The organism is Halioxenophilus aromaticivorans (assembly GCF_042850945.1).
Taxonomy (GTDB): Bacteria; Pseudomonadota; Gammaproteobacteria; order Pseudomonadales; family Cellvibrionaceae; genus Halioxenophilus; species Halioxenophilus aromaticivorans.
The window spans coordinates 2993408-3051078 of record NZ_AP031496.1; the positions used below are offsets into that span (position 1 = coordinate 2993408).

The following is a 57671-nucleotide window of genomic DNA, read 5'->3' on the forward strand; positions in this document are numbered from 1 at the left end:
CCTCGTGGTTGCGGTGGCTTGGCCACTGCTCCTGCGGTGTAATCCCCTTACCCAGGTCGTGCAAAACGACACAGAAAGTGACAAGCTCACTGTTAAAATGCTGCCTGGCCGCATCTATCGACATCAGCACATGCACACCGGTATCGACCTCCGGATGGTAGTGTTTGGTTTGAGGCACACCAAAAAGAGCATCCATCTCCGGTAACAGCACTTTTAGAGCACCACAGCCACGCAATACCCTGAAATACTCGCTGGGAACCTCCTCACCCAGCGCCCGGGCCATTTCTTTCCAGATGCGCTCTGGCGTCAGGCTGTTAAGCTCATCGCCTGCACTGAGCTGAGTCATCATCTGCAAGGTGGCTGTGTCAACGCTAAAACCCAGATGCTTAAAGCGGGCGGCGAAACGAGCCACACGCAGGACGCGCAATGGATCTTCAACAAAAGCCGGCGACACGTGCCGAAGCACCTTATCTTTTAGATCCTGAGTGCCACCATAGGGGTCCACCAGGTGGCCATCTTTAGACTTGGCGATAGCGTTAATCGTTAGATCTCGGCGCAGCAAGTCCTCTTCTAGGGTCACATCCGTACCGAAATCACAGACAAACCCTCCGTAACCCACGCCCTCCTTTCGCTCTTTACGGGCCAAGGCGTACTCATCTTTGGTTTCTGGATGCAGAAATACCGGGAAGTCTTTGCCAACCCGAGAAAAACCGGCTGCCAACATTTGCTCCGAATCAATACCAACCACTACGTAGTCTCGGTCAGTGACGTCGAGGCCCAACAGCTCATCGCGGACTGCGCCGCCCACCAAATAACTGCTTCGCTCAATTGCTTGTAGTAATGACATAGCGTAACGCTTGGAAATTCGAAATTAGGAAGTGGGTTAGTTTACCGGCCCCAAACGCAAAAAACCCACTCATATGAGCGGGTTTTGCGATGATGGTGGGTCGTACTGGATTCGAACCAGTGACCAATTGGTTAAAAGCCAACTGCTCTACCGACTGAGCTAACGACCCAAATTCTGTAATATTGCTGCGTGCAAGCACGCCCTTCCCTTTTGTCGTACTGGATTGCCAAAGGCGTCCTGCCTTGGTCCGCTTCGCGGTTGGCTAAAGCCAACTCAAAATCGTTCCCGACGATTTTGTCGAGCCAGTGACCACAAATTGCCTGGAGCGATTTGCAGTGTCCTACGGCCATCGCGTAGCGACCTAGCTCATGGATGAGCTAGGCTGACTTGGTTAAAAGCCAACTGCTCTACCGACTGAGCTAACGACCCAAAAGGGTTTGATCTTTCAATCAGACCGGATGCGTGTTGCATCCAGCTAAAATATGGTGGGTCGTACTGGATTCGAACCAGTGACCAATTGGTTAAAAGCCAACTGCTCTACCGACTGAGCTAACGACCCATATTCCATCACCAACTTAATTTAGCTTGGTGATTTCACCTCCGGCTAACTAGCACCTCGCCCACACTCGCTATAACTGAGTGTTTGGCTGTGCCCCGGAAGAGGCGCATATAGTACTTATATAAATTTAAAACACAAGCCTTTTTTGCCACTAGAATTTACTAAATTATCACTTGAAACAATGGGTTATGAAGTGATCAACTCTGATATGGAGTTGGGTCATCGACGCCAGCTTGGGCAAAGCCCTCTTTGCGTAAACGACAGCTATCGCATTTACCACATGCACGCCCTGCTCCATCAGCCTGATAACAAGAGACTGTCTCTGCGTAATCAACGCCCAGAGCCATACCTTTGTTAATAATCTCGCCTTTGGTCAGGTCTATTAAAGGTGCGTGTATTGTCAACTGCCTGCCTTCTGTTCCAAGCTTTGTGGCCAGATTCGCCATGGTTTCAAAGGCAGAAATAAATGCGGGGCGGCAATCTGGATAGCCAGAGTAATCCACAGCATTGACACCTATAAAGATATCCTGCGCCTCCAATACCTCAGCCCAGCCTAATGCAATGGATAGAAACACCGTATTGCGCGCAGGAACGTAGGTGATCGGTATTCCCGAGGTCTCCTGTTCTGGCACCGGGATGTTTGGGTCGGTTAGCGCTGAGCCGCCGATGGTGCTCAAGTCCAGCGTAACCACCTTGTGGGCTACCACACCCTGTCTTTTCGCGATATCCGTCGCCGCTTGTAGCTCAGCTCGGTGCCGCTGCCCGTAATCGAAGCTAATACTGTAACAGTCGTACCCAAGCGAGTGGGCTATGGCCAACACCGTGGTTGAATCCAACCCACCCGAGACCAATACCACCGCTTTTTTTTTGGATGTCATCTCTAAACCCATATAAACGAACAATATGGCGCCTTAGCGCCCCGGCACATCGCCCCACAAATACTTATGCATCTGCAGCTGCATCCTCACGGGTAAACGTGCATCAATAATCCACTGAGCCAGCTGCTCCGGCTTTAATTGCGTAAAACTGGCAGAAAAAAGCAATTCAGCCGGGCCACTCAACAATGAGAGCTCATCAATCTTAAACCGCGCCCACTGAAAATCAGCCTCACTACAAATAACAAACTTTATCTGATCGCCCTGCGAAAGCCGCGCAAGATTGGAATAGTCATTTTTGGTACTTTCACCGGAATCGGGAGTTTTTAAGTCGAGCACCACACTCACCCGAGGGTCTACCCCTTCGATCGACATGGCACCGCTGGTTTCCAAGGAAACGTGATAACCGCAATCGCACAGGCGTTCTAGTAGAACTAGACAATTGGGCTGGGCTAAAGGCTCACCACCGGTAACACAAACCTCTCTCGCGCCGTAGCTATCTACCTCGGTGATAATGGCATCTAGGTCGTATTTCTGACCGCCGTGAAATGCGTACTCGGAGTCACAATAGTGACAGCGCAGCGGGCATCCGGTAAGGCGCACAAACACTGTCGGTAGGCCGCTGGCCAACCCTTCGCCCTGAAGCGAATGAAAGATTTCGGTAATTCGTAACGTGAAATCCATAGAAATGTGACATCACCTGCTCAAAAAAGCGGCGGATTTTAACGAAAAATGCGCGGGAATACTATGAGTATGTGAAAAGCCTAAGCATTGAATGCCTGGGCAGAGCTGCTATAGCAGCCCGTTAACTGACATGAAGTCTTTGGCTAGCTGGGCTGCTGGCGTACCACCGGCTGCAACCTCACTCAACATAGACTTAGCATTGCCTTTGTCGCCAAGCTGAAAATAGAGCTTGCCGAGCTTGAATTTGGCATCTGGCGCCTTATTGTGACCTGGATACTCTTTCAGCAGGCGGCTAAACCACTGCTGAGAGTCTTGCAGATCCTGCTTGCTTAAACTGATTTCACCCAGCCAATAATAAGCATTGGGGGTGAACAAGCCATTTGGATACGACTTCAAGTACTGATTCAGCTTACTGGCAGAGCCGTCAAAGTCTTTCTTTTGCAACAGTAAGCTAAGGGCGTCACTGTAAAGACCTCGCTCACTTACCGGCTTAGCACCACTAATGGGCTGACTGGCTGCGGCGTTGCTGGTACTTGACCTACTGGGCGCGGCGCTCGGAGCTGCGGCACCTTGCGACGACATCAAATTTGAGATCCGCTGATCCAAATCGGTGTAGTCATCCAGCCGCTGTTGTTTCAAACGCTTAATCTCGAACGCCTGCTGCTCAACCAAGCCGCGAAGATCCAGCACCTCTTGCTCAAGCTGCTGCATTCGGCCAAACATTTGGCTTGAGATATTGCCCGCGGTTGTGGTGCTGGCACCAGCCGTAGAGGCCCGTGTTGCCGGACGAGAATCAATAACTTGGGCCTGAGCAAATGTATGGCCAGCAGCAACCCCAAGAGAGGTTGCCACCACACATTGCATCACGCGCTTGGCGAATACATGCATCATTGAAAAACTACTTCAATTCTACGCGACGGTTTAAGCGCCAGGTTTCTTCGTCAGAACCATAGGCTGCTGGTTGCTCTTCGCCGTAGCTTACGGTTTCGATTAAGGTTGGGTCTACGCCTTGTAGCACCAGAAAGTCACGAATTGCGTTGGCACGACGCTCGCCCAAAGCCATGTTGTACTCTCGAGTGCCACGCTCATCAGCATGACCTTCCAGGCGTACCGAACGAGGATTGGCTTTTAGGTCTTCAGCGTGGGCGGTCAACAGGGCGCGCTCATCAGACTTAACAACTGACTGATCAAAATCAAAGTAGAAAACGGTTTCTAGCGCCATTTGCTCGTCTTCCATGATACCGGAGGTATCAACACCAGACGTGTCTACCGCGGAGCCTACTTCTTCCTCAACAGGAGTTGCTGCTTGGTCTGTGTCTATCTCTTCAGTCGATGAACAACCGGCCAGAACAAATGCCAATACGATCAAACTGAACCCTGTTTTTAACAATTTCATGGTCTATCACTCCCAATTGTCGATATCGATATGGTTCTTTTTTGCCTGTCCGTCGCACAGCTATGAACGAGGCTTTGATTTTGCCCTTTTAAAATTGGGGGCAGATTATTTGATTACTACAGCCAAACAAAATTAGTTAGGGTTTGACCTTAGTAATCGCGCTATCTCCATAAAGCTACTTGGCCGATGGCCAGCAGTACATCCTGTACCGAATCAAATCCGTCGCAAAAACCGCCCAACAGATGAGAATCTTTGGCAAGCGTAGTCTGTAAACGCTTGTTGTGCCTCATAAAAGCCGCATTATCACATAACACTGTGGCTAGGCACAGTAATTGAAACAATTAATTTATAAAGGGAGACCATGCTGGCTCACGCACATCACCGCGTTTAGATGGCAACTTAAATTTCACACCCGCATCCAAAGACACCGCCCCCAAAATACCTTTGCCGTTTTCTTGGGTGGCGTACAAAAGCATGGCTCCGTTTGGCGCAATACTGGGTGATTCGTCCAACTTGGTTTCCGTCAAAATTCGGATGTCGCCGGTTGCCATGTCTTGGGCAGCAATATGGAAAACTCCATTTTGGCGATGCACCATGACCATGGTTTTACCGTCTGGCGCTAAACTGGAGCGAGCATTGTAATCGCCGTAAAAAGTCACACGCTCGGTACGACCAGAGGCCAGATCAACTTGATAGATTTGCGGCTGCCCACCCCGATTTGAGGTAAAGATTATTCCCTTGCCATCAGCGGTCCAGCTTGGTTCAGTGTCGATGGCAAAATGGTTGGTTACACGAGTATATTTGCCCGTGATAAGTTCTAGTGTGTAGATTTCTGGATTGCCATCCTTCGACAAAACAAAAGCCAGATTTTTGCCATCCGGCGACCAAGCTGGCGCACCATTCAAACCTTTGAAGTTTGTAACTTGCTGGCGCTTGCCTGTTGCTATTTCCTGAACAAAAATGGCTGGGCGACTGGTTTCAAAAGAGACATAGGTTACCCGCTTACCATCGGGCGACCAGCGAGGCGACAACAATGGCTGCTGAGAACGGAGCAGTTCTTTTTCTCGCGCACCGTCCACATCGGCGTGCATGAGCCGATAGCTTGAGTTCTTCGGGTTGTTTAGATCGCGCATTACCTCAACGTAAATCATTTTGGTTGAAAAAGCGCCGCGAATACCGGTTATCTCTTCGTAAATCACATCAGAGGCATAGTGCGCCAAACTGCGCAGATCCCCTGCTCCAGCCGAAACGGTCCGTTTCAACATCTGCTTTTGGTTGAGAATATCGTACAGCTCAAACCAAAATTGGTATCCATTGGCAACAGGAGTGAGACCTCCAATGACCAAAAATTCGGTATTGAGCGCTCGCCAATCGCGGTAATACACCTCGCCGGCGGATTGAGGAAACGACAGCATGTTTTTACGATTCACCGGTGCGAACTGACCACTGCGCTGTAAGTCGGCTGAAACAATGGCCGCAACGTCTTCCGGCAAAGTGCCATCGGCTTTAAACGGCGCTATGGCGATGGATGTGGGGTTATCGATTCCTTGAGTAATTTCGATGGTCAGCTCAGCGGCAGCGTTTGTGCAATACACAAACAACCCAATAATTCCTATGGCGAGGGCTCTTTTTATGGTTAACAAACTGTCACTCCTAATAACGAACTTTCAAGTAACTAACTTTCAAGGTGGTGCTGTTAAATCCAGGCATCAGCAACGGCAATGAAGCGCTAGACATTGTCGTTCACCGAAACGCAGCCGCTAGTTGCTCGGTAAAACTGCATTTACACGGTTAACACAGCGCCTGGCCGTACAATTTACAACCGCAAATCCTGCGGGTTAAACACCAGCCTTAGCTCTCTGAAATACTGCTCAAACACCGGCGAAGGCACGTCTCTTAACTCTTTAAATTGCTCGGCCTTCAGTACTGCTTGCTCGGCGGAGCGGTCAAACGCTGCATTACCGCTGCTTTTGGCAACTGTCACGTTGACCACCCTACCAGTAGGCACTAACTGTATTAACAGTTCGCACTGCATACCTTTACGGGCAGACGGCGGCCTACTCCAAAACTGCTCAACTCGTCGGGCAATCACCGCAACGTAGCTTTGCGCGGTTGCTTCCGCTTGCTGCTGCGCAAACGCGGCTTGCTCTGCCGCCTCCGCAGCGGCTAATTCTTGCTGCAGCTGATTCTGCACTCGCTGCTGTTCTAGCTGCTTCAATTCTTCGGCCAGGGCCTTTTTCTTACGCTCCTCTGCCGCCTGCTGCTGGGCTTTCAGCTCCTCTGCCTTTTTCTTTTCTGCCGCCTTGCGGTCACGCTCGGCTTTCTCTTTGGCTTCTTTTTCGCGCTGTTTCTTTAACGCTGCTTGCTTGGCTTTTTCAGCCTCAGCTTCGGCGCGTTTTTTCTTGGTCAGATCAACGACATTTTGTTGCTGTGGTTTTGGCGTTACTTTAGGCGCTTGCTGTTTGGGCGCCGTTTGCTCCAATTGAATCAGTTTAGCCTGTACAATTTGTACAGGCGGTTTTCTGGTTTCAGTTTCGCCTTCCCAACCCCAAGCCAGTAGGGCCACTATGCCAAGGTGCAGCGACAAGCTGACTAAAACAGCGACTGGCAATCGAACATAGCTTGAAAAAAACATTAGCTTTCTGGCTCTGTAACCAGCCCCACCGACGGGGCTCCCGCTGCTTGCAAACTGGTCATGGCCTTAACCACTTCACCGTAGGGTACACTGACGTCCCCCCACACCAGTACCGGTGTATCCGGCTTTTGACCGAGCACTTTACTCACTGCTTCCTGAATGGCGGGTAACGGCTTAGCTTCCTCTTGCTCACCACCTAAATTTAGGTAGAAGCTACCGTCCGCCTTAACCGAGACAATCAACGGCTCATCTTCATTGGCATCAAAAGGTTCTGCGGGAGTCTTTGGCAGCTCAACCTTGACGCCCTGCATCAATAGAGGTGCAGTAATCATAAACACCACCAAAAGCACCAGCATAACGTCGATATACGGCACCACGTTAATTTCCGCCATGGGCTTTTTCTTTTTGTTACGCATGGCGGTTCCTAGGGATTGCTAGAATGCAATTTGCGGTGAAAGAAGGCACTGAGTTCTTCAGAGAAGGTTTCGTAGCCGTTAACCATGGTCTCTGCTTTTGCTGAGTAACGGTTGTAGGCCAACACTGCGGGAATGGCGGCAAATAGACCCATTGCGGTGGCAACCAGTGCTTCTGAAATGCCAGGGGCTACGGTGGCCAAGGTGGCCTGGTGCACATTGGCTAGGCCTCGAAAGGAATTCATGATGCCCCAAACCGTACCAAACAGGCCGATATAAGGGCTCACCGAAGCCACACTAGCCAAGAAGGACAAGTTCGCTTCGAGCTTTTCTTCTTCTCGGGCTAAAGCTACGCGCATGGCTCGCTCGGTACCTTGCATAACCGAATGAGGGTCCGCTGAGCTCTGTTGTTTTAGGCGGGAAAACTCTTTAAACCCGGCCCTAAATATGCTCTCAGCACCTTCTATTTTTCCGTTTTGCGCTTTGGCATTGCCCTGTTTATACAACTGGGTTAAGTCGATTCCGGACCAAAAGCGTTTCTCGAACTCGGCGTAGAGGCGAGAAGCCCGGCTTTGATACAAGCCCCGATTGACGATCATCACCCAAGACACTATGGATGCCAACATAAGGATGGCCATTACAGCCTGAACAACCAAGCTGGCCTCTGAAATTAAAGACCAAATGGATAAATTATCACCACCGTGCATCGAACTTAAACTCCTAAACGCTCTAGCTGGCTTTTCCAAGCCGAAAGCTCACTCTATTTTGGCCGTCAGGCCCGCCTATCTCTGGCTGCAGGGAAGATTACGGTATTAGCTGCAGGTGTCAATCGCAATGCTATAGACCTTGATGCCAATCTCGTATTTTAGTGTGTAAATCAGCAGGCATAGCCATGGGCTTCATATCAGCTTTGTTAACGCAGGCTACTCTGATCACAGCAGTGCAAAGCAGCACTTCGCCCCTCAGTACTGTTTGCTCAAATACTACGGAGACCCTGGACACCTTTTGAATGGCTGCCGTTACCACCAACGCATCATCTAGGACGGCCGAACGTTTGTAATCAATTTGCGCCGAAGCGACCACCAAAATACCGTTATTATGCGTTACAGCGGGCTTATTGAACCCTAAACTTCGTAGGAGTTCAGTGCGGGCACGCTCCATGTATTTTAGATAATTGACATAGAACACAATACCGCCAGCGTCGGTATCTTCTATATAAACTCTCGTGGGTAAGTCAAAACGAGGCAACGAAGGCATCAAACTGTTCTTAATTGAGGAAGTGAAACGAAGATTAAACTTCGAATTGGCCCTGACTGCTGGGCGGTTGAATTCCAAAATGCTGGTAGGCAAGCTGTGTTGCCATCCGGCCGCGAGGCGTTCTTACCAGATAACCTTGCTGTATCAAATAAGGCTCCAGCACATCTTCGATGGTGTCTCGCTCTTCATTAATCGCCGCAGCCAAGCTGTCCACGCCAACCGGTCCACCACCGAACTTCTCCATCACTGCTAACAACATGCGCCGGTCCATATGGTCAAAACCGCAATGATCGACGTTCAACATATTGAGCGCTGCATCGGCTATTTGCTCTGTTACGGTGCCATCGGATTTAACCTCAGCATAGTCTCTTACCCGGCGCAACAAACGCAGCGCTATACGTGGGGTACCGCGGGCGCGTTTAGCAATCTCAGCTGCACCACTTTCTTCTACATGAATTGACATCAAACTTGCAGCGCGGGCAACGATGTGGGTTAGGTCCTTAAGGTTTACGAACTCCAACCGCTGCACAATACCAAACCGGTCACGCAGAGGTGATGTCAGTAAACCCGCTCGAGTGGTAGCTCCCACCAGAGTAAAGGGAGGCAAATCGATTTTGATGGAGCGCGCCGCCGGCCCCTCACCTATCATGATGTCCAGCTGAAAATCTTCCATGGCGGGGTAAAGAACTTCCTCCACCACAGGGCTCAAGCGGTGTATCTCGTCGATGAACAGGACATCGCCGGCATCAAGATTGGTCATTAAGGCGGCTAAATCTCCGGCCTTTTCTAGCACAGGTCCGGAGGTGGATTTCAACTCGCTGCCCATCTCTGCGGCGATAATATTGGCTAAGGTGGTTTTGCCCAGCCCGGGCGGCCCAAAAATCAGCGTATGATCCAAGGCTTCTTTTCGTTGCTTCGCCGCCGCGATGAAAATCTCCATTTGTACACGCACTTGCGGCTGACCATGATAGTCCTGTAGCGATTTCGGCCGCACGGTCTTATCAACCATTTCCTCCGGGGCGTCGGCACTAGCGGAAACCAGACGAGTGGCCGTTAGGTTATCTTTTTCAATCATAGCGGAAAAATTTATAGTTAAGCCGGTTCATTGGTTATTCACTGTTGAATCATTGATGTTGGCGAGGCCGCATTCTAGAACTAGCCGACTCTTACAGGGTCTAGTTGCAACGTGATGGCACTGTATTGAGAAGAACACCATTTTACTCAACTTAAAGCATCACAATAAAAAGGAGCTAACCTGGCAACATAGAGCGCAGTGCTAATCTGATAAGCTCCTCACTGGTTTCAGGCATTTTTTGTTTATCTAACCGGCTAATAGCTTTAGCTGCCTCGGCTGGTTTGTAGCCAAGTGCAACTAGGGCGCTCTCTGCCTCTGCAATAATCTCGCCTTGCCCCCGCCCTGAGACTGGCGCGCTGGGCTCGCCAGCCTGGGAAAATTCGCCGTCGCCGGCCCAATCCTTAAGCCGATCTTGCATCTCAATCACTAATCTTTCGGCAGTTTTTTTCCCCACGCCCGGCACTTTTACTAGGGTTGCACTGCTGCCTGCGTGTATTGCAGAGACGAAGGCAGGTGTTTCAATGCCAGAAAGTATGGATAGAGCCAGTTTAGGCCCTACACCATTGACCTTAATAAGGTGCCTGAAGAGTTGTCGATCTACGGTATCCTTAAAAGCGAACAGTTGGTGAGCATTCTCACTCACAGAAAAATGCGTGTACAACTGCACTTGCTCACCCACTTTAGGCAAGCTGTAGATACTGGTCATAGGTGCTTGCACCTCATAACCCACGCCGTTTACATCTATCAATAAATAAGGTGGCTGCTTTTCTGCAAGTGTGCCTGTTAACCGACCAATCATTCAGGGTTGTCTCGTTTATCGTGTGCTTTGGTGGATTTAAACTAAGCGACCGCGCCGGAATCGCAGTGAACGCGCCGTTTGTATCTCGAACTGCTGGCTGTGAGCATGGCAAACAGCAACCGCCAGGGCATCGGCGGCGTCTTCTTGAGGGGTATCGCTTAGCTTTAATAACTGCTGAATCATAAGCTGAACTTGAATCTTGTCGGCCGCTCCGGTGCCTACCACGCTCTGCTTAACCTTGCGAGCCTCGTACTCTGCAACGGGCAAGCCATAATGGCCTGCAGCAACAATGGCCGCCCCCCTCGCTTGGCCGAGTTTCAATGCTGAGCTAGGGTTTTTCGCTAGAAAAACCTGCTCAACGGCCATTTGCTGCGGGCTGTATTCTTCTATGATTTGATTTAGTGATTCAAAGATGTGCTTAAGGCGGGAGGCCAACGCGTCTTTGGCGTTTAGCCTAATAACGCCACTGGCAACGTACGTTAGCTTGCCAGAAACGGAATTCACTATGCCGAAACCGGTTTTTAATGAACCGGGGTCGACTCCTAAAATTAAAGGCATCCGCCCACTCTATGACTATTTTACTGAACGTTTATCCAGTGTGAGTCTGTCAGGGGGCGGATGATTGGTCAAGTTTTTAATGCATTTTCTCTTCTGCCGGCATCACCCGAATGGCTTCACCCTGAGGTGTTTTAGGGGCTGATAACTTAGCTTGAGGTAAATCGCCCACCAGGATAGGTAACGCGAAGTTGCGAGCTGAAGTCTGCGGCCCCACCGTCGAGGAAACGGCCAAGTTGACAAAAAACTCGCCCTCTTGTTGTGCCGTAACTGTTACCGGAATGGCAATGGCCTGCCCTGCTTTGGCTGGGCCGGAGAAGTCATCCGCCACAACCGCAATGGAATGGGTGGTGGAACTTACCTTAATAGATACTCTGTCCAGATCGGCTTCAGGAACAAAACTTAATTCTACAATTTCAGCGACGCCAACTTCAGACTTACCATCATAGTTATGCTGGAAACGAATGGGCGCGCCAGGCTTTAAGTAGCCGCTACTCGCTGACTGAGCACCCTTGGAAGGCTGGCTCTCTACGGATTCTTTAGCTTGCTCGCATCCCACCGAGGAAAGCGCCAAGCTGGCGGCAATAATTGCGGTTGCCAAAGGTTTAATCATTATCGGTGTCCCTAATTCTGTATTTTCTTTAATTCACGGTTACATTAAAGCAGGCATTGCCATCGCTGGCTGAGCTCTGACCTACGTAGTTGGTGACATCGAGCATATAATCGCCACTGCTTAACGTGCCAGCCCAGCTGTCTTGATTTACGGTGGTGCCATCGGCCCCTCCTATGAAAGAGCCATTTTTGTATATATAGAAATCTGGGTCGGTAGTGCTAGCCCCGGAACTGCGAGCAACCGTTATTGTGTAGTTACCACTGGCGACAGAGAATTGTACATAGCGATGGGTGCCCAACTTATTGTTGGTGCCAAATTGATCGATTGTACATACCTCTTCAGACACGCCCGGCAGCAACTCGGTATAAATTGGTAGCACACTGGCATTACCACCATCGTTATCCTCGGAGCTGCCAGCGGTATCTTCAGCCACAATACTCTGGTTTTCTGCCAGCGTATCTATGGCTTGGGCGAAGGTCGGATTAGCCGCTTTCAACTGCGCCAGAAACAGGTGAATGCCGGTAAATAGCTCAGACTGCGTATATTCACTGCTGCTCAGCACGTCGTACATGGGGCCAAGCCCCAACTCTAAGCCATCGGCGTTATCCGAATTGGCGTCAAAAATATCGTACAAAATTGCTTGAACCGAGGACTCGTTGAACCAACCTCTGCGTATTGCGTAATTATTGGCCTCTAAGTCGAACGAGAAGGAGTTGGTATTGGAGTCTCTGTAGATAGAATCATCCAAAACAATGGCCGAAAGCGCATTACCGAAGCCTTCGCCAAACGCTAGGCGCATATCCAAAGAGGCGGAAAGACTGTGCGAACCGCCAATAGAATCCGACCTGGAAATATTGGCCTCAAAGTAGTGCGCCCACTCGTGGGCGATAACATGGCTATCAAATTCGTCGGTATCGTTAGCCTCATCACCTAACACATAGATGGCGTTGGCGCCGAACCGGAAAAACGTGGTGGAGATGTTGCCCTGGTCTAGCTCACCGCTAGCCGGCCGATTGTTTTCACTCCAATAAGCGACCAAACCCGGGAAGGTGATTGTGGAATCAATTTGCACCAGCTTGCTCATGGAGGTGTAGATAGTGTCCAAGATGGCAAATGGCGCCGCTGCTCTTTGCTCCGTATAGCTGCCAGAGGAAAGGTCCCAACCCGAGGCTGCATGGAGGTCTCTGGTAGAGTCCTCGCTGCCAGAGCTGGCCAAAGAGCCCTGCAACACGTAAAGCGCGTTTTGCAAGGTATTGTCGGCCACGCGAACATTCCAATTAACCGACCCTGAGCGGATTGTTTCCGCCCTTACCCGAATCAAAAATTCAGTGTTTAGCTCTACCCCGCTGAAGCTGTAGGCGCCTGCGGCATCGCTGCTGGTAGAGTCTACGACGTTTTGGTTGGCGTCAATTAACTGAACGATGGCGCCTCGCACGGGCAGATCATATGCATTAGCAAAATCTAAATCGCTTTGGGCATTGTGCGGTACTTTCTCGTAGGTGACGGTACCGGATATCGTTACCGAGGTTGGAGCAACAGGGTCTGTTGTACCACCGGAGCCGTCATCACCACCAGAGCCGTCATCACCACCAGAGCCGTCATCGCCACCAGAGCCATCATCACCGCCGGAACCGTCATCGCCACCGGAGCCATCGTCGCCGCCGGAGCCGTCGTCACCACCGGAGCCATCGTCGCCACCAGAGCCATCATCACCGCCGGAGCCATCGTCGCCACCGGAGCCATCATCACCACCGGAGCCGTCGTCACCACCGGAACCATCGTCGCCACCGGAGCCGTCATCGCCACCGGATCCATCGTCGCCACCAGAACCGTCATCACCACCGGATCCATCGTCGCCACCAGAACCGTCATCACCGCCGGAGCCACCGTTTCCCCCGGTAACCGGTGTCTCGCCTGTGGAGCCACCGCCGCCTCCGCCTCCCCCGCCACAGGCAGATAGCAGGATGATCAAAACTGCACTAATCAATAGGGAATTTATATTCATTCTTCTTTCCGTGTCGTTTTTACTCCATCTCTGAAAAAGACCCCTAAGGTGCGATATCCAGAAATACAGACAGCGTTACGAATTATTATTTAGCAACGTCTTTTACCAGTAGAGCCTGTTGCAAATCTGTGCCAACTCTGCTTCAAATGTATTAATGATAGTTCTCTTTTTGTGGTAAACCATCCAGAAAAATCGACTAAATATTGCTATCGTAAGACTGTTTTCGTAGGTGCAATTTTACTAAAGTTTCAATGTCTTATATCAGATTGATTCGTATCAAAATGTAATTTTGTCTGTTACACGCCGCTGTAATGTCGACCACGTCACAATAAGGCAGCAAATTAAAGATCCGTACGCTAGGTGAAGATTTAATGAATACCCGAACAACCATGAATAAACCCTTAAACTTCAAACTAGCTGCCTTGTGCGGAGCCATTGTTTTAGGCGGCTGTAATTTTCAGATTGGCAACGGCAGCGGCGATTCTAACGATGGTGATGACAGCAGTAGCGGGTCTGACGGAGGGGCCAGCATTGGCGTACTGACCGATGCCGGCGGCCTAGAGGTGAATTTCAACAGCGAGTTTTCTCTAGCGGCGTCTGGGACCGTATACCTGGATGGTGCCGAGGTAGACGCCTCTGAGCTGCAAGACGGCATGGTCGCCTCCTTTAAACTCGAAGAAACCGTTCCCGATGACTTAAGCAGTGGCACGGCGACTGAAATTCGAGCCAACCATATCGTTATTGGACCCGTAACAAGCCTCGCTCCGCTATCGGTATTGGGCCAGGAAATAACCGTGCTCGAAGAAACCGAATTGGACGGCATCAGTAATGACGATGTCGGCAACCTCAGCCTAGGTGAAGTGATCAGGGTCAGCGGTTACAGCAACCGGCAAGGCGGTAACATCGCAACTCGTATAGACGCACCCACCGGTGGCACGCTGGAATGGAAGATAACCGGCACGGTAAGCAGCTTGCAGGCCAGCTCCAGTTTTAGCCTAGAGGATCAGCCAATTAGCATGGGCGGAGTCGTGCCTGATTGCGAGTCGGAATTTGCCGATGGCGATTATGTAGCCGTCACCGCATCTCCAATTACCTCGTTTACCGCAGGTCAAACCATAGATACTACCCTTAGCATAAGCTGTGAAAGCATTGCCCTCCCCACATTGGTTAACGACGATGACGACATCGACGAACTACCCGCTGAAATGGAAGGCATCGTTAGCGAAGTTAACAATCGTTCTGAATTTTTACTGTACGACCAGGAGGTCGAGATCAGTAGCTCCGTGCAATTCACCGGCGGCGAAGAGAGCGATCTTATTTTAGGCGCAAAAATCGAAGTAGAAGGTACCGTCGACCCGGATAGCAATATACTCACGGCCAACAGCATTATTTTCCACCAACGACCAATAGAGATAGAGGCTCCATTAGCAAGTACGGACATCACGGCTAATGAGTCGGTGACCTTTTTTGGCCTATCCGTTACCACCAATAAACTGGTGATGGAAGACGATTTAATCGTCAGTAGCGGTGTGGCAGACGCACAGGTACGACTTAACGGCTTTGTGGATGAAGAGCAAGTCCCCTATGCCATCGCGCTATCCATCCGCGGTAATTCCGACGACGAAGATGTCACTCTCAAAGGCCCTGTATCCGACGTTGAATCGGATGGTTTCGACGTTATGGGCATTTCGGTAGAGGGGGATTCCGCAGCTACGTTGGTGACCTCTTTGAACGAGGAAGATGTGGTTCGCGTGGAAAACGCGGAAGTCGATGGTTCAGACGGCATCAGAGATGGTGATGTGTCGGTGGTAAATTAGCATCCCCCTGCGGTGCTTAGTCCAATCAGTACCGCTTTGCCAGCCTCAGCCCAGTCGCGATATCCTGATACAAAATCCGCCTAAAGCACCGGCTCTACGCCAAAAATCCCCCAGCAAGTGCTGGGGTTTTTAATGAAACTTAATTTAGCAAATTTACTCTGCTTTTGGTTTCTCGGCGCTTTCCTTTTTACGCAAAGCAATATTTAAGTCCCTGAGCTGCAGAGAATTGACCTCACCTGGAGCGTCGGTCATTACACAGGCCGCTGTTTGTGTTTTAGGGAAGGCGATCACGTCACGGATAGACGGCGCACCGGTCATTAGCATCACCAAGCGGTCCAATCCGAAGGCCAAGCCGCCGTGGGGCGGCGCACCGTACTTCAGTGCATCCAACAAGAACCCGAACTTTTCTCTCTGTTCGGCTTCAGCAATACCCAGCACTTCAAACACGGTCTCTTGCATGGCTTGGTCGTGGATACGAATAGAGCCACCACCCAACTCAGTACCGTTTAATACCATATCGTAGGCTACCGAAAGCGCTGCCAGCGGATCCTCTTTGAGCTGCTCAGGGCTGCAGCTGGGTGAAGTAAATGGGTGGTGCAAAGCGGTCATGCTGCCGTCATCGTTGGTCTCAAACATGGGGAAATCCACTACCCATAATGGAGCCCAATCGCAAGTGGTCAGGTCCAGATCCAAACCCACTTTAATGCGAAGTGCACCCAGTGCCTCTGAGACTACCTTGGTCTTGTCTGCGCCGAAGAACACAATATCGCCATTTTTGGCAGCGACACGCTCCATAATAGACATGGTCACGTCATCACCCAGAAACTTAATAATCGGCGATTGCAAACCTTCGATGCCTTTTTCCAACTCGTTGACTTTAATCCAGGCGAGACCTTTGGCACCGTAAATACCAACAAATTTGGTGTATTCATCAATTTGTTTACGGGAAATTTCAGCACCGCCATCAACCTTCAATGCAGTTACGCGAGAAGCAGAATCATTGGCAGGCCCTGCAAACACCTTAAACTCGATGTCTTTCATCAAGTCCTTGATGTCTACCAGCTGCAATGGGATACGAAGATCTGGCTTGTCAGAACCGTAGATCGCCATGGCTTCGGCGTATGGCATGCGTGGGAACTCTCCCAAATCTACGCCTTTCACATCGATGAATAACTGGCGGATCATTTTCTCTGTGATCGCCATTATTTGCTCTTGGTCGATAAACGAGGCTTCGATATCTATTTGGGTGAATTCAGGCTGGCGATCGGCTCGTAAATCTTCATCCCGGAAACATTTAGCAATCTGGTAGTAGCGGTCAAAACCTGAAACCATTAGCAATTGCTTAAATAACTGCGGCGATTGTGGCAGAGCAAAAAAGCGACCCTCATGGGTACGCGATGGCACCAAGTAGTCCCTGGCACCCTCAGGTGTGGCGCGGGTGAGGATTGGCGTCTCTAGATCGAGAAAGCCCTGCTCTTCCAGGTTCTGGCGAATAACACTGGTAATCTTTGCGCGCAGGCGCAGGTTGTTTTGCATCTCTTGGCGACGCAAATCCAAAAAGCGATACTTTAAACGAACATCTTCACCCACATGGGTATACTCGCTGAGCGGGAACGGCGGGGTTTCTGAACTGTTTAAAATTTCAATGCCAAGGCCGTAGACCTCAATCTCGCCCGTAGCCATGTTGGGATTGATGGTGCCCTCAGAGCGCGCTCTAACCCGCCCGGTAACCTTTAATACATATTCGCTGCGTACTTGGTCGGCGATTTCAAATCCGGTGCTGTCTGGATCGAAGACAACTTGAACTACACCATCTCTGTCGCGCAGGTCGATAAAGATAACACCACCGTGGTCGCGGCGACGATCCACCCAGCCGCACAGTGTTATCTCTTGATCTAACAATTCTTTGGTAACAATACCGCAGTAATGGCTGCGCATAACAAATTCCTATGTAAACTCTGTACTACGGGACAAGGCGCGCTATGCCTCGTCCAAATGGGTTTTGTCGCCGAAACCGGCGTTACTTATCTGTAGCAGCAGGTTTGCTAGAGCTACTATTACCGGAGCTACTGCTATCCGCCACACTGCTTTTCGCGCCCGCATCTCCAGCAAGATTCTTCTGCTTACCACCTTTCTTGAAGTCAGTCTCATACCAGCCGCTACCAGCTAATCTGAAACCAGCGGCAGATATTTTCTTCTTCAATGATGATTCGTGACACTGGGGACACTCCACCAGCGGATCATCGGCAATCTTTTGTAGGGCCTCTAGTTCATGCTGGCAGGAGCCGCAAACATATTCATAGATTGGCAAAATACTTCCTCCAAACCCCGTTATAAACACTTAATCATCTAATCCTCTCGTTGGGCGCCATATTGTACAATTTTCAACCCAAGGGTTCACACATTGCACCGGCATTGCCCAATGGCGGCGTATTATAGCCTATACCGCTGGAATCAAAGCAACCGAAAGGAGTCCTTATTTGAGCGAGATTCCAAGGAAAGCCAAGCTCAGTTTAACCAAAAGGGCTTCCGCGCATTTATGACGACCCAGCCATACCTCGATTTAAGCGCCTGCTCCCACGAGGCTCGTGGATAAAAGCTTGAATCTTTAACCATTGGATAGTTCCGCTCCCCTAGCTAGCCTAGTAGATAAACGCGGCTCAATGTCACGATTGGAAACAAAAAATAGGCTGATTTATGGGGTGAAAACGCAAATAGTCTCGTTTGAGGCCTATTTTTACGCGAAATTTATTGCGGACTCGTTTTTTATACTATATATAATGTGCGCAAGCCACTTAGTGGCGACTTGCTACTCGACTTACACCTGCAAAAATTAACTCTGTAAAGCGTATGGCGACTCACTGAGCGCTGAAAACAAACATCATAAAGGATCTGAGACCATGGCCGTCCGAAAGTCACCTGCTACAAAAGCCGCTGCAACACCACCAAAAATTAAAGCTATCACTGAGCGCTTTACTAAAACTCAAATGCTAAACCAGATCTCTGAAAATACAGAGGTTCCTAAAAAACAAGTGCAGGCGGTATTAGACGAGCTGTCCAACGTCATCGCTGGCCACTTGAAAAAGCGCGGCGGCTGCGGCGATTTTGTACTGCCTGGTTTAATGAAAATCACCACCGTTAAAAAGCCGGCTCGCAAGGCGCGCAAAGGCATTAACCCTTTCACGGGTGAAGAGACCACCTTCAAAGCCAAGCCCGCTAGCGTACAGGTTAAAATTCGCCCACTGAAGAAACTCAAGGAAATGGCCGAGTAATCATTGCCTAATGGCAATCGGTTTTGTGGAGCCCTCTCTTGGCTCCACTTCCCTAGCCCTACTTCCCGTCCCTGACGACGATACCTTCAATCGGGTCAATCTACGGTATTACAATCGTCAACCAAGCCTCCGCTGCTTCCTCCCGCTAAACGCTGAACCACGGCTGTTACTTTACTGTCAGAGGTTTGAATACTGTGCCGCTTTAATCTTCTCGCCGCAAAGTGCGGCTCATTTTGCATTCAACCGCGTAGATGGTAAGCGAGTTGCTATGACCGCTGCGCAAGGAGTACGCTTAGAACTAGAGGCAGCCAAATGCAAAGCCCCAAATGGAGCCCAACATGAACCCAAACACTGAAACGCTTAAAGCGGAAATTATCAAGCTGAAGCAACAAATGCACGCCGCGCTTGACTCCTCAAAGCAGTCAACGCTGGATTCATTTATTAATCATTTAAGTAACGATGAACCGCCGGAGAGCAAAACGCTCACTGCGCTGAAAGCAGAGCTAGCAGAATTAGAAGTCAGCCACCCAAAATCGACCTCGGTAATCCGGGCAGTAATTGAGCAATTGGCGAAAATGGGGATTTAGCGCATCACTAAGAGCTGCTAACAAACTGTGATTGCGCCTTGGTAGGGTACAAAGAAGAGCACCGCCGTATGTGTTATTTATAGTTCAATGCTACTTGTATTCCTGATCAATGCCTTGGTAGCAGCCCTGGCGGTTATCATCCATTACCAAGCACTGCGCCTGTTAACGGTTCAGCTGCCCAAGCTATCCATTCACCCTCAACTGATTGTGGCCTTTGGTGTGCTAGGCAGCATGGTGGCCCACCTATTAGAAATATGGTTGTTTGCCGTTGTCTACTTCTTACTGTTAAAAGCAGGCGGTTTTGGCCACTTGGACGGTAACTTTGATGGCAGCCTGGTTGCCTGCGCCTACTTCTCTATTTCGGCCTACACGTCGTTGGGGCTTGGTGATATCGAGCCCTTTGGCTTGGTGCGATTTGTTACAGGTATGGAGGCATTAACCGGCCTACTGCTAATTACTTGGTCTGCTTCATTTATGTTTTTGGAAATGCAGCGCTATTGGAATAAATCCCATTCCGCCGGGCGCCCAAACCATAAAGAAAAAGACAGAGACAGCTAAACCCACACCAGACCCAAAGCCGCAGCCTATCGATGGTTGAACTTGCGGTTTAGGCCATCAAGCTGCTGCGCAAATTGGTGTAGCGTAGCTCCAGCACTGGACGCGTTATGCGTCTGCTCCAGTACTTTCTCACCGGATACCGCAATCACGGCGATATTTGAACTCACCTCGGAGGCAACGCTGGCCTGCTCATGGGTGGCATTAGCGATGGATTGGTTCAAAGCATTAATTTGAGTAATTGCTTCACTTACACGCTCCATCAACGCCAAGCTCTCCTGGGTATTTTGCACGCAGGCCTCAACCAAGCCTTTGCTGCTTTCAATCACGATAACGGCAGCTTCACTCTGGGACTGTAAACTATCGATCATACGGTCGATGTCTTCCGTGGACTCTTGTGAGCGCTGAGCCAATGTGCGGACTTCGTCAGCCACAACGGCGAATCCCCTACCCTGCTCACCGGCCCGGGCGGCCTCAATAGCAGCGTTAAGTGCCAGCAAATTAGTTTGATCCGCAACGCTACGGATAACGTTGACCACCGACCCAATCTGACTACTTTGATCGTTTAGAGCGGTAACAGTGGTAACGGCCTCTCTGATTTTATCAGCCATCTCTCGAATACTGGCATCAGTCCGCATGGACGCGTTTCGGCAATTGGCGGCGTCCTCATTGGCATTCAAGGCGGAGTTAGCCGCGACTTTTGCATTCTCCGACATTTCCGAGCTGGATGCCGACATTTCTTCAATGGCCGAAGCAATTTTTTCGGTCTCCGCTTTTTGAATGCTTACGGAACCCTTAACGGAATCGGTTAAAGTGCTGAATTGCTCACTGGTCTGATTTAATTCACCAGTCAATGAGCTTACTTGGCCAACCAGGGATTGAATGGATTCTGTGTACGAGTCAAATCGGCGCAAAAGCTCCGTAGCACCGTTGGTACGAGCCCCTAAATAAATGGCATCATCAGCTAATATCTCAGTGGTAACTCTCGTCATTTCATGCGCTTGGACCGCTTCTTTTTTCATTACAGCAGAAATCACCACCAAAACGGCGCACTCAACGATCAAATAGCCAGCGTGCAACAATATAATCCACCAGCCCTGGTTACCGGATTCTAGCACCCATATAGGTAGCCCCTGGGTTTGTGCAAAATAAAAGCTGATATGGTGCACCGCCACCACTGCGGTGGCGGCTACGATAACCACCGGATCGCGATAGACAAGCAAAACCGCTAGCAGCGCAAAAATTCCGAAATGGAATTCGATCATCCCGTGGGATTGATGGATATTAAGCGCAGTGATTGCCATCACGCCTACGGCGAAGGCTAACCGGCTCATGATTGACCCGGGAGCCATCATTCGGATGGCTGAAGTAGCCGCTAGAGTCCCCACTCCTATTACAATCGCCTCTAGCCAAGTTCCATACCAGGGCGCTAAGGCCAGGGAATAAACCGTTAGGCCGACAATTATGATATGCATTAAAGCATCTGCTTTGTTGACCGACTCGCGGACATTACCTTCCTTTCCTGTTTGCACGTGTAGTTCTCCACAAACGAATTCGCAAAATGTTAGGCTATACAGATTCTAATTTCGGCGTGCCTGTCGGGTTCGCGCACAGGCAACCGACACTCTCTTGGTTAATCCAGTGAGGATTGACTCCGGCGCGAAGCATTTCGTCTGTGCGGGTCACAAAGTCTTCACCTTCGCCGCAAACCGTGCCGCCACTGTAGGGGCCGAAGTAGGCAAGCTTTCCGTCTTGATCGAACACCATTACTGCCGGCGTTGCTGGCACAAACTGAGCTAAATTGGCAAAGCGACCTGTATCTACCCCTAGGTCGATTAGCTCATGGTGGTAATGATCAAGCCGTTGCTGCAGTTCTGCCACATGGGGCTCACTGTATCTGTTACAAATACAATCACTCCCCGACCAATGAACTATGGTGCCAGGCGCCACCTTGGCAATCGTGCTTAGTTTAGAGCCGTCAAAAGTCGCCCATTGATCAAAAGACGCTAAATTAGCGAAAAAAAACCGGTAAAAAGCAACCACAAGTAATATCAGCCACGCAACAAACACAGTAGCCGCCGCCGTTTGCTTTAAGTTAAATTTCCTAGCTACCACCATTTACAAAAGTAGACCCCGCGATGGCACGCCTCGAACTGAAGTAATTTGTACTGCTATCGGCCAAGTGCCGAAAAACTTAATCGCGCAGGCAAAAATCTTTCAAACATTGACTTGATAGAGTTTAGCTCGCGTTTTGCAGGCTGGAAGATTAGATGTTTGTAGGGCGTTACAACAACACCTGAAGACGAGAGAACGACGTTATTTTTAGATTTAAGGGTAAGGCGCAGCGCGCAAGGCAACCGCGTCTATATTACCCCAAGCTCATGTGATTAGATTGCCATGGCAGCGGCACTGATACGACTGATTTCCGACCAATCTCCGCTCTCCACCAGTGACTTGGATACCATCCAAGAGCCACCGACACAAACAACGTTAGGCCGAGCTAACAACCCAGCGGCGTTCTCGGTGGTAACACCGCCGGTAGGACAAAATTTAATTTCGGGGAAAGGCCCAGCAAAAGAGCTCAGAAGTGCCGGGGCGTTAATCGCCATCGCGGGGAATAATTTAAAGGTTGAGATACCGTAGTCCATACCCTGCATCAACTCTGAAGCGGTGGCGATGCCTGGCAGCAATGGCAGCAGCGAGCCCTCAGAACGCGCTAAAAGCTTATTGGATATACCCGGCGAAACCGCAAAGTCCGCCTGAATTGCCTCAGCTTGCGCAAATAGATTTGCGTTGGTAATGGTGCCTACGCCAACCTTAACCGGTAAACCCAGATCTTGAACTGCTTTAATCGCATCCCACGCACAATCAGTTCTAAGGGTGATTTCCACCGAGCCGATGCCTCCAGCAACCATAGCTTTTGTCATCTCGATAGTGGATTGCACCGTGTACGGAGTTACTACCGGTACTATTTTAAGTTCAGCCAAAGATTTTTGAAACTCGTTCATTAAATTATCCTTTTAAACAAAAGCGAATGGTCTATTGCGTGAATCCCTGTGACAAAAAAGCCCGGTGTTTTACAACACCAGGCTTTATTGTAGCGCAATCATTAAGGCGGGCTAATGTTTTGCGCTTGTACGTAATTGAATAGGCTTACTCGAAAACGCTGGCACCATTTTCCGCCGCGGACACACATTGGCGTAATGCAGTAAACAAGTTACGCCCCAAGGTCTGCTCATAGAACGGCTGTTCGGCAATAGCGCGGGCCTCAAGCTCTTCGGCAGTCAAATCAACGTTTATTGTGCCTTTGCCTGCGTCCAAAACGACTCTATCACCGGTTTGGAGGCGATTTATCAGCCCTCCTTTTACAGCTTCTGGGGACAGGTGTATCGCAGCAGGCACTTTGCCGGAGGCACCGGACATACGGCCATCGGTCACCAAGGCCACCTTAAAGCCTTTGTCTTGCTGTACTCCCAGTAATGGCGTCATCTTGTGCAGCTCTGGCATTCCGTTGGCAGCTGGACCCTGGAATCTCACCACTGCCACAAAGTCTTGCTCTAGCTTGCCGGTATCGAAGGCTTGCTTCAGTTCGTCTTGGGATTCAAAAACGATACAAGGAGCATCCACCAACCAGTGTTCTTCCGCCACGGCAGAAATCTTAATCACAGCTTGCCCTAGGTTACCCTTGAGAACCTTAACACCACCGTTACCGGCGAACGGCTTGTCTACGGAGGTCAACACCGTTAGGTCAGCGCTCTCGGTAACAGTGTCAGACCACTGAATTGCGCCGCTCTGGTCTAGGCTGGGGCTTTTACAGTAATCGCTCAAGCCTTCGCCCATAATGGTTTTCACGTTTTCGTGCATAAAGCCATTGCTGCGCAATTGGTGCACCAAAAAGGCCATCCCACCGGCGGCGTGAAAGTGGTTAATGTCGGCCTGGCCATTGGGGTAAACGCGAGCAAGCAATGGCACCACACTGGACAACTGATCGATGTCTTTCCAGGTAAGCTTAATGCCAGCTGCCGCTGCTATAGCGACCAAATGCAGGGTGTGATTGGTGGAGCCGCCCGTCGCCAACAAACCAACAATAGAGTTGACCAGAGACTCTACGGTAACGATTTCATACAACGGGGTGTAGGTCCCGCTGGGCTCACATAACCCTAGCAGGCGTTTGATGGCAAACTCGGTCAATTTAGGACGCAGCTCATCACCCGGGTTAACAAAAGAAGAACCAGGCACGTGCAGACCCAACAACTCCATCACCAACTGGTTGGTGTTGGCTGTTCCGTAAAAAGTACAAGTCCCCGCACTGTGGTACGAAGCAGATTCCACTGCCAACAATTGCTTGTCGTCAATTTCACCTTTAACGTGACGCTGTCTTTGAGCGGCCTTTTCTTTGTTGGTCATACCTGAGGGCATGGGCCCTGCCGGGATAAACACTGACGGTACATGGCCAAATGACAAAGCACCAATCAACAGCCCCGGAACGATTTTATCGCATACACCCAAAAATACATTGCCATCGAACATATTGTGAGTGAGGCCAACGGCGGTGGCCATAGCAACGATTTCGCGGCTAAACAGGCTTAATTCCATGCCTGCTTGGCCTTGGGTTACCCCATCACACATGGCAGGCACACCACCGGCAACCTGTGCCGTTGCGCCCTGAGCGTTAGCCACTTGTTTAATAAAATCCGGGTAATCTTTGTACGGCTGATGCGCTGACAACATATCGTTGTAGGCTGTAACAATACCTAAATTAGCTGCGTTTTCACTGGTGATTGTGGCTTTATCCGCATCACTACAGGCTGCAAAAGCATGGGCAATGTTGCCGCAAGATAACTTACGGCGAGGCGGATCATTTTTTTTAGTGGATTGCATACGAGCAATGTATTCGGCCCGTGTTTTCTCGCTGTTTTTCTTTATGGATGCGGTGACAGCGGCCACCGTGGAATTTAATTCAACCAACGGTCTCTCCTATCGGCTAGTCTTACTGATGTCGCGGTTATTCGCTAAAAAATACGTCTAAGTTAATTTCTTCTTGGTGAATAAAGTAACTTATTGGTAATTCAGCGTTTTGCTCTTTGCTGGCTTGCTCAAAAACCTTTTGCTTTTCTGAGCCAGTTATATGGAGTATTAAATTGCGAGTATTGAGTAACCGCTTGCGTGTTTGCGTTAAACGCAGCGGCGTTACGGTTACCGGATCAGTAAGTAAAATATTGCTAGCAGTTTTTAAATTTAGCGCTTGGTCGCGCTCTTGTGCTTGGGGAAATATAGAGGCAGTGTGGCCATCGCCACCCATTCCTAAAATAACCACGTCATAGGTTCCGGCTAACACTTTGTGGTTGATGAAACGCTGCTGGCAGTTCATTTGAGTCTCTCCCTGAATGTACAACGGCACGAAATTTACTTCGGCCGCTAGATTTCTCATCAAGGTTTCTCTAACCATTTTTGCGTTGCTGCTTGGGTGCGACTCGAGTACGCAGCGCTCATCTACCAGTGTTACGTACACGCTGCCCCAGTCGAGTGGTTGCTCAGACAAGTTAGACAAAAACGACTTCGGCGTAGACCCGCCTGAGACTACCAGGCTCGCGCAGCCGCGCTCATCAAGTGCTTTTTGCAGTTGTGCTACAACGTGTGCTGTTAAGGCTAGGTCCAACTCATTTGAGCTGGCGAATTCTTTAAGCGTATGACTCATGGTTCTATATCGCTCCATTGACGTTTGTCTTGCGCGATCATTACAGCAGCGTCAACCGGCCCACTTGTGCCAGCGGTGTAAGGTTTCACTTTGACATCGTGCTTTTGCCACTGTTCGATAATTTGATCGATCCACTTCCAGGAAGCTTCGACCTCTTCCGCGCTGACAAAAAGAGTTTGGTCACCGGAGAGAACTTCTAACATCAGACGCGCATAGGCATCATAGCTGCCGTTCTTTTTGCGTGCTTCGGTGACAGTTAGGTTCAACTCGGCCTCTTCGAGTGTAAATTCACTCAGACCGGGCTCTTTACGAAGGAAATGCAAGGTAATACCTTCGTTGGGTTGTAGCAAAATGCGCAGTTGGTTTGGCGTAATAGCATCACCTTTACCAAAAATAATATGGCGTGGTGATTTGAATTGCACCAAGATCTCCGATGCGCGAGTGTGCATTCGTTTGCCCGTGCGCAGATAGAAAGGCACCCCGGCCCATCGCCAGTTGTCTATCTCTGCTCTAAGAGCAACAAATGTCTCGGTATTTGATTTTGCCGTCCCGGATTCTGAAGAATTGAGCTCATCAACATAACCGGGTACCACCGCCCCGTCCATGGAACCTTCTTTATACTGGCCTCTTATGGTATAGCGCTTAATGGCTTCATCCGCGAGGGGTTTAAGGCTTTTGAGTACCTTTAATTTTTCGGCCCTAATCATAAAGGGATCGCGACTGGCCGGTGGCTCCATAGCCAGCAGACAAACGACCTGCAGGAGGTGGTTTTGAACCATGTCCCGCAGGGCGCCAATCTCATCGTAAAACTCTTTGCGGCCTTCAACACCAACGCGCTCTGCCACAGTGATCTGCACGTGATCAATGTGAGTGGCGCCCCAGATGGCCTCAAACATGACGTTGGCAAAACGCAAAGCTAGCAAGTTCTGCACCGACTCCTTGCCCAAGTAATGATCAATCCGGTAGATTTGAGACTCTTCAAACGTGGCGCGCATCTCTGCGTTGACGCTCATAAAGCTCTCAAGATCTGAACCCAGTGGTTTCTCTACCACTAAACGGGTGCTTGGGATGGCCAAGCCCGACTCTTTCAATGCCCGGCAAGCGCCGCCAAACACCTTAGGTGGCACGGCTAGGTAAACGATTACATTGGGATTGTCGTCATCGAGCTGTTCTTTGTATTGCAGCAAGGTGCTAGCCTGGGTAGCGTCGCCCTGCAGGCAAGTGATGCGCGCCTGGAAGCGCTGCCAGGCTTGCTCATTAAAGCTTTCCAGTGCCTGCAGCCATGGCAGCATTTTCTCTAGCAGCTGCTCTCTGTCTTCCAGCGCCCGGGATAAGCCGGTAATAGACTCTACGCCAGATAACTGGTCCGCGGCTTCTAGTGCGTAAAGTGCTGGGTAGAGTTTGCGCATGGCAAGGTCGCCATCTCCACCGATCAACAAAATATTTTGGTTCATTACGGTCTCACTATTATTTTGTGCGTATTACGAGAAGATACCCGCTATCAGCTCGTGGTTTTGTTATCTGCCATGGAATAAGCTCTCCGCCGAAGTCTTTTTTGCATTTCTTGGCCAGTTTCATGAATGGCGAGCGGCCTGGGTCAGCAATGATGATGTATCCCACCTTCTTTTTGACTGCTCGTGACACCAAATCGTACAGCGGCTCCACCAATTCGTCCCAAAAGCAGATATCTCCGCCAAGCATGACATCGTGCTTAGTAAGCATGTTGGCTGGAATATCTTGGTACAAAGAGGTGTGTGTTTTGACTTTGACATCGTTCATGGCGGCGTGCACACGCAGATACGGGAATACCCATTCATCCGCATCGACACCGGTTACCTTGGCCTTGAAACTTTTTGCACAATAAATGCCCAGCATTCCCCAGCCACAACCAATGTCTAGAACACTTGAACCAATATCAAAAGGCTCGTATTTAAGATAGTCCATGATTAAAAAGCTGGAAGACCAGACCTTGTAACCGTGTATGCTGGGCTCAGGTAGCGCTTGGCGCAGGTTGGCGAGTGTGGGGCTGTTCTTTTTTAATACATATATACCGTGAACTTTCTTGATTTCACTCACCGAGTGCGACTCCTTGGGGTAGTACGGTTCTATCTGGCCGCGGAATGGGGAGAGTTCACTCCGCAGCAACGTCAATTAAACCACAAAACACGATAAAATCATGCATTTACCGTTGCGATGTTGTATATACCCCGCCAATATGACGCTAACGTTAAATACCTCCATAAGCTAATGATTCACAGTAGTACTGCACAAGAAGCCTTACAAACCACTTTTGGCTACGCCCACTTCCGTGGCAACCAAGAAGCCATCATCAATTCTGTTCTGAGCGGGCAGGATACCTTGGTGATAATGCCCACTGGTGGCGGCAAGTCTATCTGCTACCAACTACCTGCTTTACTGCAGGATGGCCTTACCCTGGTGGTGTCCCCTCTGATTGCCTTAATGGAAGACCAAGTGCTCGCCCTCAAGCAGTTGGGTATAGAAGCGGAATACTTAAACTCAACCCTAGACCCTGAGCAAAAGTACTCACTATTCCAAGCAGTCAATAGCGGCCGCACCAAGATCCTCTACCTGGCTCCTGAGCGGCTGATGCAACCGACAACGTTATCCTGGTTGGCTCAGTTGCCGGTGGATCTAATCGCCATTGATGAAGCCCATTGTGTATGCCAATGGGGCCATGACTTTAGGGTGGACTACTTGCAGTTGGGAAGCTTGGCCGAGCACTTCCCGAATACGCCAAGAATCGCCCTTACGGCCACAGCCACTCCCCAAACCCAGGAGGAGATCGTTGCTAATCTCAACCTGCATGAGCCCAAGCACTTCGTTGCCAGCTTCGATCGGCCCAACATTCATTACAGCGTGCAGCCGCGTAAAAATGGCCGCCAGCAACTTTTGAGCTTTCTATCCGGGCGTCGGGATGAATCTGGCGTGGTGTACTGCTTGTCTCGTAAGCGCGTTGAAGAGACTGCAGACTACTTGCAAAAACAGGGTTTCAACGCTCTACCCTACCATGCAGGTCTAGCCAAACATACGCGCAGTGACCACTTATTGCGATTTCTGCGTGAAGACGGTGTGATCATGGTAGCAACCATTGCGTTCGGCATGGGAATCGATAAACCTGATGTGCGTTTCGTTTGCCATTTAGACCTACCCAAAAGCACCGAAGCCTATTACCAGGAGACCGGTCGCGCGGGTCGAGATGGGGAGCCGGCCGAAGCATGGATGGTGTACGGCTTGAACGATGTGGTGCAATTACAGCAAATGGTCGATGACTCCGGGCTAAACGAGGAACGCAAAATGCACGAGCGCAGCAAGCTAAATGCGTTACTTGGCTGGTGCGAAGTCACCGATTGCCGAAGACGATCCTTGCTGGCTTATTTCGGTGAAGAAATGAATGAAGCCTGTGGCAATTGCGATACCTGTGCCACCACGCCGCCCAAATGGGACGCCACCACTGCAGCACAAAAACTGTTGAGTTGTATCTTAAGAACCGGCCAACGTTTCGGCTCCACTTATATTATTGACGTGCTGCTGGGCAAATCGAATCAACGCATCATCGACAATGGCCACGAACAACTCTCTACCCACGGTATAGGAAAGGATCTATCTGTTACTCAGTGGCGTTCGGTGTTACGTCAGCTCATTGTTAGAAACTTTGTTTTTGTGGATACCGCAAACTACGGAGCCTTGCGCGTAGCTCAAAACGCTAAGCCGCTGTTAAAATCTGAACAGCAACTGTTTTTGCGCAAAGATCTAGAGGAAAAACGCGCCCCACGTCGCGAAAAATTCACTCAATCTAATGTTAGCCCGTCTGACGCGGCGCTGTGGGAAAAGCTTAGGCAATGTCGGACCGAGTTGGCCAAAGAACACGAACTACCCGCTTACCAAGTGTTCCACGATGCAGCCCTTATGGAAATGATGGAACTAAAACCCACATCGGAACACGAAATGTTGCAAATTAGTGGTGTGGGCCAAGCGAAATTTGACCGTTATGGCGAGCGTTTTTTAGCGGTAATTAAGCAGCATTGTGAATAAAAAATCAGGACTTATAGCTCGTTTATTAATTTGTAAAAATTACAATTAGATTAGTAATTTATCGCATTGCGTCATGTTGTATAAATCGGCATGATCTAACCTTAACGGCCCCCCCTTCGAGCCCTATTGGATCATTACCTGTTTGGACAACATTAGATCGCTGTGAAAAAACCTAGCCCATGGTTGAACTGTTATTGCTGTTTTTTGCTTTGGATGTTCAGCTCCACCAGTTATGCACTATCCCTAGATGATATTCCCTTTATAGGCGGCCAGCCGGCATCAGCCATAGTGCTGTCATCCGCCAATAAAACACTGCAAAAAACGCTAGAAGCAGAGCTAAAAATCCAGCGCGAGCAAAATCGTCAGCTAAAACTCTATAAAACCCCATCAAAAATAGCGTTTTTCGAACGTCAACTGCTAACTAAACGGTTACGTGCGGAAGGTTACTACAACTCTGCGCTGAGCTCAGATATTGACGATGATGGCGCCATTACCCATCGGGTGAACGCGGGGCCGCTATACACAATCAGCAACCTAACATTGAATTTACCGCAGGAGGTGACCATTCCCGAGACAATGTTGCCTGCCGAAGGGTCGGCCCTCATTGCGCAAAACGTATTGGATTTACGCAGTCAGCTTGAATCCTATATTGGTCAACAATACTGCTTTTATAAAGTGGGGGTAGATTATCAGGCGGAGGTTTATCACGCCGATCACACGGCCTCACTCGAGTTTTCAATGCGCGATTCTGCCAGCACGACCTTCGGCGACGTAACCATTACGGGCAATAAAACCGTTGACCCAGATTACCTTCTAGACCGGCTAGACCTAAAACCCGGCGCATGCTTCCGCCGCACGGCGCTGGATTCCGCGCGTCTAACGCTGCTTAAAACGAACCTGTTAGCGTCTGTCTCCATCCAAGAAGGTGTAAATTCAGCCAATGGGGTGCCCATTGAACTGCAAGTCAAAGAGAGAAATCACCGCTCTGTTTCCTTTGGCGTGGGTTACCGCGCCGATGAAGGCGCCGGGGTGCTGACGGGTTGGGAACACCGTAACCTCTGGGGGCGTGCGGAATTAGCCACGGTTGATTTATACCTGGCGCAAAGACGGCAGGCTTTGGATGCCAAACTCACCATTCCAGACTTTTACCGTGATGATCAAACTCTCACGCTGTTCTCGGAATTAGAGAAACAAGATACCGATGCCTATCAATCCAAGGTGGCCAGCATTGGCGCGCTAGTGTCGCGCAAGTTTGGTCGCTACCTGCGTGCCGATGTGGGCGCACAAATGGATTTCTCCCGAATCGAAGAAGGCGAACAGTTAGAGGATTATGCCCTACTCTCGTTACCGCTACAGCTTGAATACGACCGCCGCAGCGCACCTTTGGATCCTCGCTTTGGCTATGTAATTGGCCTGGGTGCACAGCCTTTCTGGGATGTCTATGAGACTTCCACCACCTTTTTGAAAAACAGTATTGCCGCCAGTTTTTACCACACATTTAACAACACCATGTTTACACCCACCATGGCCGTGCGCGGCGCCCTGGGTTCTATCACAGGCGCAGACCGCCAAGCTATTCCGGCAAATGAGCGCTTTTACGTTGGTGGTGGCGGCTCCGTTAGAGGCTACCCATTCCAGACGCTGGGGCCAATGACCGACAACGAGCCAGATGGAGGGCTTTCCTATAACGAGGTATCGGTAGAGGCGCGGTTGCATTTCGGGCAAAGCTGGGGCGCGGTAGTCTTTTTAGATGGCGGCTATGCCTACGAAGAAGAAGTACCAACCATCGGTGAGGATCTTCTTTGGGGCGCTGGCATCGGCATGCGTTACTACACCAGCTTTGCTCCTATTCGATTCGACATAGGGGTTCCGCTGGATAAAAGAGACGATATTGACGATGCGTTTCAAATATACATCAGTATTGGCCAGGCCTTTTAATGGATTTAACAAAGATCAAATCGGTATTCACCAAGAAACGCTTTATCACTGCGATCAGTTGGATTAGCGCGCAACTGCTTATTGTCGTATTTTTGGCCGTTTTTCTGCTTGGTGCACTGGTAACCACCACAGGCGGCCGCAACTGGCTTGCCTCCACTGGCCTAGATTGGCTACAAGAAAGCGACATCCTCGCCAAGCAAGGGTTAGCACTCAATATCGACGGTTTCAATTACCCAGAAACCAACCACCTAACCTTTAGCGATTTGGAACTGAAGAAAGACGGAGCGCTATGGGTGCGAATCCGAGATTTCGATTTCGCAATGGAGCTAAAGCCCCTGTGGCGGAAAAAATTCAATGTCACCAACTTGAGTATGGCCGAGCTATACTATCGCCAGTTGCCAGCGCAGCCTGATGAAACCGAAGATGATGACGCAGAACCCTCTGAAGGGGGTAGCTTTGCTTTGCCCACGGCTCGACTGGATCGCCTTGCGATCGACCGGCTTATGCTCGATGGCGTGATACCCGAATCAGCTCACAATCCCAATTTTTCTGACACGACGGTAACCTATAAAGTTGAAGGCAATGGGTACATTAACGGCAATGACGATATTGAATTGCATTTATCGGCCAACCCCATTGAGCAAAATATTCCAAGCCTTAACGTCGATATCACCGGCTCCAGCGCCTACACAAACCACCTAGTACTGGCGGTTCAGGAACCCGCCAAGGGTTGGATTGGCTACTGGCTAAAAAATCCTGAAACCGATGATCTTAAAGTCGACCTTGTAACGGACGTTGCTTTCGTAGACAACACCCTAACGACACAAATAGAATCCCTTAAGCTACCCATTGCGGGGCAAGCCATCGAGCTGCTTGGCGGGTTAAGCTACCAATTACCGGACGCCGAAGATTCTGCCCAAAACCCTAATTGGGAATTGCACACCGAAGACTTACTCTTGAAACTGGCCGGCTCCACACACCAAATAAAAGCCGATATCATCAATCCTCAGCTGGATGCCTCTGTAAACATCAATGTTCTGCCGCTGGAAATTTTTTCTGCCTGGGTACCAGATTTAGACAACGGCACGCTGACCGCCGATGTGAAGGTAACTGAAACGATAAATGCCCCCGCCTTTGATGCCGAGGTTAAATCAGACCTTCGCTACGCTGACAACGATCTAATGCTTAGAGCCAACGCAACGGGCACCCAGGAGCGTATAAACGTTCAACAATTGATCCTGGATTATATTGACCTGAACATTAATGCCGACGGCACCATTGATTTAGCCAATGGCAACAACGATTTTGAGTTCAAGCTCACGGGCTTATCCAATGAAACCATTGCTCCCTTTCAAGTTGAGCTGCCCGAGGGTTTGAGCTTTAAAGTCTCTGAAGTCAGCGGTCAGCTCAACGGCACCATAGACAACCCCCAGGCTGACCTTATTTTAAGAGCCCGCGGTCAGTACAAGGACTTACCTTTTACAACCAACGCTGCGGCGGACGTGAAAGGCGATATTGTCAACATTGCGGATCTTTCTTTACGTTTACCAGATGGCCATATTGAAGCCAGCGGTAACGTCGATTACAAAAATATAACCGGAGACATTAACGCTGAAATTAAAAGTATTCCGCTTAATATTGCCGAAGCCGTAGGGGTAATGCTACCCGAAAAATTAGACGGCATCCTAAATGCGATAGTGACCGCTGACGGCAATTTAACCCAACCCAACGCAAACATAGACGCGACTCTTAGCGGCCACCTAGATCAGACCCAATACGATTTCCAATTATTGGCGAGCAGCCAGGCCGACCGATACCAGCTACAGCAATTAGATGCGGATATTGATGGCAACAGAACACTTTCAGCCAAGGGCAGTTATCAAAACGACCAATTTGACGCACAACTGTCGATAACAGAATTCGCCACGGCGATATTAGCCCCCTTGGGTGTTGAGCTACCAGTAGGAACAATAAACACTGACCTCTCCGCTAACGGAACAGCCAAGCAACCTGTAATCGATGGTAGCTTTGAGTACCTGTTAGAGCAATCCGGCTACACAGCCAAAGGCGATAAACAGCCAATTCCGTTATTAGTCAAAGCCTTGATGAAAACCACCGATGGCGAATTGGCTTTAAATACAACACTGGAAAGGGACGGTTTACCACCAGGGAAATTAGACCTAGTCATTCCCTTGTATGAATACATCAACATCTACACCGATAACCCGCCTACGTCGACGGAACAAACTCCTTTGATGGGCAACGCGAATGTCGACCTTGACCTAACTGCCATCGCGTTTTTGCTAGACCCAGAGGTCAATGAAATTGGTGGCGTAGTAAAAGCCAAGCTAGACACCAGTGGTACGCTGGGTGTTCCGGCGGTTGATGGTGACGTGAATCTGACTAATTTCAGTTATTTTAATTCGCTTATGGGCACCCAGGTAGAAGACTTTAATTGTTCACTCGCCGCGCAAAAGCAGTCGTTCACGATTACCGAATGCCAGGGCACCGACGGAGATAAAGGCAAGTATAAAATCGGCGGCTCATTAACACTGCCCGTGCCAGGCAGCTACGGCGCCATGGACATAAATATTGCGGCAAAAAATGCAGAAGTCATAAAGCGCGTGGATATCGACAGCCAAGCCACAGGCAAGATCGCCATCACCGGTGATTTCAATAAATTGCTGGCTTCTGGCAACTTGGAAATAACACCGCTAAACGCCATGATTGATGTAAACATGGGTGCAGCAGCGCCAGAGATTGAAGTAACTGAAATCGCGGCCAATGAAACCGAGGAAGAAGAAAGCGAGCCCCTATTCCCCACACCAACTATTGAATTAGATCTTTCCATCACCGCTACACAACAAGCGTATTTACGTGGCCGAGGATTAGAAACCGAGCTATCCGGCGAAATAAAACTCAGTGGTACTGCAGACGATCCACAGTACATAGGTGAATTTAATACTCTAAGAGGTGAGCTGGAGCTGTTTGGCAAAGATTTTCAACTGGAACAAGGCCAAGTCAGCTTTGTCAATAACTCCATCGCCGTTGCCATCGAAGCTGTGTATGAAAAAAGCGGCAATCAAATTATCGCTGATGTCAGCGGCCAGAACGACAAGTACGACATCAAATTCTCGTCGATACCAACCATGCCTCAAGACGAGATATTGTCCTATATTATTTTCGGTGAATCAGCAGCCGACATAGAGCCAATAAAAGCAGTACAATTGGCCATGGCAGTGAAAAAGTTGCAAGGCGGCAGCAGCTCTTTCGATGCTTTGGGCACCGCTCGTAACTTACTGGGCGTGGATAACATTACCGTGGAAAATCAGGCGGACGACGAAAACGGCGACGGCGGTTTGAATATTGGTGTTGGCAAATACCTGAATGATCGCACCTATTTAGAACTGGAGCGTACGCCCAACCCGTCACAGCCTTGGAAGGGTTCCATCCAGATTGAACTTACCCCACGAATTCATTTGCAAAGCACCACCGGTGGTACCTCAGGTATCGACAGTGCTGAAGTGATTTGGGAAAAAGACTACTAGTTATGGAGCAGGATCCGGCGCTTGTTTTTTACAAAACGCTTGATGGACGCGGCGGTTGCCGCGCGTACGAAGAGCTACCAGATCAGGCCGAGAGTTATCAGACGTGGGTACACATAGATGCAAACGCCGTTAACGCCAAAGCCCTTTTTCACCAGTCTCTTCCCTCGGTAGACCAGCACACCGTTGCCGCAATGTTCGATGTGGACGCCCGCCCAAGGGTGTTGAGCACGGACTTTGGTTTATTATTAATTTTACGTGGTATTAACCACAACGAAGGCGACAAACCCGAGGACATGGTTGGTGTTCGGATTTTTGTAGTCGAAAACAAAATCGTCAGCCTGCACTACCGGCGCTCCAAGGCTTTGATGCAAGTGGCACAATCACTAGACGATGGCAAAGGGCCAGCTACTATTGCCGGCATACTAAGCCAAATAAGTTCGCTTCTTATCGACTATATCGAAGCTAGCATCGAGCAACTGGATGATCAACTGGATCAACTTGAAACGGAAGTTCTTGAATCTCCCGGCCCTACCCTAAGGCACGATATTGCCGAGGTCAGAAAAACATCGATACGAATAAGGCGCTACCTAGCACCGCAGCGTGAGGCTTTGAACCATCTCAGAAACATAGAATTACATGGCATTACGGATAATGTGCGTAGGGCTCTACAAGAGGTGCATGATTCACAGACGAGAGCACTAGAAACCTTAGATGCCATCAGAGAACGCTCCCAGGTGGTCACCGACGAGCTTATCAATGCCTTATCTGAAAAGCTTAATCGAAACCTTTATGTGCTTTCTGTTATCACGGCGATTTTCTTACCGCTGGGGTTTCTAACGGGTTTGTTCGGCATAAACGTGGGCGGCTTGCCCGGTGTTGATAACGACAATGCCTTCGTTTACTTCTCCCTTTTTTTGGGCGCCGTTACTGCGCTACAGTTACTGATATTCAAACTGTTTAAATGGTTTTGAACCCAAGCGCGCTTTTCTCTTCAAGCCCTTCTTTCCCCCGAGAACAGCATCCCTTCCGTTTCGAGATTAGTAAAAATTGCTAACACTTTATGCTAGACTGTTACGCCAAACTTTTTGAGATTACTTCAAAAACATCCTTTGAAAGACCCACCGTTTGCTTGATGCTATTTAGTTCGGCTTGCATTAACTCTTGCCGCTTGGAGTCATACTTACGCCATTTGGTCAGCGGCCCCAACATTCTAGCGGCAATTTGTGGGTTGGTAGCATTGAGCTTTTTAACCACCTCAGCCAATAGCCGATAACCACTACCGTCAGAGTTATGGAAGCACACGGGATTATTGTTGGCGAACGCCCCGATCAAGGCGCGGACTTTATTCGGGTTGTTGATATTGAACGCCTCATGTTGCATCAAGCTTCGGATTCGATCTACGGCTTCTTCACCCGGCTGCATGGCTTGCACACTAAACCATTGATTGACGACTAAAGCCTCTGACTGCCATTGCTGATAAAACTCAGACAATGCCGAAACCGAGTAATCAACAGCCTTTGAATCAGGCGATAACGCAAGCACACTTAATGCCGCTGATTGATCGGTCATATTGGTGGCCGTGCGGTACTGCGTCATTGCTCGCTCCAGCCAGACGGCGTCGGCTGTTGCCACGAGATAGCCAAGGCAGCAATTTTTTAAGCTACGCACCGCGATCTGTACAGCGTTTGCTTCGTACTCCGGAAAGTACGGCAAGCTGTCAAAACGCTCTGCAAACTCTGTTTTGAGGCTAGCCGCAAGATGGTTACGAACTATCTCTCGGGCTGAGTGAATGGTATCTATGTTAGCGGTCGTGGCGATTTCTGCTAAATAACCTTCGCTGGGTAATGTCAGCATCAGCGCGACCATGGCAGGGTCTAGATTCTGATTAGTGATTAACGCACGGGCTGCATCTGATAAACGCGAATCTACAGAAGGTTCTTTGCCTTGTTGCAAACTGGCCTCAACCTCATGGATAACGGACACGCACAGCTGCTGGCAGGCATCCCATCGTGTGAAGCCGTCGTCATCCTGGGTCATCAGAGTGATCAAATCATCGGGGGAGTAGTCAAATTGCAGTCGCACTGGGGCCGAAAAACCGCGCATCAGCGACGGCACGGGTGGCGCATTAATATCTTTAAAAACCACACGATGCTGAGGCTGTGTTAATTCCAGAACGCAATGCGTGTCGTTTTTGCTAAGGCTGAAGTCCACGTCGGTTTCTGGCACCAATGACAGCGGACCGTTGCTGCCTAATAACCCCATCGCCACTGGAATCAAATACGGTTTTTTGTCTTCGCTGTCGCATTCGGGCGTTGTTGGGCAAGTTTGATTGAAGGTTAACGCGTATTCGCGAGAGCTACTGTTGTAGTCTGCGGTAACCGCCAATTTCGGCGTTCCTGCCTGGTGGTACCAGCTCATAAACTTACTTAAGTCCCGACCGCCGGCCTCCTCCATCGAGCTAACGAAATCCTCAATGGTAGCTGCTTTACCGTCGTTTCTCTCAAAGTATAAATCACTGCCTTGGCGGAAAGCTTCAGCCCCTAAAAGGGTGTGAATCATACGAACAACTTCGGCGCCCTTTTCGTAAACGGTTAGGGTGTAGAAATTAGAAATTTCGATAAACGATGCCGGTTGTACTGGGTGAGCCAAGGGGCCTGCATCTTCAGCGAACTGCATAGCCCGCAATAGCTTAGCGTCCTCCACTCGCTTAACCGTTCGCGAACCCATGTCGGCTGAAAATTCGGCGTCACGGAATACGGTGAACCCCTCTTTTAAACTCAGTTGAAACCAATCCCGACAAGTAACTCGGTTACCAGACCAATTGTGGAAATACTCGTGAGCGACCACCGCCTCCACCCGTTGAAAGCCGGCGTCGGTGGTGGTTTCGGCCTTAGCGAGCACACAGGAGGTGTTAAAAATATTTAACCCCTTATTTTCCATAGCGCCCATGTTAAAGTCGTCTACGGCGACAATCATAAAAATATCGAGGTCGTACTCACGGCCGTACACATCCTCGTCCCAACGCATGGATGACTTCAGCGATGCCATGGCATGATCACATTTGTCGAGATCTTTTTCTTCGACATAGATTTTTAAATCGATAGCGCGGCCGCTAGTGGTAGTGAAAGAGTCTTGGATGCATTCTAAATCGCCGCCCACTAGTGCAAATAAATAAGCAGGTTTCGGGAAGGGATCGTGCCAGGTAACAAAGTGCATGTTGTCATCTAAGCTACCGGATTTTATGGGATTACCGTTGGACAAAAGTACGGGAAATTCGGTTTTATCGGCAACTACAGTGGTGGTAAATTCACTGAGCACATCCGGCCGGTCGAGAAAATAGGTGATTTTACGAAAACCTTCGGCCTCACATTGCGTGCAGTACATCGACTGTGACTTGTACAAACCTTCTAAAGAGGTGTTATCCGCGGGTGCAATCAAGCCCACGACCGAAAGTACGAATTGCTCAGGCACATTGGCAATTCGTAAACACTCCGCCTCTAATTGATAGTCCCTATCGTCCAACTGACGGCCGTCGATACTCACCGACTGAAGATCGATGTCTTGCCCATGCAGAATCAATTCATTGGACTTGGTATCGGCGTCAGGATTTTTGCGAATCGTTAAGTCGGAAGACACACGGGTTTTCGTTGGATGCAGGATAAAGTGCAGATGGGTTTTGTCGATCAAATGGCTGGGTACTTGGTAATCTTTTAAGTAGATTGCACTGGGTTCTGCATCTCTCATCGCGCTATAGCTCCATAGCTAAATTTGTGCTGTAAAAGTCTTCACTGGTCGTTTACTGAAAATGTGCTAGGTGTGCTTGGCAGCTACCTCGATCAGATTGCCTACCCACTAAAAGTAAAAGTCAGCTCGTAACCGGTGTATTTACGTAAATTAATGACGCCTGTGTCAAATATGAGATATTGACCTTTAATACCTTGTAAAACGCCCTCTGCGGAAGGCACTTTATCCAAGTTAAAGCTGGTGATCTTGGTTGGGTAAGTGCTCACCGGAAAGGTCAGGTCGATTACTTTTTCCGAATCAAGCGCGATAATATTGCTAGCGCCGAAGCGCTCTGTTATCTCCTCCAAAGCTGACTGGGTCATCTCCCGTAGCTCATCCCTGAGCGTTTCTAGATTGATGGGAGCAGCACTGCTTTTGAGCATATTGCGCCAATTGGTTTTGTCTGCAATATGCTGGCGTAGAGCGTCTTCAACAAAGCCAGCTTGCTGGCGGGTTGCTGTTCTGTATATGGGTAAAGCCTGCTCTGCGCCCTGATCAATCCACCGAGTAGGAATCTGGCTGCCCCGTGTGAGGCCAACTTTAGCAGCTGTGGTATTAGACAGATATACGTAATGATCCGTCATGCAATATTTATCGGCCCACTCTGGTTCTCGGCAGGTGCCTGCATCGTAATGACAGCGCTCCGGGCTCATTATGCACTGGTCACACTGAGCGAGCTTTTTCATGCAGGGAAAACAGTAGCCTTGAGAGAAGCTTTTCTTTGTTTTGCGGCCGCAGTGAATACACTGAATCGCACCTGCAAATTCAATTGTAATCTGGGAATTTAGTTTGTCGTTTAATGAGATTTCGGCGTCATCGCCTAATTGTAACGAATATTGGACGGAGCCATCTGCTGATAGCTCGGCAGGCATTTTCTTACAAATGCCAGTTGCGGTTTTTAGGGACACGATGAGACCTTACTACTGCCACTTAAGCGGTGTTTCGGAGGGAGCATGGCTGTGCTCGTCGGCACAGGGTTGTTTAGGCGGAACATAGCCTGTTCTTTGTTCCGGCGGTAAATGTTTGGCCTCGTAGGCAATAACGGCCTGCATACACGTGGCCTTTTGTTCCTTGGTAAGGGCAACGCCATTGGGCCACTTGCCAATTTCTATTGCCCTACGGAAATTCTGTACGATTTCTGGCGTGAGGCTCTCGAGTAGGTTTTGGTTGTCAGTATCCATAGTGGGCTGTGTCATTTGGCTGTATTAACGGTTTTTTGTGTTCGCCAGTACCTTTTGGGTCACAAATAACCCGGCCACGATGCCACTCAATAAACCACCCAAATGGGCCCCGTTGGCAACACTAACATTAGCCAGGAGATCAACCACGCCGGCGAATCCTAATGCCAGCGATATTACCATAAAAACGATAACACTCTTAGGGATTTGCAGTATGGAATCCGGCAAGCGCCACTGCCACACAGCAATGAAACCCAATAGGCCGTAAACCACTCCGGATAAGCCGCCAAACACATTGGGGCCATACCATAGGGCTTGAGTGATATTTGGTACCGTCGCAATCCATACGAACAGAATGATAAATGCGGATGTACCTAAAACACGTTCAATTTTGCGCCCAAAGACCCACACCCATAGGGCATTAAAAACGATGTGCAGCACCCCGAAATGCAAGAATGTAGGTGTAATAAGCCGCCAAAACTGCCCGCTTACCAGCGCTGCTTGCGCGCTTTCAAACCGAAAACCCTCAGCCGTCACCTGAATTGGGAAAAAATTAACCGCACTTAATAAGTGAAAGTTTTGGTTCAGTCCATAGGAGGTGAAAAAGTACCCTATTATTCCCAGCAGAACGACAATACAGGTAGCAGGTGCCGCAATGAACGCCAACCACAAAGCATCCAGGCTCAAGCCAACGCTTTGGCGAGCGAAATCCGCATTTTGACTGGACAGCCCGTTTTGCCGCCATTGATCCAATAGCGATACAACCGCTGGTCGATCATTAGGATGAAGTAACCACAGTAATTGATGGCCCTGTTCTTCCGTGAATCGGTGCATAATGTTCTGCTCTGTTAGTACCTGGTCCACTATGGTCAGGTCCAAATCCAGAGGAAATTGCGCACACGCAAACCAAGCACTCATTACATCTTTTCTCGCGGATTCTCTTGTTTACTCAGCTTCTGGTTCGCGCCATTCAGGTGGATCTACATAAACCCACATAAATTTACTGGCATCTAACACGGGCTCACGGTCATAGCGATACGCGGCCAGTCGCCCATACTTCACCGCACTGTAGTCCAAACAAGCAATGTTAGAGGTTACCGGTTTCGGTTTGCCCTGTAGCCAGTAATGGCCGATAAACACAGGCCGTTCGCCTTTTGGGTAACAAATTAAATTGGACTTTTCGAGGTCTGACAACGGCCGGTCCACCAAGTCCTTCGGCAATGGGTCGGGTTGAAATGCCACATCACCGTAGGTTTTTGGAGACTGAGCCCAGAATTTAGTTCGGAAAAATCGACGCTGAAAGCCATCTTTACTGGTGATGACCCGCTCTTCCGGCAATGGAATGTCAGTACCCCGAGTTAAGCGATCCATCAACCGCCCTTCAAAGCTCTGACGGTCCACCGACTTGACGATAAACTCGGAGTTCACCCGATTACAATGGTAGGTATCGCGGTACTGATCGATTAATGCTTGATCCCAACAGGCGTGTACAACTCGGAAACTGTCTGTCTCGTAGAACAGAGGTAAGGTGGTAAACCACTCGATGTATTCGCGCCATTCCACGGGGTAAGCCGCAAATTGCTCTAAAGTCTCGCCGATCAGCCGGTTGTGGTGAGCGTTGTGCTCTCTTAGGTAACGCCTGCCTAACCCCTCTGGTGCTGGCGTACAGTAGGAGACAGCGTTGTATTCATGGTTGCCCATAATGCACACTGCGGCCTTGCGCTCCACCATGGAGTGGACAATTTCCAAGGCCTCTCGGATATGAGGGCCTCTGTCTACAATATCACCCAAATACACCACCACACGCGAGCTGTGGCGGTAACATCCGTTGATAAACCGGTAACCTAACTTTTGCAACAATTTGACCAGGGTTTTGGCGCAACCATGGATATCGCCGATGATATCGAACCCGGAATACTCGTTTAACTCTTGTTGCGTTAGCATGTGGGGTACAAACTTCTCCTGCGAAGCAATAATCGGTTAATACTTTAGTGACTTACGTATTACTGGCTAGGGTTTTATTTACCAAGGTCTTAATCTACCGAGGTATTAATCATTACGGAAATTCTACCGCACGGGAAAATTCAGTTAATAGCGTTTCGTTCTAGATCTTGTGCGGGTCTAGTCTTTCACTTGATGGACGCCACGCTAGGTGGGCGCCTCGGCTGCCTACCGACAGCCCAAGTTACAGCATAGAAGAAACGGCGTTGGTCAATCCATCAAATGGCTGCCCCACCCCAGTTTTCTTCGGCAGGTCTCGTAAAAGTCATGCTCTTGTGGGTGAATCAAGGTCAGTTTTTTAGCCTTTTTGGTGACTACAATCTCATCCCCAGGCTGTGTTACCACGTGGGTTTGACCATCACAAGTAACATGGGGAAAGGCCGTATTTTGCATGCCTACCAACAGCCGTATATTGCTGTTGCCTGCAATGATGATCGGTCTGGAGCTCAAGGTATGCGGATTGATTGGCACCAAGCCAATGGCATCTAAACTTGGGTGCATAAGCGGCCCGCCGCCGCTTAAAGCATAAGCAGTAGAACCGGTGGGCGTAGTGATAATCAGGCCATCGGATCGCTGACTGTAAACAAATTGATTGTCCACATACACCTCGAACTCAATCATCCGAATGAACTTACCGGGGTGTATCACCACGTCGTTCAAAGCGCTACCGCCACCAATCTGCTCGCCATCGCGCATAACCGCCATTTCCAGCAGGAAACGCTCTTCGCTGAGATAATTGCCGGTCAACACCTCAGTGACCCGAGACTCGATTTCATCCGGGGAAATATCGGTGAGGAATCCCAGCCGGCCTCTATTTACGCCAAGTATTGGTACCCCTTCATCCACCACAGCACGGGCTGCGCCCAGTAAGCTGCCATCCCCACCAACCACAATAACAAGGTCACAAGCACTACCTAATTGGTCTCTGGAGGCCTCTGGAATGCCAAACTCAGGCAGAGAAGCCGCGGTGTCGGATTCCAACACGACACCACAATCCAGGTCGGATAAGAATTGAATCAGCTTCTTAGTAGTATCGACGGCAGTCTCACTGCCCAGCCGGCTGACTAATCCTACGGTATGAAATTTGACCATATTTAACATTCAAATCGATTGTTATGAGCGACGTTTAGCTACGAATAGCCGCGCCATTGCTAGCAACAGCCATGGTAGCATATCGCACTAAATACACCGACTTTTCTAACAGCCGCTATTTGGCAGGGCTACTAAGTGATGAATGACCAGCTAATAACGTACCGAATTCGATGGTTTTTGGCCTCAGAGCCTCTTATCACTCAAGCACCAAATAGCAGCGATGCAACCCAGTACGCGCCGGAGCCCTCTGGCCTATCCGAGGCGCAATTAACGGCGATGTGTGCATGGGTTGAACAGCAATCGGCCAGTAATCGTATCGGCATTATGTTTGAGCATTGTTTTGAGGCTTATCTCAACACCCAACAGTGCACGCTTAAGCCAGGGTTCGAGGACAAACGCTTTCAGCCAATTCACAGCCGAGTACAGGTTAATTTGGGCCGGCAAAAGCGCACCTGTGGTGAGTTTGACTTTTTGTTTTATGACCAGCAATACCAACGTTGGCGCCACAGCGAGATAGCGGTGAAATATTATTTAGGGCTGGGTGAAGACCTACAGGAAATGTCCGCCTGGGTTGGGCCAAACAAACTGGATCGGCTGGATTTAAAATACCGTAAACTGTTTGACCAACAGCTGTCATTATCTGCCCACGCCAACGCAATCAACACCCTCAGTCGTTACGATATCGATCCGACGACAGTGACGCGTCATTTCTATGTAAAAGGAATGCTGTTTTTGCCCTGGCGACAAACCTCAGCCCGCTTGCCGTTGTGTGTCAATCCAAACTGTGAACGAGGCTATTGGTTTGAATTTGATGAGCTGGAGAATGTGCAACGGCAAACGGGCGTTGCGCAATGGTTGTTGCTAGAGCGCAGCGAATGGATGTGCTTAAACGATGATCTAAATGGGCGGCAGAAGAACGACTATAGAGCAAAAGCAGTCACCACTGAGAAGCTTACGCCTCTGGTTGAGCAATTGCTGACCAAATACCAACGCCCTGTACAGTTAATCGCTCAACATATTGACAAGAACAAGCCTCTAACGCGCTATATCGTAACTCCTCTGGGGTGGTCGGAGACTACTGCCCCGCCCTTAACCCAATAGCGTTTTTGGGTAATTAGAGGTTTCAAGCTAGGGTTTAGCACCATAGAAGCATAGAGATCCGCCAGGCCGGTGGCAAACGAGCACACGTTATAACCCAGCTTTTGCATAGCCACCGCGCCGGCATTACTTCTAAAACCGGAGTCACTGTAAAGAATATATTCAACGTCTCTGCGTAACCGTGGTAAATGCAAGGGCAAAATATCCAAAGAGATATTAATCGCTGATTCTAAATGACCAAATTCGTATTCGGCCTCGGTGCGAACATCAATAAGGATGCATCTGTCGTCGTGGCCGATGTTTTCTAATAGGTAATCCAACTCAACCACTGCGGCCAAATCTTTTTTCATCAGCGGCAAAAAGTCATCCTTTTCTAGACGCATCAAAACGCCGTCCTGCAGCATTGTTACAGTGGCATTGCGCTGGGTTTGGTTCACCAGTGCGTCTTCACCAAAACAGCGACCCGGGCCAATTTTTGCCACCAGTTTTTCTTCGCCTGTTTCGACATCGCTGATCGTCACCGCCGCTAAGCCGTACTTTATAAAATAACAAGCCTCGCCGACCTCCCCCTGCTGAACAACGACGTCACCGCGATTGACAACTTGCCGTCGCAACTTGGAGAAAATAGTACTTACATTGGTGGGTGGCACTTTAAAAAACAGATTGGAGTCGAGGATAAAATTGATCCACTGGGCGTCCTCATCGCGGGTGGGGTCGCCAGCTATTTGCACGCGCTGAAATTCTGCCATCTGGCTCCAGCACAACACATTTCTCAGCTCCTTGGCCGGAAATATCAATAACTCTGCGTCACTCAACGCCTCAACTTCCACCGGTTGATAACATTGGTAGGCCAATGGGTAGAGATTCTCTCTGGCCACTATGGTTTCCTCTGGCCGGCAAGCAGTGCGCACGACAACCTCACCTGAGTATAAAAAGAGGAAACAGTCCCTACCAATAAACTGACTTTGGAACACCGCTCCTTTGAACAGAAACCGGGACGTCGCTTGATTCAACAAATGCGTTAAATGTTGCTCGGGGATTCGCTGTAAAGGGACGAAGGACCGAAGGCTGGTAATTCTTTCGTTCATAAATGTTGTAATTAGAAAGCGCCGATATTAATTGATTTGAGCCTAGCCGACGAGTGCAATGGAGACATCAATTTAGGATAGCCTCGCTTGCCTTGTAAACCCCCAGTGTGGATAACGATCACTCGATCACCAGGCTGAAACTCATCCGCTTCCAACATCGTGAACAGGGCAAACATTACCTTAGCTGTGTAGACTGGGTCTAGGGGAATCATGAACTTTCGCTCAAAAAAACGAATAAAGCGCTCTAACTCATTAGGCAGGCGACCATAGCCTTCCAAGCAAAATCGCCGGTCAATCTTCCAGGAGCACTGAGGTTCGATTGATGCTTGTACGAGTTTCGCTGAAATCGCCGCAGTAAGTTTATCGTCACCCTTCAGTGGGCTTACGCCAAGCACAGCCACGCCGGCGGGCATTTCTGCCACAATTCCTGCCATGGTAGTCCCCGTGCCACAAGCCACCAACACGTGGGTACAGCCGGATGGTGGTAACCCCTGCAACTGCCGACCTATTTGTTGTCCCAAGAGGCGCGTTCCGCGGAACCCAAGAGCGTTGTCTCCGCCCTCGGGGATAATATAAGCATTGGAGAAATCCGCGTGGAGTGATAAACAATACTCTGAAGTGTTGCGCAGAGCCCATTGCTGGCGGTCGACGAAGCGCACCTGCATGCCTGCCGCTTGGCAATCGCGTAGCGTCGCCGTAAGGTTCGCACGGTAGTCGCCACGGATAATACCAACCGTATTCATGCCCTCTTCCTGCCCCGCTAATGCCAATGCATGCAGATGATTCGAATACCCTCCCCCAAAAGAAACTAACGTCTGCATGCCATGCTGTTTTGCGTATTGGATATTGAAGCAGAGTTTATACAGCTTGTTGCCACTGCGGGTGCGATGAACTAAGTCTTCCCTTTGCACTAACACTTGCACGCGTTTTTGTTCCGCCAAAGCAGATCTCAGCTGTTGCAATGGCACTAGAGGCAGCATCATTTGTGAGTCTTCAAACTAAGAATACGTCGGCTATTTCGCCAATTAGTGTCGATAAAATATGGCACACAGGCGCCAACGCTGGGTATACACGTCGGGTGCTCGACACGTTTGAGGAAAATAAAAAAGGTATATCGCCAAGGATGAAACACCCTACTTTTGAAACAGCACCTAATCATTTATAGAAAACTGGCAAATTATTGCCCAAAACGAAAGTTCACCACTTTATTTTCTCGATGCTCATCACAACGATCCGATTCGCCAGAATGGAAATCCAAAGGTGAATTGATTTTTGGAATAGTGCGATTACAAACATTGCCGTTTTTGGCAATGGCTTGACATCGTGGCTTGGAAAAATGATCTAACCAACTACGGTAGGTTGGCAATGAAACTCCGCACTTGGCGGCGGCAAAGGCCTCTGGGTTTTGAGTGTATTCGGTTAGCTCATCGCGGTTGACGTTGATGTGGCCTAAGCCGACTTGATAAGCGATAAAACTAATGCCAGATGTACTTAATTTGTCGATAACCCGGTCGCCGCTGAATTCTTGTAGTTTAGCGTTTTCGTGCTTTAGGCTGGTAATCTCATCTAACAGATTACTCTGCTGCTCGGTGAGATACATCAGCTCTATTTCACGTAGCTGCACGGTTTCTTTCAGATTTTTAGTTACAGATTCAACCCTGGCTTGACTTTCGGCCTCGAATTGCTGATTCAACAACTGGATTTGTTCATCATTGGTGTAGCGGGTACTCTTAAGTCGCTCCTCAAAAAACTGCCGCAATTGCGACATTTTATGGGTTTGGTTATCCAGGGTTTGCTTTACCTGTTCAGACAGTGACTTTTGCGTTTCCAGATCGGTTTGCAAGTCGGCGATCTGCGTTCGGTACTGATCAACGCGGGCCTGGTGGTCGCGATTTAACAGCTCAATACGCTTTTGTTGCTTGTTGCGCAGAGTAGCCAGCCTTAGTCTTTGCTTTTTAAGCGTGTTCGCTAAGCGGTTCCTAAAGCTACGATACAGTTTGGCTTTTAACTCGCTTTCGAGTTCCTCAAGCCAGCCCCGCTCCAGCCGCCGTTCTTCTACACTGGTTAACGTTGGTATTGCATCCGCAACGGGTGGGGAATCGGCGACCACTTTTTTGAACGCAACGCCCATTTTATTGGCTTCAATGGTGCGCTGAATGAGTGTGAAATCATTGCGCCCGGGCGACATATCAGGATCCCAAAGAGAGCGCTGATGCCATTGTACCGGGCACTGGGTGTAGCACGCCAGGCGAATGGGGCCGGAGCCTAAATCTGGCCCCTTGGCCGCCGATTCAACCAGTTGTTGAATTGGCAGGTTCCAGCCCCGGTCGGCAAAACCCTGGTGATCGAAATCGATCAAAAAGAAAACCGCGACGGTTAAGTGAAATCTGTGGTTGAGTTCGATATAAACGGCTTGCAAGCTTTGGCTAGCAAAGTTGGGCAGCGGGATGAAGGCATCAAGCACGGCTTCAAATTCGGTGTATAGCATCTCACCGATAATTTCATTGTGCTTTAAAAATAAAACCGCCCTAGCGGACTCATCAACTGTAGGTAGCATAGTTCTTCACCTGTGCGTGGCCCTTTGCCCACCGCAAAATTATCCTTAACTACGATGCAATATCCATTCTCCGAACTCCAAATGCCTGACAATGACTCGAGAATCAACCTGCGCCATGCATACGCGCGCCTTTATCATCAAGTCTAGCTAGTTTGGAAGCTGACTAACCAGCAGTTCGCTCTTAAAAGGTGAGAATTTGCTCTAGTTCCAAATTTTTGTGATCGTTTCACGTATTGATTGCTCAATATGTGAACCAGATCAAAAAAAGGTTACACACATTAACACAACCATTACATTTTACAGTGTTAGGTTAAATTGTTGGCCTTTATCGACGCTTGGCAATCAAAGACGATAAGCGCGCCACGATAAAACTCAATCCTATAACCGCTAACTTAGCTCTATACCAACAGCTTGTTATTGTAACTTAAGCCAGATAAAAACAGTGCTACGCCTTGTCGCCAACCGGCACCCCATGCCTTTGGCATGACGGTAAGAAAAACTGCATCGGTGTGCCGCTGAGATGTATTTGGCTCAGCATACCGAGCCCCCTACTTCGCCCTACCATACGGTGTTAAATCAGTGCTGCACTCACACCGCTTGGGCAATAAATCAAAATGAAGATTTGAATCGATCATTGGGCCTAGCCGAGAGAAGGCTAACTGAGAGCGGGCCTAACTGAGAGAGCTTAAGTCGGAGTGTTCGAACTGAAGTAAGCTAATGGGGTGTAACAGGAAGATGTTGTGAGGATAATTGACGCTTACGAGAAGTAATAGACAGCACCAAAGGAACTTATTTGGGCGACCAGAGTACACTACATGTGAATGCGACTGAGTCTTCGGAACTGCGGGCGCCGCTGCCTAGGTGCTGTTTTAACTACTGCTAACTGATGTTTAACTTCTTTTCTGTCTTAAGTACTGACTATTCAACGTACTAACTATTCCAGTACTAACTATTCAACATATTAACAATCGACCGTGCAGACTACTTTCCGCACTGGTTACTGTATTCACTCTATTTTAAGAACCTACATTTCGTCGCTGTCTAGCAGCATATCGTCGTCTTCTTCGAAGAATTCGTCTTCGAGTAGATCTTCAATATAGTCTTGCATGTTATCTCCTTCTTGTTATTCGTTAACTTGTTACCTTTACGCCCTGAAGCTGGTACCAGACCAAACATAAGGCGTATCGGCAGCAAGCTGGATATTATGAACAGATATCGTAATATAAGTTCAAAGCAAATCTGGGGCCAGGCCAGATTTGGTAACGTTAAGCAAGAAACGTGAAATAACAATGACAATAAGATGACAGTATTATGACTGACAGACCTCGTTGTAGGCCCACTCTAACCAAGGCAATAGCGCCTCGATGTCTTCCAGTTCCACCGTAGCACCACACCAAATACGGATACCCGAGGGCGCATCTCGGTAGGAACCGATATCAAAAGCAACTTCCTGCTCGTCCAGCAGATCAACCATAGCGCTGACTTGTTGAGAAGAAGCATTGAGTGTCAAACAGACACTGGTGTTAGAGATTTGAGACGAGTCCTGTGCCAAAAATTGTATCCAAGGACGCTCTGCCACAAAGTCTACTATAGCACTCAGGTTACCTTCGCTACGTTCAATCAACCGCTCCACGCCGCCGACACTCTCAACCCATTGCAAAGCATCTAGGTAATCGGCAACACACAACATTGAGGGGGTATTGATGGTAGCCCCCTTAAAAATGCCTTCAATCAGCTTGCCACCGGAGGTAAGACGGAAAATCTTTGGCAACGGCCAGGGGGGTGTATAGGATTCAAGCCGCTGTACAGCGCGGGGACTTAGAATCAACATGCCGTGTGCCCCTTCGCCGCCAAGCACCTTCTGCCAGGAAAAGGTGACCACATCCAGCTTATGCCACGGCAGGTCCATAGCAAAGACCGCTGATGTCGCATCGCAGATGGTCAGACCGGAACGTTGATCATCAATCCAATCACCATTGGGCACTTTCACGCCGGACGTGGTGCCGTTCCAGGTGAAAACAACATCGTGGTCGAAATTAGCTTGGTTTAGATCAGGTAATAAACCGTAGTCAGCGGTATAGCTGTTTACGTTTTGCAGCTTAAGTTGCTTAACGACATCGTTTACCCATGTCAGCCCAAACGATTCCCAGGCCAAAATGTCTACAGGCCGCTGCCCCAGTAAACTCCAAAGCGCCATTTCAACCGCGCCGGTGTCAGATGCCGGAACAACGCCAATTCTGTACCCATCGGGCAGCCCCAATAAATGCGCCGTTTTGGTGCAGCAAAGTTCCAGCGCGCTCTTGCCTTGCGCACCGCGGTGTGATTTGCCAAGGGTTGATAGATCCAGGGAAGCTACGTCGTAGCCTGGACGTTTACGGCACGGCCCGGACGAAAACCTAGGGTTAGCTGGTTTTACTGTAGGCGGCGCAGAAGCAAAGGATGGAGTTGACATGATATCGCTCTAACTCGAAAGGGACTAATCCAAGAGGGGCGACATTATGCCATTACGAATATCCGTTTCCAGGCTTTCCTTACCAACTCTGCGTTTTTTCGGTGGAATAGGCTCGTCTGGCAGTTAGTCATGATGACCATAAGTTCCAGGAAGGAAGATACCCCCCCCTAAATTGGCTAATTACAGAGATTGCTGCTCTACTGAAAGAGCTGCAACAGGCCGATTTTAGTACAGCAACGTGTAGTATTTACGCTGATACTTTATTGCAATAGGATCCGATTTCCCCAATGTGGCGAGCATATCCAAGAACAAGCGCTTGGCTTCGCCGTCTTGGAAGTTAAGGTCCTTTCTCAGAATGCCTATCAACAATTCCAGAGCATCGCCATGCATGCCACTTTGATTGTATTGCACAGCCAGCTGCAACTTCAGGTTGGCATCTTCTGGATTGGTGGCAAGTTGCTGTTCCAGCGCTTCTACCTCAGGGCTTTTAGCAGACTCACGCTGCAGTTCTAAGCGGGCAAGTAGTGTTTTATAAACGTCATCTTGATCAACCATTTTAATGGATTCTAGACACTTCTCTGCTTCATCCAGGCGATTGAGTTCCAGATAACACTGAGTCAACAACAGCAGCACTTCACTACTTTCGGGCGCTGCGGCAAGCGCCGAACGCAGCGGCTCAAGGGCTGGGGTGAACTGCCCTTCGGACATCAACATCTGGGCTTGGTTAACATCTTCGCGCCAGGGTTCGGGCAAGTATTTTTCCAACAATTGCCGAATTTCACTTTCTGGCTGTGCACCAGCGAAGCCGTCTACTGGCTGACCGTCCTTAAAAATCATTACCGTAGGAAGGCTACGAACACCCAATTGGCTGGCGATCATTTGTTGTTCGTCTGCATCGATTTTAGCGAGCAAAAATTGACCGTTGTATTCTTGAGCCAATCGCTCCAAAAGCGGTGTCAAAGTTTTGCAGTGCGAGCACCACTCAGCCCAAAAGTCGACCACCACCGGCCTTATTTTTGATTCTTCAATCAACAACTGTTGAGCGTTCTCTTGTGTTATATCGACGACAACGGGTTCCATTAACGTAAGGCTCCGGCAGTGAAAGTATGTTATGCATCACGTGGGGGCGATGTAGGTAAAATTCAATAGACCACTAACACTGCCGGGTCAATTACAACGGTCAGGTTAGACCTATAGTCTGACCATAGTCTGCCAAAGTTGGATTAAGCGATAGTAGTAGGCTGGGCATTGACGACAAGCAGGCGAATCAACCCGGTCGAATGTATTGTCTACGCGAAGCGCTCATCCGGCCGTAACCAAAGTTGCCTTCGAAAAAGTATCACCCAAATTAAGCAGAAACATAAAAATTAATTAACTGGCAAAAGTTAGCAAAGTATTTGCATGGTTCAGCAGTAATAATTTCGAAAGGTGCCAACATTACAAGTTACACGGTAACAGTGCCCTATCGATATTGAACCGTTTCAATTTGAAATACTGCTTGGGTAACACTGATGATCACTGGTAGAGGGCGCACCGCTAATTAGGCTCAAATTGGTTATCGATCAAACAGCCTTTAAATATTTCAACGAAAACACTATCCAGTGAAATTTTTGCATGATAGTTTCGACATTTACTGTTCAACCCCCTGCAAAATGCGCTAAAGGAGTGGCCAAGTCTTTTAATAAACTAATCGCTACTAAAGACCCCGCGCCATATAGCAATTAATTCATAGAATCGTGTTAAGTGTATCCATCACACACGAGTCTCATTATAAAAGGAAGTTACACCCACAAGGATGTTTCCCGTCTCGAGTGAGAAGTACGAGGCTATCTATGTTTAAACCAAGTAATAGGAGTACGATCAATGGGAAGAGTAGCAGTGGTAACCGGTGGTACGCGTGGAATCGGCGAGGCTATTTGCCTTGAGATGAAAGCTATGGGGCACCAAGTTATCGCCAACTACGGCGGCAATGACGATGCAGCCAAAGCCTTTACCGAAAAAACGGGTATCCCCGCGGTAAAATTTGATGTCGCTGATTACGACGCAGTTGAAAATGGCCTGACTCAAATTGAATCTGATTTTGGCGCCATCGAAATCATTGTAAACAATGCGGGCATCACTAGAGACGGCGTGCTGGCCAAAATGAACTGTGATAACTGGAATGCTGTGCTAGAAACTAACCTCAAATCTTGTTACAACACATGCCACAAGGTGGTTCCTGGCATGCGTGAAAGAGGCTTTGGTCGCATTATCAATATCAGCTCTGTTAACGGACAACAAGGTCAATACGGCCAAGTTAACTACACTGCAGCGAAAGCTGGCGTATTAGGCTTCACCAAGGCATTGGCCTTAGAGACCGCTAAGTACGGCATCACTGTAAACGCCATAGCCCCAGGCTATGTGGATACAGAGATGGTGCGCGCAGTGCCGCCAGAAGTACTGGAAAAAATTATACAGAAAATTCCAGTAGGTCGTCTTGGCAACACTGGAGACATCGCACGAGCCGCTGGATTCTTGGCCGACGAACGAAATAGCTTTATTACCGGTTCTACCTTGTCCATCAATGGCGGGCAATTTATGGCCAACTAGGTCATCGTAACTTAAGCCAACAAGAAACAACAAGAAACAACAAAGACAGTAAATCAAGCCGCAACTCACGGAATTCAAGAAGTAAGGATTAACGCAGTACCTAGCTCACGGATGAGCTGGACTTGACCCAAAGAAGCACTCCTCCGATAAGCAGCCCGCCTTTTGGGCTGCTTCCTTCTAAGTAATCTTTCACTGCATCCATTTACACCTAATATCACGTTATCACTTGACTCCAAGTCGACAATGCCTAGAATACGCAACTCGGTCGATGGGTGGCCCGCTAGGTTCATTCTGTTTCAGATCCATAGAACCTACCTAAGTGTCAGATAATTCTATGAATTTTAGCTGAGTTAAGGTAATATCCCCGACCCTAAAGGCGCGATAGCAAAGCGGTTATGCCACGGATTGCAAATCCGTTGAGGCCGGTTCGACTCCGGCTCGCGCCTCCACTTTTGCCTCTAGCCACGGCCTAAAGATAAGTTGGATCCACTAACCAACTATAAAAAATACCCGCTGCCCGGGTGGTGGAATTGGTAGACACAGGAGACTTAAAATCTCCCGGCTTAATAAGCCGTGCCGGTTCAAGTCCGGCCCCGGGCACCACCTTACTCCCCTATCGAATCAAATAAGCTAGACCTGAAAGTACGCACCCTGTTGAGTCAGCCGGACTAATCCAGCCAACACTCTTTATTAGCGCTTCGCGCAAGAGGTTGTTGTCGCTTGAGCAGTGCTCAAGCCCAGCCCCGGGCACCACCTCACTCCCCTATCGAATCAAATAAGCTAGACCTGAAAGTACGAACCCTGTTGAGTCAGCCGGACTAACCCAGCCAACACTCTTTATTAGCGCTTCGCGCAAGAGGTTGTTGTCGCTTGAGCAGTGCTCAAGCCCAGCCCCGGGCCCCCTATCGAATCAAATAAGCTAGACCTGAAAGTACGAACCCTGTTGAGTCAGCCGGACTAATCCAGCCAGCACTCTTTATTAGCGCTTCGCGCAAGAGGTTGTTGTCGCTTGAGCAGTGCTCAAGCCCAGCCCCGGGCACCACCTTACTCCCCTATCGAATCAAATAAGCTAGACCTGAAAGTACGAACCCTGTTGAGTCAGCCGGACTAATCCAGCCAGCACTCTTTATTAGCGCTTCGCGCAAGAGGTTGTTGTCGCTTGAGCAGTGCTCAAGCCCAGCCCCGGGCACCACTCTACTCACCTATCGAATATCTTAACCTAGACCTAAAAGCACGCACTTCGTTGAGTCAGCCGGACTAATCCAGCCAACACTTTTTATTAACCCAGCGCGCCTGATATAGAATGAAAGGAAACAGAAAAGCAGCGCCATGATTGCAACTGCTACGAATAAGGAAGGAAGACAAGGCCCGCTTTCAGACCTCTAGTGATCTCCACCACCAGCGTGATTGGCGGGATTGAGTTCTGGCCAGGCGGCTTTAAGGTACAAAATCATCGACCATAGGGTAAGAATGGCAGCCGCATACAATGCGGCGTAACCTACAAAGGTCATAAAACCGCTGACGCCTGGCCTGAACAGCAACAACACGATAATGGCGACCATTTGGCAGGTGGTTTTTATCTTGCCAATACCAGACACCGCCACTGCCGCTCGCTTACCCAATTCAGCCATCCACTCTCGCAGGGCGGAAATTACTATCTCTCGGCCTACAATGACCACGGCGGGTATGGCGAAAGCCGCGGTACCATGCACCTCTACCAATAAGACAAGGGCCACAGCGACCATCAGTTTGTCTGCAACTGGATCTAAGAAAGCGCCGAATGGGGTACTCTGATTATACTTACGCGCTATATAACCGTCAGCCCAATCAGTGATCGCTGCCAGCGAAAAAATCAGGGCCGAGAAAAAAGCGCTCCATTTGAACGGTAAGTAGAACACTAAAATCAGTGCCGGAATCAGCAGGATTCTTAACAAGGTCAGTTGGTTAGCTAAAGTCATCTCAAAACCACAACAAAAAAATACGTAGCACGGCAGGAGCTAATATAACGAGCCCTTGGCCCGACGCCGAGGCATCATACCAGCACTCTGTGGCTTGGCATACAGCCGATGGATTGGCGGTTTATTCTGACTTTAAATAGGCCACAATCTGCTCTGCTAGGTTATGGCTAATTCCGGCTACTTTTTTGAGGTCATCCACCGCAGCGTTCTTCACGCCTTGTATTCCGCCAAAATGCTTGAGCAGATCTTTACGGCGTTTGGCTCCTACTCCAGGCACAGACTCCAACGCACTGGTGGTGCGTGCTTTGTCCCTGGCGGCTCGGTGGCCAGTAATCGCGAATCGATGGGCTTCATCACGTATCTCCTGCAACAAATGCAACGCTATGGAAGTTGAGTCCAGTGTTAGCTCACGCGATCCGTCATCCAATATTAGCGTTTCAAAACCGGCCTTACGGGTTGTTCCTTTAGCGATTCCGAGCAAATAAACATCCATCACACCGAGATCCTCTAGCACTGTTCTTGCGATATTAAACTGGCCTTTGCCGCCATCGACAATGAGGATGTCCGGAAGTTTACCCTCCCCTTCTTGCAAGCGCTTATAACGCCTTTGTAACGCCTGCTGCATGGCAGCATAATCATCCCCGGCAGTAATATCTTTAATATTAAACCGGCGATAATCCGACGGATTAGAACCGGATTCATCAAACACCACGCAGCTGGCAACGGTTTTCTCCCCCGCAGAATGACTGATATCAAAGCATTCCATACGGCTAGGCGTTTCAGCCAACCCAAGAATCCCCTGCAAGGCTTCGTATTTTTGCTGCACTTTGGCCCGGCTGGAAGTGCGCGACAGCAAATTTTGCCGCGCCGACTCATCCGCAAGCGCTAACCACTTTAAGCGCTGACCGCGCACATTGTGCCGGATATCAACTTTGGCGTTGCGCGCCTGCCGTAGGGCATCGGACAAAACGTTTGCACCATTCAGCGCTAACGGAATCACAATCTGTAAGGGAATATCCCGGGTTTTACTACCTAAATAGAATTGAGCTAAGAAAGCCTCTAGCACCTCTTCTTTATTTTCGCCGAGCTTGTCCTGAGGGAAATAGCTTTTACTTCCCAAAACACGTCCAGAACGAATAAACAACAAATGGATGCAATAGTTATCGGCGGATTGCGCCAGCGCAAACACGTCCATATCGCCCTGCTCGCCCTCGACCACACGCTGGGCTTGTATGCGCTGAAGCGCTGAAATTTGATCCCTTAGATCCGCCGCAATTTCAAAATTCAAGTCGACAGAGGCGGCCTCCATGGCTGTAGCAAGCTCTGATTGCAGCTCCTGGGATTTACCCTCTAAAAACAATTCGGTATAGCGCACGTCACGTTGATAGGCTTGCTCATTGATAAGATCAACACAGGGGCCGGTACATCGGTTGATCTGATATTGCAGGCAAGGTCGGGAGCGGTTTTTAAAGACGCTGTCCTCGCATTGCCGCACCTTAAACGTCTTTTGCAACAAACTGAGGCTTTCTTTTACCGAACCTACATTTGGAAAAGGGCCAAAGTATCGCCCCTTGCCGCGCTTGGCTCCACGATGAAGACTTAATCTGGGAAATTTTTGATCCGTTGAAAGGTATACATAGGGATAGGACTTATCGTCACGCAGCAGAATGTTATAGGGCGGCTTTTGCGCCTTAATCAAATTCTGCTCTAGGATCAGTGCCTCGGTTTCTGTAGCCGTGAGAGTGACTTGGATACTGGCAATGCGACGAACCAGGGCTTGGGTTTTCGGGGCTAAACCACTGCTGCGAAAGTAACTGGCCAAACGCTTTTTTAAATTTTTAGCCTTGCCGACGTACAGCGCTTTACCGCCATCATCGTACATTTGGTAAACACCGGCGCTACTGCTGGTGCTGGCCAGGAAGCGCTTGTGATCGAAGGCATGAGATTGATTGTCCGATTCTGTCATAGGACCGGCATTCTACCACTGAAAACACCCCAGACAGCAAATGATCAGCAAGGGTTGGGGTGCAGTCCTGTGCAAACAGCACTTAGCTGGGCTGGTGTAGCTTAGTTGATCTCTAGGGCTTAGTTGATTTCTAGATCCAATACCCCGTGCTTGACTGCCAACAGGGCCAGTTCAACATCACTGTTAATTTTCAGCTTATCGAAAATTCGATAGCGATAGCTGTTCACTGTCTTCGGACTAACATTGAATGTGTTGGCTATGGTTTGCGCCTTTTGCCCGTTTGCAATCATCAGGGCTGTTTGCAGCTCACGCTCGGACAACAATTCAAACGGCGACGCGGTTTCTTTACTGTAACTTTTTAGCGCCATCTGCTGAGCAACAGAATTGCTCATATAGGGCTTGCCGCTGGAAACGGTTTTGATGGCTTTCACCATTTCAGTAAAGGCGGTGCCTTTGGTGACGTATCCAAACGCCCCAGCCTGCATTAACCGGGTGGCGTACATATTGTCGTCAACCGCGGTCACGGCAATGACCTTTATCTGCGAATGTGCGTTCAGCAACTTTTTCGTTGCCTCCAATCCTCCGATTCCGGGCATTTTTACATCCATAAGGACGATGTCGGGTTTTAGTTCGCGCGCCATGGCAACGGCTTTTTCGCCGCTGTCGGCCTCACCGACCACCTCAAACCCGTCTACATCACTTAGCAGCCTAACGAACCCCAACCTAAC

48 protein-coding genes and 4 tRNA genes (2 of these 52 running past the window's edge) are annotated in these 57671 nt (G+C 49.3%); 12 read left to right on the plus strand and 40 right to left on the minus strand.

Going from position 1 to position 57671, the window contains the following annotated elements; genetic code table 11:
• The 17 genes from ACGHM3_RS13030 to ACGHM3_RS13110 form a co-directional block, all read right to left on the minus strand.
• On the minus strand, positions 1 to 847 hold the 5' portion of the coding sequence (locus tag ACGHM3_RS13030; RefSeq protein WP_345415850.1) for a multifunctional CCA addition/repair protein. Its footprint begins 428 nt before the window's first position; 847 of the gene's 1275 nt are visible here — the first part of the coding sequence; it begins with the start codon at positions 845 to 847; the stop codon falls past the left edge of the window.
• Positions 848 to 940: 93 nt separating this feature from the next.
• Positions 941 to 1016: transfer RNA gene (locus tag ACGHM3_RS13035), tRNA-Lys, on the minus strand.
• Positions 1017 to 1330: 314 nt separating this feature from the next.
• Positions 1331 to 1406, minus strand: a tRNA-Lys gene (locus ACGHM3_RS13040).
• A gap of 197 nt (positions 1407 to 1603) precedes the next feature.
• Positions 1604 to 2284: a 7-cyano-7-deazaguanine synthase QueC gene (queC, locus tag ACGHM3_RS13045; protein ID WP_345415847.1), complete on the minus strand. Its 681-nt coding sequence runs from the start codon at positions 2282 to 2284 to the stop codon at positions 1604 to 1606.
• 33 nt (positions 2285 to 2317) lie between these two features.
• Entirely contained in the window at positions 2318 to 2965 is a 648-nt protein-coding gene (queE, locus tag ACGHM3_RS13050) for a 7-carboxy-7-deazaguanine synthase QueE (RefSeq protein ID WP_345415844.1), read from the minus strand.
• Positions 2966 to 3073: 108 nt separating this feature from the next.
• The gene (ybgF, locus tag ACGHM3_RS13055; protein ID WP_345415841.1) at positions 3074 to 3856 is read right to left on the minus strand and encodes a tol-pal system protein YbgF; all 783 of its coding nucleotides are present in this window, start codon (positions 3854 to 3856) and stop codon (positions 3074 to 3076) included.
• A gap of 7 nt (positions 3857 to 3863) precedes the next feature.
• Positions 3864 to 4361 (minus strand): peptidoglycan-associated lipoprotein Pal, encoded by a 498-nt coding sequence (pal, locus tag ACGHM3_RS13060; RefSeq protein ID WP_345415838.1) that lies wholly within the window; start codon positions 4359 to 4361, stop codon positions 3864 to 3866.
• Positions 4362 to 4702: 341 nt separating this feature from the next.
• Entirely contained in the window at positions 4703 to 6004 is a 1302-nt protein-coding gene (gene tolB / locus ACGHM3_RS13065; RefSeq protein ID WP_345415836.1) for a Tol-Pal system beta propeller repeat protein TolB, read from the minus strand.
• 173 nt (positions 6005 to 6177) lie between these two features.
• The gene (gene tolA, locus ACGHM3_RS13070) at positions 6178 to 6996 is read right to left on the minus strand and encodes a cell envelope integrity protein TolA (RefSeq protein WP_345415833.1); all 819 of its coding nucleotides are present in this window, start codon (positions 6994 to 6996) and stop codon (positions 6178 to 6180) included.
• Positions 6996 to 7412, minus strand: coding sequence for a protein TolR (gene tolR, locus ACGHM3_RS13075; RefSeq protein ID WP_345415830.1), 417 nt, complete (start codon positions 7410 to 7412; stop codon positions 6996 to 6998). Before tolR ends, tolA begins: the two co-directional genes overlap by 1 nt.
• 8 nt (positions 7413 to 7420) lie before the next feature.
• The gene (gene tolQ / locus ACGHM3_RS13080) at positions 7421 to 8116 is read right to left on the minus strand and encodes a protein TolQ (RefSeq protein ID WP_345415827.1); all 696 of its coding nucleotides are present in this window, start codon (positions 8114 to 8116) and stop codon (positions 7421 to 7423) included.
• 130 nt (positions 8117 to 8246) lie between these two features.
• On the minus strand, positions 8247 to 8666 hold the full coding sequence (ybgC, locus tag ACGHM3_RS13085; protein ID WP_345415824.1) for a tol-pal system-associated acyl-CoA thioesterase: 420 nt from the start codon (positions 8664 to 8666) through the stop codon (positions 8247 to 8249).
• A gap of 34 nt (positions 8667 to 8700) precedes the next feature.
• A complete protein-coding gene (gene ruvB / locus ACGHM3_RS13090) occupies positions 8701 to 9741 on the minus strand; it encodes a Holliday junction branch migration DNA helicase RuvB (RefSeq protein WP_345415821.1) in 1041 nt (346 codons plus the stop codon).
• A gap of 175 nt (positions 9742 to 9916) precedes the next feature.
• A complete protein-coding gene (gene ruvA / locus ACGHM3_RS13095; protein ID WP_345415818.1) occupies positions 9917 to 10540 on the minus strand; it encodes a Holliday junction branch migration protein RuvA in 624 nt (207 codons plus the stop codon).
• Positions 10541 to 10576: 36 nt separating this feature from the next.
• Positions 10577 to 11098, minus strand: coding sequence for a crossover junction endodeoxyribonuclease RuvC (gene ruvC / locus ACGHM3_RS13100; RefSeq protein WP_345415815.1), 522 nt, complete (start codon positions 11096 to 11098; stop codon positions 10577 to 10579).
• 76 nt (positions 11099 to 11174) lie between these two features.
• Entirely contained in the window at positions 11175 to 11708 is a 534-nt protein-coding gene (locus tag ACGHM3_RS13105) for a hypothetical protein (RefSeq protein ID WP_345415812.1), read from the minus strand.
• A 28-nt stretch (positions 11709 to 11736) separates the two neighbouring features.
• The gene (locus ACGHM3_RS13110; protein ID WP_345415809.1) at positions 11737 to 13713 is read right to left on the minus strand and encodes a carboxypeptidase-like regulatory domain-containing protein; all 1977 of its coding nucleotides are present in this window, start codon (positions 13711 to 13713) and stop codon (positions 11737 to 11739) included.
• A 371-nt stretch (positions 13714 to 14084) separates the two neighbouring features.
• Here ACGHM3_RS13110 and ACGHM3_RS13115 point away from each other — a divergent pair, with 371 nt between their 5' ends.
• The gene (locus ACGHM3_RS13115; RefSeq protein WP_345415806.1) at positions 14085 to 15530 is read left to right on the plus strand and encodes a DUF5666 domain-containing protein; all 1446 of its coding nucleotides are present in this window, start codon (positions 14085 to 14087) and stop codon (positions 15528 to 15530) included.
• Between the two features lie 153 nt (positions 15531 to 15683).
• On the opposite strand, the gene aspS is transcribed toward ACGHM3_RS13115, so the two are convergent.
• Positions 15684 to 17468 carry an aspartate--tRNA ligase gene (aspS, locus tag ACGHM3_RS13120; RefSeq protein ID WP_345415803.1) on the minus strand — a complete coding sequence of 595 codons (1785 nt, stop codon included), beginning with the start codon at positions 17466 to 17468 and terminating at the stop codon, positions 15684 to 15686.
• 82 nt (positions 17469 to 17550) lie between these two features.
• Positions 17551 to 17841 carry an FmdB family zinc ribbon protein gene (locus tag ACGHM3_RS13125; protein WP_345415800.1) on the minus strand — a complete coding sequence of 97 codons (291 nt, stop codon included), beginning with the start codon at positions 17839 to 17841 and terminating at the stop codon, positions 17551 to 17553.
• Between the two features lie 589 nt (positions 17842 to 18430).
• Here ACGHM3_RS13125 and ACGHM3_RS13130 point away from each other — a divergent pair.
• The 3 genes from ACGHM3_RS13130 to ACGHM3_RS13140 all read left to right on the plus strand — a co-directional run bounded on the left by ACGHM3_RS13130 (position 18431) and on the right by ACGHM3_RS13140 (position 19947).
• Complete coding sequence (locus tag ACGHM3_RS13130; protein WP_345415797.1) at positions 18431 to 18802, plus strand: HU family DNA-binding protein; 372 nt, start codon at positions 18431 to 18433, stop codon at positions 18800 to 18802.
• A 338-nt stretch (positions 18803 to 19140) separates the two neighbouring features.
• The gene (locus ACGHM3_RS13135; protein WP_345415794.1) at positions 19141 to 19389 is read left to right on the plus strand and encodes a DUF4404 family protein; all 249 of its coding nucleotides are present in this window, start codon (positions 19141 to 19143) and stop codon (positions 19387 to 19389) included.
• Between the two features lie 87 nt (positions 19390 to 19476).
• Positions 19477 to 19947, plus strand: a complete 471-nt coding sequence (locus tag ACGHM3_RS13140; RefSeq protein ID WP_345415791.1) for an ion channel — start codon at positions 19477 to 19479, stop codon at positions 19945 to 19947.
• A gap of 26 nt (positions 19948 to 19973) precedes the next feature.
• Here the strand turns inward: ACGHM3_RS13140 and ACGHM3_RS13145 are convergent, their stop codons facing one another.
• The 7 genes from ACGHM3_RS13145 to ACGHM3_RS13175 all read right to left on the minus strand — a co-directional run bounded on the left by ACGHM3_RS13145 (position 19974) and on the right by ACGHM3_RS13175 (position 27718).
• Positions 19974 to 21476 carry a methyl-accepting chemotaxis protein gene (locus ACGHM3_RS13145; RefSeq protein WP_345415788.1) on the minus strand — a complete coding sequence of 501 codons (1503 nt, stop codon included), beginning with the start codon at positions 21474 to 21476 and terminating at the stop codon, positions 19974 to 19976.
• 37 nt (positions 21477 to 21513) lie between these two features.
• Positions 21514 to 21825 (minus strand): DUF6436 domain-containing protein, encoded by a 312-nt coding sequence (locus tag ACGHM3_RS13150; RefSeq protein WP_345415785.1) that lies wholly within the window; start codon positions 21823 to 21825, stop codon positions 21514 to 21516.
• 506 nt (positions 21826 to 22331) lie between these two features.
• Complete coding sequence (gene eda, locus ACGHM3_RS13155; protein ID WP_345415782.1) at positions 22332 to 22952, minus strand: bifunctional 4-hydroxy-2-oxoglutarate aldolase/2-dehydro-3-deoxy-phosphogluconate aldolase; 621 nt, start codon at positions 22950 to 22952, stop codon at positions 22332 to 22334.
• Positions 22953 to 23097: 145 nt separating this feature from the next.
• Positions 23098 to 24912 carry a phosphogluconate dehydratase gene (edd, locus tag ACGHM3_RS13160; RefSeq protein WP_345415779.1) on the minus strand — a complete coding sequence of 605 codons (1815 nt, stop codon included), beginning with the start codon at positions 24910 to 24912 and terminating at the stop codon, positions 23098 to 23100.
• A 37-nt stretch (positions 24913 to 24949) separates the two neighbouring features.
• On the minus strand, positions 24950 to 25642 hold the full coding sequence (gene pgl, locus ACGHM3_RS13165) for a 6-phosphogluconolactonase (RefSeq protein WP_345415776.1): 693 nt from the start codon (positions 25640 to 25642) through the stop codon (positions 24950 to 24952).
• Positions 25639 to 27096, minus strand: a complete 1458-nt coding sequence (zwf, locus tag ACGHM3_RS13170) for a glucose-6-phosphate dehydrogenase (RefSeq protein ID WP_345415773.1) — start codon at positions 27094 to 27096, stop codon at positions 25639 to 25641. Before zwf ends, pgl begins: the two co-directional genes overlap by 4 nt.
• 13 nt (positions 27097 to 27109) lie before the next feature.
• Positions 27110 to 27718 carry a methyltransferase domain-containing protein gene (locus ACGHM3_RS13175; protein ID WP_345415770.1) on the minus strand — a complete coding sequence of 203 codons (609 nt, stop codon included), beginning with the start codon at positions 27716 to 27718 and terminating at the stop codon, positions 27110 to 27112.
• Positions 27719 to 27889: 171 nt separating this feature from the next.
• Here ACGHM3_RS13175 and recQ point away from each other — a divergent pair, with 171 nt between their 5' ends.
• The 4 genes from recQ to ACGHM3_RS13195 all read left to right on the plus strand — a co-directional run bounded on the left by recQ (position 27890) and on the right by ACGHM3_RS13195 (position 36152).
• Positions 27890 to 29695, plus strand: coding sequence for a DNA helicase RecQ (gene recQ / locus ACGHM3_RS13180; RefSeq protein ID WP_345415767.1), 1806 nt, complete (start codon positions 27890 to 27892; stop codon positions 29693 to 29695).
• Positions 29696 to 29908: 213 nt separating this feature from the next.
• Positions 29909 to 31633, plus strand: coding sequence for a BamA/TamA family outer membrane protein (locus ACGHM3_RS13185; RefSeq protein ID WP_345415763.1), 1725 nt, complete (start codon positions 29909 to 29911; stop codon positions 31631 to 31633).
• Entirely contained in the window at positions 31633 to 35181 is a 3549-nt protein-coding gene (locus ACGHM3_RS13190; protein WP_345415760.1) for a translocation/assembly module TamB domain-containing protein, read from the plus strand. The genes ACGHM3_RS13185 and ACGHM3_RS13190 overlap by 1 nt, the downstream gene beginning before the upstream one ends.
• A gap of 2 nt (positions 35182 to 35183) precedes the next feature.
• Complete coding sequence (locus ACGHM3_RS13195) at positions 35184 to 36152, plus strand: zinc transporter ZntB (RefSeq protein WP_345415757.1); 969 nt, start codon at positions 35184 to 35186, stop codon at positions 36150 to 36152.
• 100 nt (positions 36153 to 36252) lie between these two features.
• Here the strand turns inward: ACGHM3_RS13195 and pepN are convergent, their stop codons facing one another.
• From pepN to ACGHM3_RS13225, 6 genes are all read right to left on the minus strand, one after another.
• On the minus strand, positions 36253 to 38925 hold the full coding sequence (pepN, locus tag ACGHM3_RS13200) for an aminopeptidase N (protein ID WP_345415754.1): 2673 nt from the start codon (positions 38923 to 38925) through the stop codon (positions 36253 to 36255).
• 101 nt (positions 38926 to 39026) lie between these two features.
• Positions 39027 to 39836: a DUF2797 domain-containing protein gene (locus ACGHM3_RS13205; protein ID WP_345415899.1), complete on the minus strand. Its 810-nt coding sequence runs from the start codon at positions 39834 to 39836 to the stop codon at positions 39027 to 39029.
• A gap of 48 nt (positions 39837 to 39884) precedes the next feature.
• Positions 39885 to 40160 (minus strand): YeaC family protein, encoded by a 276-nt coding sequence (locus tag ACGHM3_RS13210; RefSeq protein ID WP_390517054.1) that lies wholly within the window; start codon positions 40158 to 40160, stop codon positions 39885 to 39887.
• A gap of 9 nt (positions 40161 to 40169) precedes the next feature.
• Positions 40170 to 41060 (minus strand): rhomboid family intramembrane serine protease, encoded by an 891-nt coding sequence (locus ACGHM3_RS13215; protein ID WP_345415748.1) that lies wholly within the window; start codon positions 41058 to 41060, stop codon positions 40170 to 40172.
• A gap of 27 nt (positions 41061 to 41087) precedes the next feature.
• The gene (locus tag ACGHM3_RS13220) at positions 41088 to 42086 is read right to left on the minus strand and encodes a metallophosphoesterase (RefSeq protein ID WP_345415745.1); all 999 of its coding nucleotides are present in this window, start codon (positions 42084 to 42086) and stop codon (positions 41088 to 41090) included.
• Positions 42087 to 42353: 267 nt separating this feature from the next.
• Positions 42354 to 43235 (minus strand): NAD(+) kinase, encoded by an 882-nt coding sequence (locus ACGHM3_RS13225; protein ID WP_345415743.1) that lies wholly within the window; start codon positions 43233 to 43235, stop codon positions 42354 to 42356.
• A gap of 138 nt (positions 43236 to 43373) precedes the next feature.
• Between ACGHM3_RS13225 and ACGHM3_RS13230 the strand changes: the two genes are divergently transcribed.
• Positions 43374 to 44336, plus strand: coding sequence for a DUF1853 family protein (locus tag ACGHM3_RS13230; RefSeq protein ID WP_345415741.1), 963 nt, complete (start codon positions 43374 to 43376; stop codon positions 44334 to 44336).
• Here the strand turns inward: ACGHM3_RS13230 and ACGHM3_RS13235 are convergent.
• The 5 genes from ACGHM3_RS13235 to trxA all read right to left on the minus strand — a co-directional run bounded on the left by ACGHM3_RS13235 (position 44279) and on the right by trxA (position 51510).
• On the minus strand, positions 44279 to 45421 hold the full coding sequence (locus ACGHM3_RS13235; RefSeq protein ID WP_390517057.1) for a cyclic nucleotide-binding domain-containing protein: 1143 nt from the start codon (positions 45419 to 45421) through the stop codon (positions 44279 to 44281). The two genes, ACGHM3_RS13230 and ACGHM3_RS13235, sit on opposite strands and share 58 nt — an antisense overlap.
• An 11-nt stretch (positions 45422 to 45432) precedes the next feature.
• Positions 45433 to 46404, minus strand: a complete 972-nt coding sequence (locus tag ACGHM3_RS13240; protein WP_345415735.1) for a pyridoxal-phosphate dependent enzyme — start codon at positions 46402 to 46404, stop codon at positions 45433 to 45435.
• A gap of 194 nt (positions 46405 to 46598) precedes the next feature.
• Positions 46599 to 47978, minus strand: a complete 1380-nt coding sequence (locus ACGHM3_RS13245) for a hypothetical protein (RefSeq protein ID WP_345415732.1) — start codon at positions 47976 to 47978, stop codon at positions 46599 to 46601.
• Positions 47979 to 49287: 1309 nt separating this feature from the next.
• Positions 49288 to 50430 (minus strand): phosphoserine transaminase, encoded by a 1143-nt coding sequence (locus tag ACGHM3_RS13250; RefSeq protein WP_345415729.1) that lies wholly within the window; start codon positions 50428 to 50430, stop codon positions 49288 to 49290.
• 225 nt (positions 50431 to 50655) lie between these two features.
• Complete coding sequence (trxA, locus tag ACGHM3_RS13255; protein ID WP_345415726.1) at positions 50656 to 51510, minus strand: thioredoxin; 855 nt, start codon at positions 51508 to 51510, stop codon at positions 50656 to 50658.
• Positions 51511 to 52293: 783 nt separating this feature from the next.
• On the opposite strand from trxA, the gene phbB reads away from it, so the two are divergent.
• From phbB to ACGHM3_RS13270, 3 genes are all read left to right on the plus strand, one after another.
• On the plus strand, positions 52294 to 53019 hold the full coding sequence (gene phbB / locus ACGHM3_RS13260) for an acetoacetyl-CoA reductase (RefSeq protein WP_345415723.1): 726 nt from the start codon (positions 52294 to 52296) through the stop codon (positions 53017 to 53019).
• A 375-nt stretch (positions 53020 to 53394) separates the two neighbouring features.
• A tRNA-Cys gene (locus tag ACGHM3_RS13265) sits at positions 53395 to 53468 on the plus strand.
• Between the two features lie 66 nt (positions 53469 to 53534).
• Positions 53535 to 53622, plus strand: a tRNA-Leu gene (locus ACGHM3_RS13270).
• Positions 53623 to 54401: 779 nt separating this feature from the next.
• Here ACGHM3_RS13270 and pgsA read toward each other — a convergent pair.
• From pgsA to uvrY, 3 genes are all read right to left on the minus strand, one after another.
• Positions 54402 to 54977 (minus strand): CDP-diacylglycerol--glycerol-3-phosphate 3-phosphatidyltransferase, encoded by a 576-nt coding sequence (pgsA, locus tag ACGHM3_RS13275; protein WP_345415720.1) that lies wholly within the window; start codon positions 54975 to 54977, stop codon positions 54402 to 54404.
• 121 nt (positions 54978 to 55098) lie between these two features.
• A complete protein-coding gene (gene uvrC / locus ACGHM3_RS13280; protein ID WP_345415717.1) occupies positions 55099 to 56943 on the minus strand; it encodes an excinuclease ABC subunit UvrC in 1845 nt (614 codons plus the stop codon).
• Positions 56944 to 57062: 119 nt separating this feature from the next.
• Positions 57063 to 57671, minus strand: the 3' portion of a protein-coding gene (uvrY, locus tag ACGHM3_RS13285) for a UvrY/SirA/GacA family response regulator transcription factor (RefSeq protein WP_345415714.1). The gene runs 36 nt beyond the window's last position; 609 of the gene's 645 nt are visible here — the last part of the coding sequence; its start codon lies off the right edge, out of view — the gene reads right to left on this strand; its stop codon occupies positions 57063 to 57065.

What these genes read in the sequence shown, in the direction of transcription:
- queC (WP_345415847.1), bottom strand. Translation starts at nt 2,284, where the DNA reads ATGACATCCAAAAAAAAAGCGGTGGTATTGGTCTCGGGTGGGTTGGAT.
- ACGHM3_RS13195 (WP_345415757.1), top strand. Translation starts at nt 35,184, where the DNA reads ATGGAGCAGGATCCGGCGCTTGTTTTTTACAAAACGCTTGATGGACGC.
- ACGHM3_RS13245 (WP_345415732.1), bottom strand. Translation starts at nt 47,978, where the DNA reads ATGCTACCTACAGTTGATGAGTCCGCTAGGGCGGTTTTATTTTTAAAG.
- ruvB (WP_345415821.1), bottom strand. Translation starts at nt 9,741, where the DNA reads ATGATTGAAAAAGATAACCTAACGGCCACTCGTCTGGTTTCCGCTAGT.
- ACGHM3_RS13140 (WP_345415791.1), top strand. Translation starts at nt 19,477, where the DNA reads ATGCTACTTGTATTCCTGATCAATGCCTTGGTAGCAGCCCTGGCGGTT.
- ACGHM3_RS13110 (WP_345415809.1), bottom strand. Translation starts at nt 13,713, where the DNA reads ATGAATATAAATTCCCTATTGATTAGTGCAGTTTTGATCATCCTGCTA.
- zwf (WP_345415773.1), bottom strand. Translation starts at nt 27,096, where the DNA reads ATGAACCAAAATATTTTGTTGATCGGTGGAGATGGCGACCTTGCCATG.
- ACGHM3_RS13235 (WP_390517057.1), bottom strand. Translation starts at nt 45,421, where the DNA reads ATGAACGAAAGAATTACCAGCCTTCGGTCCTTCGTCCCTTTACAGCGA.
- ACGHM3_RS13205 (WP_345415899.1), bottom strand. Translation starts at nt 39,836, where the DNA reads ATGCCTGCCGAGCTATCAGCAGATGGCTCCGTCCAATATTCGTTACAA.
- aspS (WP_345415803.1), bottom strand. Translation starts at nt 17,468, where the DNA reads ATGCGCAGCCATTACTGCGGTATTGTTACCAAAGAATTGTTAGATCAA.
- ybgC (WP_345415824.1), bottom strand. Translation starts at nt 8,666, where the DNA reads ATGCCTTCGTTGCCTCGTTTTGACTTACCCACGAGAGTTTATATAGAA.
- ACGHM3_RS13225 (WP_345415743.1), bottom strand. Translation starts at nt 43,235, where the DNA reads ATGGTCAAATTTCATACCGTAGGATTAGTCAGCCGGCTGGGCAGTGAG.
- ACGHM3_RS13210 (WP_390517054.1), bottom strand. Translation starts at nt 40,160, where the DNA reads ATGACACAGCCCACTATGGATACTGACAACCAAAACCTACTCGAGAGC.
- ACGHM3_RS13185 (WP_345415763.1), top strand. Translation starts at nt 29,909, where the DNA reads ATGTTCAGCTCCACCAGTTATGCACTATCCCTAGATGATATTCCCTTT.
- ACGHM3_RS13130 (WP_345415797.1), top strand. Translation starts at nt 18,431, where the DNA reads ATGGCCGTCCGAAAGTCACCTGCTACAAAAGCCGCTGCAACACCACCA.
- pepN (WP_345415754.1), bottom strand. Translation starts at nt 38,925, where the DNA reads ATGAGAGATGCAGAACCCAGTGCAATCTACTTAAAAGATTACCAAGTA.
- pgl (WP_345415776.1), bottom strand. Translation starts at nt 25,642, where the DNA reads ATGAGTCATACGCTTAAAGAATTCGCCAGCTCAAATGAGTTGGACCTA.
- ACGHM3_RS13220 (WP_345415745.1), bottom strand. Translation starts at nt 42,086, where the DNA reads ATGCTAACGCAACAAGAGTTAAACGAGTATTCCGGGTTCGATATCATC.
- pgsA (WP_345415720.1), bottom strand. Translation starts at nt 54,977, where the DNA reads ATGACTTTAGCTAACCAACTGACCTTGTTAAGAATCCTGCTGATTCCG.
- ACGHM3_RS13115 (WP_345415806.1), top strand. Translation starts at nt 14,085, where the DNA reads ATGAATACCCGAACAACCATGAATAAACCCTTAAACTTCAAACTAGCT.
- ACGHM3_RS13230 (WP_345415741.1), top strand. Translation starts at nt 43,374, where the DNA reads ATGAATGACCAGCTAATAACGTACCGAATTCGATGGTTTTTGGCCTCA.
- uvrC (WP_345415717.1), bottom strand. Translation starts at nt 56,943, where the DNA reads ATGACAGAATCGGACAATCAATCTCATGCCTTCGATCACAAGCGCTTC.
- ybgF (WP_345415841.1), bottom strand. Translation starts at nt 3,856, where the DNA reads ATGATGCATGTATTCGCCAAGCGCGTGATGCAATGTGTGGTGGCAACC.
- ACGHM3_RS13240 (WP_345415735.1), bottom strand. Translation starts at nt 46,404, where the DNA reads ATGATGCTGCCTCTAGTGCCATTGCAACAGCTGAGATCTGCTTTGGCG.
- tolA (WP_345415833.1), bottom strand. Translation starts at nt 6,996, where the DNA reads ATGTTTTTTTCAAGCTATGTTCGATTGCCAGTCGCTGTTTTAGTCAGC.
- phbB (WP_345415723.1), top strand. Translation starts at nt 52,294, where the DNA reads ATGGGAAGAGTAGCAGTGGTAACCGGTGGTACGCGTGGAATCGGCGAG.
- ruvC (WP_345415815.1), bottom strand. Translation starts at nt 11,098, where the DNA reads ATGCCTTTAATTTTAGGAGTCGACCCCGGTTCATTAAAAACCGGTTTC.
- ACGHM3_RS13250 (WP_345415729.1), bottom strand. Translation starts at nt 50,430, where the DNA reads ATGTCAACTCCATCCTTTGCTTCTGCGCCGCCTACAGTAAAACCAGCT.
- ACGHM3_RS13190 (WP_345415760.1), top strand. Translation starts at nt 31,633, where the DNA reads ATGGATTTAACAAAGATCAAATCGGTATTCACCAAGAAACGCTTTATC.
- ACGHM3_RS13215 (WP_345415748.1), bottom strand. Translation starts at nt 41,060, where the DNA reads ATGAGTGCTTGGTTTGCGTGTGCGCAATTTCCTCTGGATTTGGACCTG.
- ACGHM3_RS13135 (WP_345415794.1), top strand. Translation starts at nt 19,141, where the DNA reads ATGAACCCAAACACTGAAACGCTTAAAGCGGAAATTATCAAGCTGAAG.
- eda (WP_345415782.1), bottom strand. Translation starts at nt 22,952, where the DNA reads ATGAACGAGTTTCAAAAATCTTTGGCTGAACTTAAAATAGTACCGGTA.
- trxA (WP_345415726.1), bottom strand. Translation starts at nt 51,510, where the DNA reads ATGGAACCCGTTGTCGTCGATATAACACAAGAGAACGCTCAACAGTTG.
- pal (WP_345415838.1), bottom strand. Translation starts at nt 4,361, where the DNA reads ATGAAATTGTTAAAAACAGGGTTCAGTTTGATCGTATTGGCATTTGTT.
- tolQ (WP_345415827.1), bottom strand. Translation starts at nt 8,116, where the DNA reads ATGCACGGTGGTGATAATTTATCCATTTGGTCTTTAATTTCAGAGGCC.
- ACGHM3_RS13105 (WP_345415812.1), bottom strand. Translation starts at nt 11,708, where the DNA reads ATGATTAAACCTTTGGCAACCGCAATTATTGCCGCCAGCTTGGCGCTT.
- recQ (WP_345415767.1), top strand. Translation starts at nt 27,890, where the DNA reads ATGATTCACAGTAGTACTGCACAAGAAGCCTTACAAACCACTTTTGGC.
- queE (WP_345415844.1), bottom strand. Translation starts at nt 2,965, where the DNA reads ATGGATTTCACGTTACGAATTACCGAAATCTTTCATTCGCTTCAGGGC.
- tolR (WP_345415830.1), bottom strand. Translation starts at nt 7,412, where the DNA reads ATGCGTAACAAAAAGAAAAAGCCCATGGCGGAAATTAACGTGGTGCCG.
- ruvA (WP_345415818.1), bottom strand. Translation starts at nt 10,540, where the DNA reads ATGATTGGTCGGTTAACAGGCACACTTGCAGAAAAGCAGCCACCTTAT.